General features: G+C 61.4%; 42 protein-coding genes (1 of these 42 running past the window's edge). 19 read left to right on the top strand and 23 right to left on the bottom strand.

Annotation, left to right across the window (positions count from 1 at the left end; translation table 11 throughout):
- Positions 1-509: 509 nt before the first annotated feature.
- The 3 genes from AOA62_RS24605 to AOA62_RS24595 all read right to left on the bottom strand — a co-directional run bounded on the left by AOA62_RS24605 (position 510) and on the right by AOA62_RS24595 (position 6,634).
- A complete protein-coding gene (locus AOA62_RS24605) occupies positions 510-4,193 on the bottom strand; it encodes a translocation/assembly module TamB domain-containing protein (protein WP_099550049.1) in 3,684 nt (1,227 codons plus the stop codon).
- Positions 4,193-5,920: an autotransporter assembly complex family protein gene (locus AOA62_RS24600; protein WP_099550048.1), complete on the bottom strand. Its 1,728-nt coding sequence runs from the start codon at positions 5,918-5,920 to the stop codon at positions 4,193-4,195. The genes AOA62_RS24605 and AOA62_RS24600 overlap by 1 nt, the downstream gene beginning before the upstream one ends.
- 63 nt (positions 5,921-5,983) lie before the next feature.
- Complete coding sequence (locus tag AOA62_RS24595; protein ID WP_099550047.1) at positions 5,984-6,634, bottom strand: N-acetyltransferase; 651 nt, start codon at positions 6,632-6,634, stop codon at positions 5,984-5,986.
- A gap of 168 nt (positions 6,635-6,802) precedes the next feature.
- On the opposite strand from AOA62_RS24595, the gene xthA reads away from it, so the two are divergent.
- Positions 6,803-7,615, top strand: coding sequence for an exodeoxyribonuclease III (gene xthA / locus AOA62_RS24590; RefSeq protein ID WP_017134623.1), 813 nt, complete (start codon positions 6,803-6,805; stop codon positions 7,613-7,615).
- A gap of 197 nt (positions 7,616-7,812) precedes the next feature.
- Positions 7,813-9,141 carry a substrate-binding domain-containing protein gene (locus AOA62_RS24585; RefSeq protein ID WP_099550046.1) on the top strand — a complete coding sequence of 443 codons (1,329 nt, stop codon included), beginning with the start codon at positions 7,813-7,815 and terminating at the stop codon, positions 9,139-9,141.
- Between the two features lie 348 nt (positions 9,142-9,489).
- Here AOA62_RS24585 and AOA62_RS24580 read toward each other — a convergent pair whose 3' ends face one another.
- On the bottom strand, positions 9,490-10,719 hold the full coding sequence (locus tag AOA62_RS24580; RefSeq protein WP_058420935.1) for an acyl-CoA dehydrogenase: 1,230 nt from the start codon (positions 10,717-10,719) through the stop codon (positions 9,490-9,492).
- Between the two features lie 166 nt (positions 10,720-10,885).
- Here AOA62_RS24580 and AOA62_RS24575 point away from each other — a divergent pair, with 166 nt between their 5' ends.
- The 3 genes from AOA62_RS24575 to AOA62_RS24565 all read left to right on the top strand — a co-directional run bounded on the left by AOA62_RS24575 (position 10,886) and on the right by AOA62_RS24565 (position 13,257).
- A complete protein-coding gene (locus AOA62_RS24575; RefSeq protein WP_017136514.1) occupies positions 10,886-11,821 on the top strand; it encodes a LysR family transcriptional regulator in 936 nt (311 codons plus the stop codon).
- 126 nt (positions 11,822-11,947) lie between these two features.
- Positions 11,948-12,340 (top strand): MerR family DNA-binding transcriptional regulator, encoded by a 393-nt coding sequence (locus AOA62_RS24570; protein ID WP_017136513.1) that lies wholly within the window; start codon positions 11,948-11,950, stop codon positions 12,338-12,340.
- Between the two features lie 17 nt (positions 12,341-12,357).
- Complete coding sequence (locus AOA62_RS24565; RefSeq protein ID WP_099550045.1) at positions 12,358-13,257, top strand: hydroxymethylglutaryl-CoA lyase; 900 nt, start codon at positions 12,358-12,360, stop codon at positions 13,255-13,257.
- Positions 13,258-13,833: 576 nt separating this feature from the next.
- Here the strand turns inward: AOA62_RS24565 and AOA62_RS24560 are convergent.
- Positions 13,834-15,471, bottom strand: coding sequence for an AMP-binding protein (locus AOA62_RS24560; protein ID WP_099550044.1), 1,638 nt, complete (start codon positions 15,469-15,471; stop codon positions 13,834-13,836).
- A gap of 149 nt (positions 15,472-15,620) precedes the next feature.
- Between AOA62_RS24560 and AOA62_RS24555 the strand changes: the two genes are divergently transcribed.
- Genes AOA62_RS24555 through AOA62_RS24540 form a run of 4 tightly spaced genes read left to right on the top strand, consistent with a single transcriptional unit; the run spans position 15,621 to position 21,148 of the window.
- Complete coding sequence (locus AOA62_RS24555; protein ID WP_017136510.1) at positions 15,621-16,784, top strand: isovaleryl-CoA dehydrogenase; 1,164 nt, start codon at positions 15,621-15,623, stop codon at positions 16,782-16,784.
- 12 nt (positions 16,785-16,796) lie between these two features.
- Positions 16,797-18,404: a carboxyl transferase domain-containing protein gene (locus AOA62_RS24550; RefSeq protein ID WP_099550043.1), complete on the top strand. Its 1,608-nt coding sequence runs from the start codon at positions 16,797-16,799 to the stop codon at positions 18,402-18,404.
- Between the two features lie 15 nt (positions 18,405-18,419).
- The gene (locus tag AOA62_RS24545) at positions 18,420-19,226 is read left to right on the top strand and encodes a gamma-carboxygeranoyl-CoA hydratase (RefSeq protein ID WP_017136508.1); all 807 of its coding nucleotides are present in this window, start codon (positions 18,420-18,422) and stop codon (positions 19,224-19,226) included.
- Positions 19,223-21,148 carry an acetyl/propionyl/methylcrotonyl-CoA carboxylase subunit alpha gene (locus AOA62_RS24540; RefSeq protein WP_099550042.1) on the top strand — a complete coding sequence of 642 codons (1,926 nt, stop codon included), beginning with the start codon at positions 19,223-19,225 and terminating at the stop codon, positions 21,146-21,148. Before AOA62_RS24545 ends, AOA62_RS24540 begins: the two co-directional genes overlap by 4 nt.
- Here AOA62_RS24540 and AOA62_RS24535 read toward each other — a convergent pair.
- A complete protein-coding gene (locus AOA62_RS24535; protein ID WP_017136506.1) occupies positions 21,145-21,780 on the bottom strand; it encodes a LexA family transcriptional regulator in 636 nt (211 codons plus the stop codon). The genes AOA62_RS24540 and AOA62_RS24535 overlap by 4 nt on opposite strands.
- 130 nt (positions 21,781-21,910) lie before the next feature.
- Here AOA62_RS24535 and AOA62_RS24530 point away from each other — a divergent pair, with 130 nt between their 5' ends.
- Both AOA62_RS24530 and AOA62_RS24525 read left to right on the top strand, forming a co-directional pair.
- The gene (locus AOA62_RS24530) at positions 21,911-22,261 is read left to right on the top strand and encodes a DUF3077 domain-containing protein (protein ID WP_017136505.1); all 351 of its coding nucleotides are present in this window, start codon (positions 21,911-21,913) and stop codon (positions 22,259-22,261) included.
- Between the two features lie 465 nt (positions 22,262-22,726).
- Positions 22,727-23,878 (top strand): M14-type cytosolic carboxypeptidase, encoded by a 1,152-nt coding sequence (locus AOA62_RS24525; protein WP_099550041.1) that lies wholly within the window; start codon positions 22,727-22,729, stop codon positions 23,876-23,878.
- A 19-nt stretch (positions 23,879-23,897) separates the two neighbouring features.
- On the opposite strand, the gene AOA62_RS24520 is transcribed toward AOA62_RS24525, so the two are convergent.
- The 5 genes from AOA62_RS24520 to AOA62_RS24500 form a co-directional block, all read right to left on the bottom strand.
- Positions 23,898-24,437 carry a cytochrome b gene (locus AOA62_RS24520; RefSeq protein WP_099550040.1) on the bottom strand — a complete coding sequence of 180 codons (540 nt, stop codon included), beginning with the start codon at positions 24,435-24,437 and terminating at the stop codon, positions 23,898-23,900.
- Positions 24,434-25,516, bottom strand: a complete 1,083-nt coding sequence (locus AOA62_RS24515) for a catalase family peroxidase (RefSeq protein ID WP_017136501.1) — start codon at positions 25,514-25,516, stop codon at positions 24,434-24,436. The genes AOA62_RS24520 and AOA62_RS24515 overlap by 4 nt, the downstream gene beginning before the upstream one ends.
- A gap of 120 nt (positions 25,517-25,636) precedes the next feature.
- Positions 25,637-26,401 carry an enoyl-CoA hydratase-related protein gene (locus AOA62_RS24510; RefSeq protein ID WP_017136500.1) on the bottom strand — a complete coding sequence of 255 codons (765 nt, stop codon included), beginning with the start codon at positions 26,399-26,401 and terminating at the stop codon, positions 25,637-25,639.
- Between the two features lie 42 nt (positions 26,402-26,443).
- Positions 26,444-27,742 (bottom strand): hypothetical protein, encoded by a 1,299-nt coding sequence (locus AOA62_RS24505; RefSeq protein ID WP_099550039.1) that lies wholly within the window; start codon positions 27,740-27,742, stop codon positions 26,444-26,446.
- Entirely contained in the window at positions 27,735-29,315 is a 1,581-nt protein-coding gene (locus AOA62_RS24500) for an amino acid adenylation domain-containing protein (RefSeq protein WP_017136498.1), read from the bottom strand. The genes AOA62_RS24505 and AOA62_RS24500 overlap by 8 nt, the downstream gene beginning before the upstream one ends.
- Before the next feature lie 197 nt (positions 29,316-29,512).
- Between AOA62_RS24500 and AOA62_RS24495 the strand changes: the two genes are divergently transcribed.
- Positions 29,513-30,019: a sigma-70 family RNA polymerase sigma factor gene (locus AOA62_RS24495; RefSeq protein WP_099550038.1), complete on the top strand. Its 507-nt coding sequence runs from the start codon at positions 29,513-29,515 to the stop codon at positions 30,017-30,019.
- Positions 30,016-30,753, top strand: a complete 738-nt coding sequence (locus tag AOA62_RS24490) for an anti-sigma factor (protein ID WP_099550037.1) — start codon at positions 30,016-30,018, stop codon at positions 30,751-30,753. The genes AOA62_RS24495 and AOA62_RS24490 overlap by 4 nt, the downstream gene beginning before the upstream one ends.
- A 75-nt stretch (positions 30,754-30,828) precedes the next feature.
- On the opposite strand, the gene AOA62_RS24485 is transcribed toward AOA62_RS24490, so the two are convergent.
- The 7 genes from AOA62_RS24485 to AOA62_RS24455 form a co-directional block, all read right to left on the bottom strand.
- Positions 30,829-31,818 (bottom strand): spore coat U domain-containing protein, encoded by a 990-nt coding sequence (locus AOA62_RS24485; protein ID WP_099550036.1) that lies wholly within the window; start codon positions 31,816-31,818, stop codon positions 30,829-30,831.
- Positions 31,819-31,834: 16 nt separating this feature from the next.
- On the bottom strand, positions 31,835-34,228 hold the full coding sequence (locus tag AOA62_RS24480; RefSeq protein ID WP_099550035.1) for a fimbria/pilus outer membrane usher protein: 2,394 nt from the start codon (positions 34,226-34,228) through the stop codon (positions 31,835-31,837).
- 44 nt (positions 34,229-34,272) lie between these two features.
- Entirely contained in the window at positions 34,273-35,007 is a 735-nt protein-coding gene (locus tag AOA62_RS24475; RefSeq protein ID WP_017136493.1) for a molecular chaperone, read from the bottom strand.
- A 77-nt stretch (positions 35,008-35,084) separates the two neighbouring features.
- Entirely contained in the window at positions 35,085-35,585 is a 501-nt protein-coding gene (locus tag AOA62_RS24470) for a spore coat U domain-containing protein (protein WP_026013649.1), read from the bottom strand.
- Positions 35,586-35,590: 5 nt separating this feature from the next.
- Positions 35,591-36,124, bottom strand: a complete 534-nt coding sequence (locus AOA62_RS24465; protein WP_026013648.1) for a spore coat U domain-containing protein — start codon at positions 36,122-36,124, stop codon at positions 35,591-35,593.
- Positions 36,125-36,142: 18 nt separating this feature from the next.
- Positions 36,143-36,685: a spore coat U domain-containing protein gene (locus AOA62_RS24460; protein WP_099550034.1), complete on the bottom strand. Its 543-nt coding sequence runs from the start codon at positions 36,683-36,685 to the stop codon at positions 36,143-36,145.
- Positions 36,679-37,170, bottom strand: coding sequence for a spore coat U domain-containing protein (locus AOA62_RS24455; RefSeq protein ID WP_169988243.1), 492 nt, complete (start codon positions 37,168-37,170; stop codon positions 36,679-36,681). Before AOA62_RS24455 ends, AOA62_RS24460 begins: the two co-directional genes overlap by 7 nt.
- Before the next feature lie 224 nt (positions 37,171-37,394).
- Here AOA62_RS24455 and zapE point away from each other — a divergent pair, with 224 nt between their 5' ends.
- Positions 37,395-38,489 carry a cell division protein ZapE gene (zapE, locus tag AOA62_RS24450; RefSeq protein ID WP_017136488.1) on the top strand — a complete coding sequence of 365 codons (1,095 nt, stop codon included), beginning with the start codon at positions 37,395-37,397 and terminating at the stop codon, positions 38,487-38,489.
- A gap of 40 nt (positions 38,490-38,529) precedes the next feature.
- Positions 38,530-39,834 carry a protein kinase gene (locus AOA62_RS24445; RefSeq protein ID WP_099550051.1) on the top strand — a complete coding sequence of 435 codons (1,305 nt, stop codon included), beginning with the start codon at positions 38,530-38,532 and terminating at the stop codon, positions 39,832-39,834.
- Between the two features lie 123 nt (positions 39,835-39,957).
- On the opposite strand, the gene AOA62_RS24440 is transcribed toward AOA62_RS24445, so the two are convergent.
- The gene (locus tag AOA62_RS24440; protein ID WP_099550033.1) at positions 39,958-40,665 is read right to left on the bottom strand and encodes a YebC/PmpR family DNA-binding transcriptional regulator; all 708 of its coding nucleotides are present in this window, start codon (positions 40,663-40,665) and stop codon (positions 39,958-39,960) included.
- 110 nt (positions 40,666-40,775) lie between these two features.
- Positions 40,776-42,089, bottom strand: coding sequence for an MFS transporter (locus AOA62_RS24435; RefSeq protein ID WP_017136485.1), 1,314 nt, complete (start codon positions 42,087-42,089; stop codon positions 40,776-40,778).
- Positions 42,090-42,344: 255 nt separating this feature from the next.
- Between AOA62_RS24435 and AOA62_RS24430 the strand changes: the two genes are divergently transcribed.
- Entirely contained in the window at positions 42,345-43,217 is an 873-nt protein-coding gene (locus AOA62_RS24430; RefSeq protein WP_017136484.1) for a LysR substrate-binding domain-containing protein, read from the top strand.
- A gap of 117 nt (positions 43,218-43,334) precedes the next feature.
- On the opposite strand, the gene AOA62_RS24425 is transcribed toward AOA62_RS24430, so the two are convergent.
- A complete protein-coding gene (locus AOA62_RS24425) occupies positions 43,335-44,192 on the bottom strand; it encodes a LysR substrate-binding domain-containing protein (protein WP_017136483.1) in 858 nt (285 codons plus the stop codon).
- A 114-nt stretch (positions 44,193-44,306) separates the two neighbouring features.
- On the opposite strand from AOA62_RS24425, the gene AOA62_RS24420 reads away from it, so the two are divergent.
- The 3 genes from AOA62_RS24420 (at position 44,307) to AOA62_RS24410 (ending at position 46,933) form a co-directional block, all read left to right on the top strand.
- Entirely contained in the window at positions 44,307-45,416 is a 1,110-nt protein-coding gene (locus tag AOA62_RS24420; protein WP_099550032.1) for a 2-aminoethylphosphonate--pyruvate transaminase, read from the top strand.
- A gap of 29 nt (positions 45,417-45,445) precedes the next feature.
- Complete coding sequence (phnX, locus tag AOA62_RS24415) at positions 45,446-46,273, top strand: phosphonoacetaldehyde hydrolase (RefSeq protein WP_099550031.1); 828 nt, start codon at positions 45,446-45,448, stop codon at positions 46,271-46,273.
- A gap of 114 nt (positions 46,274-46,387) precedes the next feature.
- Positions 46,388-46,933 (top strand): cytochrome b, encoded by a 546-nt coding sequence (locus tag AOA62_RS24410; protein WP_017136480.1) that lies wholly within the window; start codon positions 46,388-46,390, stop codon positions 46,931-46,933.
- On the opposite strand, the gene AOA62_RS24405 is transcribed toward AOA62_RS24410, so the two are convergent.
- Both AOA62_RS24405 and AOA62_RS24400 read right to left on the bottom strand, forming a co-directional pair.
- On the bottom strand, positions 46,930-47,820 hold the full coding sequence (locus AOA62_RS24405; protein WP_099550030.1) for a 1-aminocyclopropane-1-carboxylate deaminase/D-cysteine desulfhydrase: 891 nt from the start codon (positions 47,818-47,820) through the stop codon (positions 46,930-46,932). The two genes, AOA62_RS24410 and AOA62_RS24405, sit on opposite strands and share 4 nt — an antisense overlap.
- A gap of 56 nt (positions 47,821-47,876) precedes the next feature.
- Positions 47,877-47,890: the end of an NADPH-dependent 2,4-dienoyl-CoA reductase gene (locus tag AOA62_RS24400; protein ID WP_099550029.1), read on the bottom strand. It continues 2,026 nt past the right edge of the window; the window shows 14 of its 2,040 coding nt (coding positions 2,027-2,040); the start codon falls outside the window, past its right edge; its stop codon occupies positions 47,877-47,879.

Genomic DNA, 47,890 nt, shown 5'->3' with positions numbered 1-47,890 from the left:
GCGATAGCATCAACTCGGTGTGCCTGATGTACCGAGGTGTCTGCATCGCAGGCAAGCCAGCTCCCACAGAAAAGCAGCTCTTCAGTGTATGCAAATCCGCTTTCGCTTTTGATCTAACCACTCAGGTCGGCTTTCAGGCCGCCGTGCTCTGCTTTTGATCTTGCTTTTGATCTGAGGCGCCCCGTTAACCACGATGGCCGAACGCAGGCTTGAATCCGTGGGTAACCCGGCAGGACGCCGGGTTAGCCGCGCTGGGCCAAGGATGGCCCATCGCGGCGGCCCACGGATTCAAGCCGGAGTGAGGGCACACCGAGCCTAAGCGAGGTGCCGAGTGGTGGGGCGAAGACCTTTTGGTTACTTTTGGCTGGGCCGGCATTCCGGGCGTTTGCCAAAAGTGACCCGCTGTAAGAGCGGAACCATAAGCCGCCGTTACCGCAGCAACGGATATACACACCGACAAACCGCTATCGCAGGCAAGCCAGCTCCCACAGTTTTAACGAGTACGGGGTTTAGAAATCCCGCTTGTAGAAGATATCCAACGAACTCGCCACGCCACTGGCCACTTCCAGGTACACCTTCTTGCTCAGCAAGTAACGCAAAGCAATGGTATTGGCCGGCTCAAACACCCCCACCCCATAGCGCAAGCTGAGCTTCTCGGTAATCTTGCCACTGGCCACCACTGCGGTCTTGTTCCCGGAGCCCTGGGTGTCAAGGTCGAAATCCTGAATCCCCAGCTTGTTGGCGATATCCGAAGTCACCCCCGCACTGCCCATCAAACCCAGGCCCAGAGCGGCCTCAGCAAGCATATTGTTATCTTCGCCCGTGTTGTTACGCGAACGCCCCAGCACCAGGTACGACAACGCATCTTCCTGAGGCATCGACGGCTCGGAGAAGATCTGCGTCGTCGGCTGCTCGGCGCTGCCACTCAAGCGAATACCGGCAGTCACAGTCCTTGAGTCTTCCACGACCACCCGTGTCGCTTCGATATCCAGGAACGGCTGATCCAAGGGACCGGCAAACAACAGCCGCGCACGCCGCACATTGAGGCGCTGCCCGTAGGCACGGTAACGCCCGTCGTTGAGCCACAACTCACCACGGGTGTCCATGTTGTCGCCAATATGCACATGGCCCTGAACCTTGGCAGTCAAGCCAAAGCCGGCAAAGTTAAGCTGGTCTTCACCCACCTCGACGTCGATGTCCATGGCCATCGCCATCGGCGGCTTGCCTTCCTCGGTCTGGCTGCCGACGATCACCGTGTCATCCGAGACCTTGACCGTCGACGGCGGCAGTTCGCGCACGGTGATATCGCCGCGCGGGATGTGCACCTTGCCGGCAATCGCCAACTTGTCGTCCTTGAGGCTGATCTTAAGGTCCGGCGCCACTTCCAGCTTGGCATAGGGCTCAACCGTGACCGGCAATTTCGAGCCTTGCAGGCTCAGGTCCACCGCCAGGGCCTGGCCCCAGCCGACGCGGCCCTTGAGGCTGCCCTGCCCGTCTTTGCCGCTGCGCCAGCCACCGTTGAGCTGCACACTTTCACCGGCGATCAGCGCCTGCACATTCAAGCCCTCGAGGCTCATCGGCAGCTCAGGCCCGGAAATTTCGCCGTCCACCAGGTTCACATTGCCGTTGACCTGCGGCGCCAACAGACCACCCGAGATACGGCCGTTACCGTTGAGCTTGCCATTGAGGGTTTCCACCATCGGCACAAACGGGCGCGCCACAGCGAGGTCCAGGCCGGCGAGGCTGAACGTGCCGGTAATCGGCTTGTCCTTGGGCAACGGGTTGATCTGCGCCTGCAACAGCAACTCGCCGAGCTTGCCACCGCGAAAATTCAGCTGCGTGTCGATGCGCTTGGGGTTGAGGGTGGTTTCCAGCTTCAAGGTGTCGTAGGGGAAATCCACCCACTGATTTTTGTCCTTCACGCGCAAGGTGCCGCCGCTGGCATCCACCGCGACCACGCCTTTAGGGCCGCTGCTGGGCAGGTCGAGTTGCACATCGGCGTTGAGCTTGCCCTGCCAGGCGAAATCCTTGGGCAAGAAGGCCGCCAGGCTGTCGATCGGGAATTGCTTGAGGTGGTAGCGCAGCTTGGGTTCAGGCATCAGACGCTGGTCTTCACCGCACAAGCTGGAACCGCCAGACACCCAGCAATGCGCGGCAAAGGTCAGCTTGCCGTCGGCCAGGCGTTCGATTTTCGCCGGGGCTTGCAGCTTCCAATCCTGGCCGCCGGCCTGCACATCACCACTGGCCAGGCGCCCACGCCAGTTACCTTTGTCAAGGTTACCATCCAGGGCCAGGGCGAGTTTGACCAGCGGCCCGGCCAGATCGAGTTGCACCTTCTGGCTCTTGATGTCGCCCTGGGCGCTGGCGGTCAGGGTGCCGACCTGGGTTTCACCGGCTTGAATGCCGCTGCCCTTGAGGTCGATCTTCGCACGCTGGGCGTTGTCGAGGGCCGCATCGAGGGTGAGGCTTTGCAGTTTATTATCCGCAAACGCCAGTTGCTGGCCTTTGAGGTCGAGCTTGCCTTGCGGCGCCTTCAGCGTACCGGCTACATCCACGCGGCCGTTGATTTGCCCGCGCAACTGCGGCCACAGTTGGGCCAGGCGCGCCAGTTTAATGTCAATCTGCCCGGCCAAGCGTTGCTGCAGACTGCCACTGCCATTGATGCGGTTGTCGCCCAGGCGGATATCCAGCTTGGCCAGGGTCCACTGCTCGCCCGCGCCTTCGGCCTTGGCCGCCAGCACGGCGGTCTGGCCGCGCAAATGGCCCTTGAGGTCGAGGTCGGCATTCAGTTTAAGCTGCTCGTTTTTGAACTCGCCTTTGCTGCGCAATGGCCCGGCCAAGGTGCCCGGCAATTCTGCGACCCAGTACGCCGGGTTGAGTGCCGACAAGTCCAGCGCAGTGTCCCAGGCGATGCCGTCGGCAAATTGCAGGTTCAGGTGCCCTTCGGCCTTGCCTTGACCGGCAGTCAGTTTGAGTTCGGGCAGGAAGACTTGCTTGAGGTCGCCGCTGAATGGCGTGACCAGATTGAATTTACCCGCTGGGCCGTCAAGGTCAGCGTTGAGATTGCCGAGGTAGTTGCCGTCTTTATAGGAAACTTCACCGTTGAACGTACGCAAGGCGACCTGCGGCTCATCAATCAATGGATAGAGGCGATGCCAGGGGAAATCCAGCCAGTCGATTTTCGCGTCGGCGCTGAACCCTTGCTGCCAGTCCAGATTGGCGCTGAGCTTGAGGCTTTGCTGGTCGCCGGCAGTCAGGTCGAGGCCGGCGATCTGTGCGCCCTTGGCGTCGACCTTGCCTTGCAACAGCAAGGCCACCGGGCCTTTTTCTGCGGGCAGCACGGCCCGGCCAAGCAACTGGTAGCCGCTGCTCAGGTCGCCCTTTGCGGTGAGGTCCAATTGATTGAGCTGCAAGGTGTCGGGCAAATCGGCGCTGGGCTTGAAGCCATCCGCCGTGATGTGCAACTGCGCGGGCAGGTTCTCCACCAAAGGTTGCAGCTCGCCGCTGAGCTTCGCGGGCAGGTAGCCGCTGCTGTCGGCATCAAGCTTGAGGGTCTTGAGCAGGTCGCCGTCAACCTTGAGCGCAATCTGCCACGGCGCGCCGCCCGGAGCATACGGCAGGCTCAGATTGCCGGTGGCGCTCAGCGGCCAGTTGCCGGTGGGTTGCAGCAAGCCGTTGAGGTCCAGCACCAGGTCATCGCGTTGCAGGTGCACCGAATCAATCTGCAGACCGGCGGCCGTCCAGTGCGCCGCCAGTTGCAGGCCCTTAAGTTCTTCACTGCCATTAAACAGCAGGCTGCCGACGCGAACGTCGCCCAACTGGATGGCAACCGGCAACTTCAGATCCGGCAACGTGATCGGGCCACTGCTCGGTTCATTGCTCGGCGGGAATTGCAGGTTGACCTGCTCCACGTCCAATTGGTTGATGCACAGGGTCATGCGCAACAGGCAGCCTGGTGACCAATCAAACTTCGGAGCATTGAGTTCTACCCGACTCGCGTCCTGCTGCCATAGCAGATGGTCGGCGCTCCATTGGCCACCCAGGTGGCCCTGGTAATTTTCCACGCTCAAACCCGGCACCTGGCTCAAGGCCCAACGGCTGCCTGCTTGAGTACCGAGCACTGTCCACAGCGCCAACAGCAGCAGCATGAGGACCGCCACAAGGGCCAGCCCTGCTATTTTCAAACCACGCATCACAGCTCAGGCCCCATGGAAAAGTGCAAACGAATGCCGCCCGGATCTTCGAGGGCATGGGCCAGGTCAAGGCGAATCGGCCCCACTGGCGACACCCAGCGCACACCGACACCCACGCCGGTTTTCAGGCTGGGCATTTCCAGGGTGTTGAAGGAGTTGCCTTGGTCGATAAAGGTCGCGATGCGCCATTTTTCGGCGATGGAATATTGGTACTCGGCGCTCAAGGCCACCATGTAACGCCCGCCGATGCGGTCACCGCGATCGTTTTCGGGTGACAGCGTCTGGTACTCGTAGCCGCGCACGCTCTGGTCACCACCGGCAAAGAAGCGCAGCGACGGCGGCACCGACTTGTAGCCGTTGGTGGCACTGCCGCCGAACTGCGCACGGCCGAGGAAACGGTGGTTATCCCATAAAGTGGTCAAGCCCTTGATGGTGGCGGTGCCGTACAGCAAGTTGGTGTCGGAGCCGAGGCCTTCCTTGGCGACCTTGGCGTCGAACATCAGGCGATAGCCATTGTGCGGGTCGATGCGGTTATCGCTGCGCAGGTAGGAATAGTTGATGCCCGGCATCACCAGGTTGCTCAAGCCCGAGTCATTGCCCAGGCGATACTCTTCACGCTGGTATTTGAGCGAGATCACCCGCGTCCAGCCGCTGGGCAGCTTGCTGTGCCATTCGGGGCCGAGGGTGAGCAATTTACTCAGGGTGTCGGTGTTGGCGATTTCTTCGTTCTGGTAACCGCCGGCGAAGCGCAACTTGTCGGTCAACGGCGGGTCGAGCGGGGTGTCATACCACAGGCCGACGTTCTGGCGTGGCGCCGACAGTTCGGCCTCCCAGCCATAGCTGTGGCCTTGCGGGTTGACCCAATGGCGGGTCCAGTTGGCTTTGCCGCGCGGGCCGACGTCGGTCGAGTAACCCAGGCCCAGGCCCATGGTGCGTGGCTTGCGGGTATCGAGCTGGACCGCCACCGGGATCACATCGTTGGTCGAGGCGGTTGGGCTGGCGTCCACGCGTACGCCTTCGAAGAAGCCGCTTGATTGCAGGTTCTGGTTGAGTTCGGCGATCAGTTCGGAGTCGTAAGGGGCGCCGCTTTTGAACGGCACCATGCGTTGCAGCAGGTCTTCATCGAACGGCGTATCGCCGGTAAACCCGACTTTGCCCAAGGTGTAGCGCGGGCCGCTGTCGTAGATGAGTTCGATATCGGCGACACCGGCTTGCGGGTCCACCAGCAGCTTCTGGCTGCTGAAACGCCCATTGAAAAAACCGTAGCGCGAAGCCTGATTCTGAATCAGCCGCTTGGCGTCTTCGTAGTTGCCGTGGTTGAGCACGGCGCCCGATTTGAGGTCGTCGCTGGCAGGCACGCGAAAGGCTTTGAGGCTCGCGGCCGGGCCGTCGACCCGAATGGTCACGTTGCGCAGATGCACCGGCTCGCCGGGGTCGATGGTGAGGGTCAGGCGCGGGTTCTTGCCGCCCTTCACGTCACTGGAAATCTGCGGCTGATAGAAGCCCAGAGCCTGGGCCGCCTTGCGGGCCTGATCCTCGGCGCCACGGCTGAACCGCAGCAAGGCTTCTTCATCACGATCGCCAACCCCGCCGATATAGCCTTCGATGTTGGCTTTCAACGCGTCGTTTGATGGCTTGATGCGCACGTCCAATTCGCTTTGCGCAAATACGCCGCAGCTTGTGAACAGCAGAACCAAGCCGCTGGTAAATCTTCCTGGAAGCTTCATAGGCGCGGATGCTACACAGCTGGGGAGACTCTTTGAACCCGGAATTGTCTGAATAATTCTGTCTCAAGCCGTTGCAGCATGTAACGCCTGGGGATTGGGATGAAAAAACACATGCTCCAGGACAGGTCCTACCGCCACTTCACCGATTTCCTCATAGCCCTGGCGCTTGTAAAAATCCAGATAACGCGAGTTGCCGGTATCGAGCACCACACCCGATGAATGCGGGTCCTCGGCGCACCAGTTGTGCACCGCCTGCAACAGTTGCTCGCCGTAGTGTTTGCCCTGAAATTGCGGGTGAATACCCAGCAGCGGCAACACATGCACCGACTCGTTCGGCAGGCACGCCAACACTGCGTAATGGTAATCCAGATAACGCCGAGTGCCGCGCACGCCGGTGCTCAGCCACATGCGCAACTGCCAGGCCCAGCTCTCGGTGATGCCCAGGCGCCGTTGCGGTGGCGCAATCAAAGCGATGCCGATCAGCCGGTCGTTGACGAACAGGCCGATGGCAGGAAGCTTCTGGAAAAAATGCTGCTTGACCAGCTCACGCACGGTGGCGCGCACCCGCTGTTCGTACCCCGACCGCTCAGCCTCGAAGATGTAAGCGAAGGTCGGTTCATGCCGATAGGCCTGATACAACAAGGAACGGGCCTCGCGGGAATAGTCGCTGTTGAGCAGGCGAATTTCAGCAATGGCAATGGAAGTGTCAGGCATACAGTCAATCTCCCTGGGCGCCACTCAAAAGATGGCGTTCTTATGGGTACGAACCTGTGCAGCACCAGTCGTTCCCAGACATTAGCAGTGCATGCGCCCTACCGCCACGCTGGCCCCCGTCCGACTTGTCGGCTAGCATCGGCCTTTTGCCAGACTGGACTGCCGACCATGAAAATCGTCTCCTTCAATATCAACGGGCTGCGCGCCCGCCCCCATCAGCTGGCGGCGCTGATTGAAAAGCATCAACCCGACGTGATCGGCCTGCAGGAAACCAAGGTGCACGATGACCAGTTCCCGCTGGCCGAAGTGCAGGCCCTTGGCTATCACGTGTACTACCACGGGCAAAAAGGCCATTACGGCGTGGCCCTGCTGTCGCGCAAGCCGGCGTTGAGCCTGCACAAAGGGTTTGCCAGCGACGAAGAAGACGCCCAGCGTCGCTTTATCTGGGGCACTTTCGCCGACGAGCATGGCCAGTCGATCACCGTGATGAACGGCTACTTCCCCCAGGGCGAAAGCCGCGACCACCCGACCAAGTTCCCGGCCAAACAACGCTTCTACGAAGATTTGCAGCAACTGCTGGAAAGCCAGTTCAGCAATGACCAGCCGCTGGTAGTGATGGGCGACATCAATATTTCGCCGGAAGATATCGACATTGGCATCGGCGCCGACAATGCCAAGCGCTGGCTCAAAACCGGCAAGTGCAGCTTCCTGCCGGAAGAGCGCGAGTGGATGGCCCGCCTTAAAAACTGGGGCCTGGTCGACAGCTTCCGCCACTTGAACCCGGACGTGGCCGACCGCTTCAGCTGGTTCGACTACCGCAGCCGTGGGTTTGAAGATGAGCCCAAGCGTGGGCTGCGCATTGACGTGATCCTGGCGTCCAACGGCCTGGTGTCGCGGGTCAAGGATGCTGGGGTGGATTACGACTTGCGTGGGCTGGAAAAACCGTCGGACCATGCGCCGATCTGGCTTGAGTTGAGCTGATTTCAAGGTTTGCGTACTTCAATGTGGGAGCTGGCTTGCCTGCGATTGCAGTGGGCCAGTCATCAAATGGTTGGCTGACACACCGTTATCGCAGGCAAGCCAGCTCCCACATTTTGACTTGCTGTGCGTCAGTCATATTTTTGAAACCCCACTGACTTAATCTGGCGGCACTCCCTTTGGCTTAAGAAGGTGCCGGCATGATGCTGCGCGTTCTGTTCCTGTTGATACTGCCGCTCTACGCTGCCGCCGCTGCCCTACCCGTTCCCGACCAAGGCCCCGCCCTGCGTATCCAGGGTTCCAATACCATTGGTGCGGCGCTGGGACCTGCGTTGGTCAAGGGCATGCTGGAGCACCAGGGCTTGCAGGCGGTGCACAGCGAGCCCGGCGATGGCGCCAATGAACAACGGGTGATCGGCAAGACGCGTCAGGGCAAAACCGTCACGGTGGAGGTCGCAGCCCACGGTTCAAGTACCGGGTTCAGCGCACTGAAAAAATCCAACGCTGACCTTGCGGCTGCTTCGCGCCCGATCAAGGACAGCGAACTGGTGGACCTTGAACCCCTGGGCGACCTGAAAAGCCCAGAGGCCGAGCACGTGATTGCCATCGACGGCCTGGCCATTATCCTCAACCCGCAAAACCCGTTGAATACCTTGAACACCGAGCAGCTGGCGCAGATTTTCAATGGTGAAGTCAGCCACTGGGAGGATGTGGGCGGCGTCGACGGCGCCATTCATCTGTATGCCCGGGATGATCAGTCCGGCACCTATGACACCTTTAAAGAGCTGGTGCTGAACCGGCGCGGCAAACCGCTGGCCGTGGCCGCCAAGCGCTTCGAATCCAGCGAGGCGTTGTCCGATGCGGTGAGCCATGACCCGCAAGGCATTGGTTTTATCGGCCTGCCGTATGTGCGCCAGGCCAAGGCGCTGGCGATTGTCGACGGTGACTCACAGCCGATGTTACCGGTGACCAGCCTGATCGCCACCGAGGATTACCCGCTGTCACGCCGCTTGTATTTTTACCTGCCGCCGTCGAACCGCAACCCGTGGGCCAAAGCCCTGGTGGACTTTACCCAAAGTGGCAAAGGCCAGGCGATTGTGGCCGCCAATGGCTTTATCGCCCAGCAGGTGCAGGCGATTGCGGTGGAACCTCGGGCGTCGATGCCCGAGGACTATCAAAGCATCGTCCGTGACGCCCAGCGCTTGAGTGTGAATTTTCGTTTCGAAGAAGGCAGCGCCAGCCTGGACAACAAGGCGCGCCAGGACTTGCAGCGGGTGGTGGCGTATATAAAAAGCCACGGCAAGCTCGACAAGCAGGTGACGCTGGTGGGTTTTGGCGATGCCAAGAATGACCCGCAGCGGGCGGCGCTGTTGTCAAAGTTGCGGGCAATGGCGGTACGGCGGGAATTGGTCAAGAGCGGCGTGGTGCTGCGGGATATTCGCGGTTTTGGCGCGCAGATGCCGGTGGCGGCGAACACGGCGGATGAGGGGCGGATCAAGAATCGGCGGGTGGAGGTTTGGGTGTACTGACCCCTCGGGTTTTGTCTTGTAAACACTGGCCTCATCGCGGCATAGGTATCTACACAACCGGTTAACACGAAGCCTGTTGTAAGTGGGCTGTTGTGGCGAGCAGGCTTGCCCTGCGTTGGGCTGCGAAGCAGCCCCAAACCCAGTCGCTGAGTTCTTTCAGGAAAATTGCAGTGCCTTTACTGGGCCGCTTCGCAGCCAACGCAGGGCAAGCCTGCTCGCCACAGGAGAAATTGGCTGCCTTCAAAAGTTGTGTAGATACCTATGCTCATCGCGGACAAGCCCGGCTCCCACCTTTGGAATGCATTCCAGTGTGGGAGCTGGCTTGCCTGCGATGCAGGCGCCTCGGTGTTACTGCCCGCTGCGCATCAGCTCTTTAGGCACATACTTGCCAATCTCAAACTTGCCAATCGCCGCACGGTGCACTTCATCCGGGCCGTCGGCCAGGCGCAGGGTGCGTTGCATGGCGTACATGTAGGCCAGCGGGAAGTCGTTGGAAACACCGGCGCCACCATGGATCTGAATCGCCCGGTCAATCACCTTCAAGGCCACGTTCGGCGCCACGACCTTGATCTGCGCGATTTCGCTTTTCGCCACTTTGTTACCGACGGTGTCCATCATGTACGCCGCTTTCAGGGTCAGCAGGCGCGCCATGTCGATTTCCATCCGCGAGTCGGCGATCTTGTCGATATTACCGCCCAGGCGCGCCAATGGCTTGCCGAACGCGGTGCGGCTGACGGAGCGTTTGCACATCAGTTCCAGCGCACGCTCGGCCATGCCGACGGAGCGCATGCAGTGGTGTATGCGGCCTGGGCCAAGGCGGCCCTGGGCGATTTCGAAGCCACGGCCTTCACCCAGCAGTACGTTTTCATACGGCACACGCACGTTGTCGAACAGTACTTCAGCGTGGCCGTGGGGTGCGTCGTCGTAGCCGAACACCGGCAGTGGTCGTACGATTTTTACCCCTGGCGTGTCTACCGGCACCAGGATCATCGAGTGCTGCTGGTGGCGCGGCGCGTCCGGGTTGCTCAGGCCCATGAAGATCAGGATCTTGCAGCGTGGGTCGCAGGCGCCGGAGGTCCACCACTTCTTGCCATTAATCACCCACTCATCGCCTTGACGCTCGGCGCGGGCGGCCATGTTGGTGGCGTCGGATGAGGCCACGTCCGGTTCGGTCATGGCGAACGCCGAGCGAATCTCGCCGCGCAGCAGCGGTTCGAGCCAGCGTTGCTTCTGTTCTTCATTGGCGTAACGCACCAGCACTTCCATGTTGCCAGTGTCGGGGGCGGAACAGTTGAACGGCTCCGGGCCTAACAGCGAGCGGCCCATGATTTCGGCCAATGGCGCATATTCGAGGTTGGTCAGGCCGGCGCCCAGCTCGGATTCGGGCAGGAACAGGTTCCATAGGCCTTCGGCTTTGGCACGGGCTTTGAGCTCTTCCATGATCGCGGTGGGCTGCCAGCGGTCACCTTCGCTGACCTGGCGTTCGAACACCGGCTCGGCCGGGTAAACGTAAGCGTCCATGAACGCAGTGACGCGTTCACGCAGTTCCTGAACCTTGGGCGAATAGGCGAAATCCATGAGCAGCTCCCTTCTCTGAGAGGTTGTTTAGGTCATGCAATCGATGCTAGAACAGCGCTGATAATTTACCTAGCCTATTCTCGGCGTGTATTAACATTCATCACCGATATATGATCGGCGTATGAGCACCTGATAAATCGCCACCTGAAAATAAGAGCGCAACGACATGAATCTGAGCAAGGTCGACCTCAACCTGTTTATCGTCTTCGACGCGATCTACACCGAAGCCAACCTGACCCGCGCCGGGCAGATCGTTGGTATCACCCAGCCAGCTGTTTCCAACGCCTTGGCACGCTTGCGCGAAACCTTCAACGACCCGCTGTTCGTGCGCACCGCCCAGGGCATGGTGCCCACGCCCATGGCGCAGAACATCATCGGCCCGGTGCGCAATGCGTTGTCGTTGCTGCGGGTGTCGGTGCAGGAAAGCCGAATTTTCAACCCGCAACAGGCGGCCAAGACTTATCGCATCAGCATGACCGACCTCACCGAGGCGGTGATTCTGCCGCTGCTGTTCCAGCGCCTGCGCCGCCTGGCGCCGACCGTGGTGATCGAGAGTTTCTTGTCCAAACGCCGCGAAACCACCAAGGAACTGGCCGCCGGGCGCCTGGACTTTGCCGTGGACGCACCGCTCAACACCGACCCGCAAGTGCGCCACGTCAAACTGATGGAAGATCGCTATGTATGCGCCATGCGCAAGGGCCATCCGATGGCGGGCAAGGACAAGTTCACGCTGGATGACTACCTGTCGCTGACTCACATTCATATCTCCAGCCGCCGCAACGGCCTGGGCCACGTTGACCTGGCGCTGGGCAAGATGGGCATCCAGCGCAAGATCGCCCTGCGTTCCCAGCATTACCTGATGGCTTCGCAAGTGTTGCAGCAGACCGACATGGTGATGACCGTGCCCGAACGCTTTGCCCGCCGCCATGAGCTGCATTGGTTCAACCTGCCGGTCAACGATGTGCCGCCGGTGGAAACCCACCTGTACTGGCACGAAAGCACCGACCAGGACCCGGCCAACCGCTGGATGCGTGAGCAGATGATCGAGTTGTGCCAGCAAGTCACCGCGCACGAAAAGAAACTGGATGGCAAGCAAGCCTAAGCTCTGGTGAGCAGGCTTGCCACAGCAAGCTCCCTCGCCACAGGGTGTGAGTCAATCCAGGCTATTTGCTTGACGTAAACGTCAACCTGCCTTTAGCTTAGCGCCAAGACCTTCTTGAGCGCCACCATGAGCACGACCTACAGCATCTCTGACCTCGCCCGCGAGCTCGACATCACCACCCGCGCCATTCGCTTCTACGAAGAACAAGGCCTGCTGGCCCCGGAGCGCCGGGGCCAGGAGCGCATCTACTCGGCGCGCGACAAGGTCAGCCTCAAGTTGATCCTGCGCGGCAAGCGCATCGGTTTTTCCCTGGCCGAATGCCGTGAGCTGATCGAACTCTACGACCCCACCAGCGGCAACCACATCCAGCTCAACAGCATGCTCGCGAAAATCGCCGAGCGCCGTGAGCAGCTCGAGCAACAGATGCTTGATATCGAACAGATGAAGCTGGAACTGGACACCGCCGAAGAGCGCTGCACCCAGGCGCTGGCGCAGACCATGAACCCGGTTGGTCCATAAACACAAGGTAGCTGCCCATGTCTCTCCCCTCTTATGTGCGCCTGGTGGAAGTCGGCCCGCGCGACGGTTTGCAGAACGAAGCCCAGCCGATCAGCGTGGCCGACAAGGTTCAACTGGTGGACGCACTCAGCTCAGCCGGCTTGAGTTATATCGAAGTCGGCAGTTTTGTCTCGCCCAAATGGGTGCCGCAGATGGCTGGCTCCGCCGAGGTGTTTGCGCAGATCCAGCGCACGCCAGGCGTCACCTACGGCGCGCTGGCGCCAAACCTGCGCGGCTTTGAAGATGCGCTGGCGGCTGGCGTAAAGGAAGTCGCGGTATTTGCGGCGGCGTCCGAGGCGTTTTCGCAGCGCAATATCAACTGCTCCATCAGCGACAGCCTGGAGCGCTTTGCGCCGATCATGGCGGCCGCCAAGCAACACGGCATTAGCGTGCGCGGCTATGTGTCGTGTGTGTTGGGTTGCCCTTACGAAGGCCAGATTGCGCCGGAACAAGTCGCCGCAGTAGCACGTGAGTTGTATGCCATGGGCTGTTATGAAGTGTCGCTGGGCGACACCATCGGCACCGGTACCGCAGGCGCCACACGACGGTTGTTCGAAGTGGTCGGCGCGCAGGTGCCACGGGACAAGCTGGCCGGGCATTTCCATGACACCTATGGCCAGGCAATCGCGAATATCTACGCCAGCCTGCTCGAAGGCATCACGGTGTTCGACAGCTCTATTGCGGGCCTGGGCGGCTGCCCTTACGCCAAGGGCGCCAGCGGTAACGTTGCCACCGAAGATGTGGTGTACCTGCTCAATGGTCTGGGTATCGACACCGGTATCGATCTGGAGGCATTGATTCGTGCAGGCCTGCAGATCAGTAACGTGCTGGGTCGGCCGACGGGTTCGCGAGTCGCCAAGGCACGTAACGCCGGTTGAGTAGCTTAGCCGTGACAATGTGTTACCGCACGCATACTCATCGAGTAACACGGGAACATATTTTGTCGAATTTGCCGTAGGCAAAACCCTACACAAAAATTAAACCATTGATTTTAAATGACTTTTAAAAGTTGGCACGGCTCCTGCTATCTCTATGGCATAACAAGAATAAAAAGCGCCAAACCTAATAAAAATAAGACGAAACGACTCTGACATAACAAAAACAACACGGCAGAGACGCAGCTAACAGATTTTTTTGAAGAAGATGTGCTTCGCAGGGTACGGCGTGCCGACACCCGCAACCGGTTAGAGAAAAATAAAACTACCTCAGGTAGCTGCCACTGGTTGGATCGTTAACGAAGAAGCAGATCAGCGTTCAAAAAAATACGTTTGCTCTTGATCCCGGATGGGGGTCGCAAAAAAACAGCGGTAAAGGGTAACGGTTGCCAAAAACAACAACAGACCGCCCCTCAATAATAAAAAAGAGCACGCAACGACAAATTAAAGGGGACCTTCGGGTCCCCTTTGTGCTTTCTGTGGAAGCTGGCTTGCCAGCTCCCACATGAGCCTGTGCTGTCAGTTGGATTGGGTTCGCAGCTCCTCGATCGAAATTTCGCGCATGCGAAACTTCTGGATCTTGCCCGTCACCGTCATCGGAAACTCATCCACGAACTTGAAGTGCTTGGGCGTCTTGAAGTGCGCAATGCGGCCCTTGCACCAGGTTTGCAGCTCCAGTTCGTTGGCCACATGGCCGGGATGGAATTTGACCCAGGCAACGATCTCTTCGCCGTAACGCTCATCCGGAATGCCAATGATCTGCACATCGGCCACCGCCGGGTGAGTGAAGAAAAACTCCTCCAGCTCGCGCGGGTACACGTTCTCACCGCCACGAATGATCATGTCCTTGTTGCGCCCGGCGATGCACACGTAGCCGTGTTCATCCATGCTCGCCAGGTCACCGGTATGCATCCAGCCTGCGTCATCAATCGCGTCGCGGGTGCCTTCGGGGTTGTTCCAGTAGCCGAGCATCACGCTGTAGCCACGGGTGCAGAGTTCACCGATCTGGCCACGGGGCACGGTGTTACCGGCCTCGTCGATAATTTTGTTTTCGAGCTGGGGCTGGGTGCGGCCAACGGTGGTGACGCGCCGCTCCAGGTCGTCATCGGCGCCGGTCTGCAATGACACCGGGCTGGTTTCGGTCATGCCATAGGCAATCTGCACTTCGCCCATGTGCAACTCGCTGATGACCCGACGCATCACTTCGATGGGGCACGTGGCGCCGGCCATGATGCCGGTGCGCAAGGTGGCCAGGTCGAATTCGCTGCGACGTGGGTGATCCAGCAGCGCAATAAACATGGTCGGCACGCCGTACAGGCCGGTGGCGCGTTCTTGCGCGACGGCGGTGAGCGTCAGCAGCGGGTCGAAACCGTCATTGGGGTAAATCATGGTGGTGCCGTGGGTGATACAGCCGAGGTTGCCCATGACCATGCCAAAGCAGTGGTACAGCGGCACCGGGATCACCAGGCGGTCCTGCGCGGTGAGGCCCAGGCTTTCGCCGACCATGTAACCGTTATTGAGGATGTTGTGGTGACTGAGGGTGGCGCCCTTGGGGAAGCCCGTAGTGCCGGAGGTGTACTGGATGTTGACGGCTTGATCGAAGTGCAGGCTGGCTTGGCGACTATAAAGCTGCTCGGGCGGGATGCCAGCACCGAGGGCCGCCAACTGCGACCAGGGCATAAATTCCGCTGGCGGGCTGGGGTCCAGGCTGATGAGGCCGCGCACGTCGGGGTGCAGTTCCTGCAACATCGCGTGGTAATCGGAGCTCTTGAATGAGCCGGCACACACCAGCCATGCGCAGCCGGACTGTTTGAGTACGTAGTCCAATTCGCTGCTGCGGTAGGCCGGGTTGATATTCACCAGGATCACCCCGAGCTTGGCGCTGGCTATTTGAGTGATGCACCACTCGGCACAATTCGGCGCCCAGATGCCCAGGCGATCGCCGGTTTGCATGCCCAAAGCCATGAAGGCGCGGGCATGCAAATCCACCGTCTCGGCCAACTCCCGCCAGGTGTAACGGCGTTGCTGATGGCGCACCACCAAGGCTTCGCCATCGGGGTAGTGCGCAACGGTGCGATCGAAAGCCTGACCGATGGTCATGGCCAGCAAGGTCTTGTCCTGGGAGCCACGGCTGTAGCTCGGGTGCGGTTGATCCATAACGACCCCTGTTGTCTTTTTTGTAGGTTGACGTAAACGTAAACTACGATTGACAGCGCCGTAACGCAAGCTTACGTTAACGTAAAGGTGAGCGCCCTCCCTCGCGCCCCACCCACACAACAACAAAGCTCACATTAAGGTGCCTGTCCATGAGTTACCCGTCCCTGAACTTCGCCCTCGGTGAAACCATCGACATGCTGCGCGACCAGGTGCAGTCGTTCGTGGCGAAGGAGATCGCGCCCCGCGCGGCGCAGATCGACATCGACAACCTGTTCCCTGCCGACCTGTGGCGCAAGTTCGGGGACATGGGCCTCTTGGGCATCACCGTGCCGGAAGAGTACGGCGGCGCCGGCCTGGGTTACCTGGCGCACGTGGTGAGCATGGAAGAAATCAGCCGTGGTTCGGCGTCAGTGGCGCTATCCTACGGCGCGCACTCCAACCTGTGCGTCAACCAGATCAACCGCAACGGTAATCACGAACAAAAACTCAAGTACCTGCCCAAGTTGATCAGCGGCGAGCACATCGGCGCCCTGGCCATGAGCGAACCGAATGCTGGCTCCGACGTGGTCTCGATGAAGCTGCGCGCCGACAAACGTGGTGACCACTACGTGCTCAACGGCAGCAAGACCTGGATCACCAATGGCCCCGACGCCAACACCTACGTGATCTACGCCAAGACCGACCTGGAAAAAGGCCCTCACGGCATCACCGCGTTTATCGTCGAGCGCGACTACAAAGGCTTCAGCCGCAGCAACAAGTTCGACAAGCTGGGCATGCGCGGCTCCAACACCTGCGAACTGTTTTTCGATGACGTCGAGGTGCCCGAAGAAAACATCCTTGGTGTGCTCAATGGCGGCGTCAAAGTGCTGATGAGCGGCCTGGACTACGAGCGCGTGGTGCTCTCGGGCGGCCCGACCGGGATCATGCAAGCGTGCATGGACCTGATCGTGCCCTACATCCATGACCGCAAGCAGTTCGGCCAGAGCATCGGCGAATTCCAGCTGATCCAGGGCAAGGTCGCCGACATGTACACCCAGCTCAACGCCAGCCGCGCCTATCTCTACGCGGTGGCCCAGGCCTGCGAACGTGGCGAAACCACGCGCAAGGACGCCGCCGGGGTGATCCTCTACAGTGCCGAGCGCGCCACGCAAATGGCCCTGGACGCGATCCAGATTCTCGGCGGCAATGGCTACATCAATGAATTCCCCGCCGGGCGCCTGTTGCGTGATGCCAAGCTGTACGAAATCGGTGCTGGCACCAGTGAGATTCGGCGGATGCTGATCGGTCGCGAACTCTTCAACGAAACCCGCTGAAGGAGCGCCCCCATGGCCACCTTGCATACCCAGCTAAACCCGCGTTCAGCGGAGTTCGCCGCCAACAGCACGGCGATGCGCCAACAGGTCGACGCCCTGCACAGCCTGCTCGCCCATGTGCAGCAAGGCGGCGGCGCCAAGGCCCAGGAACGGCACACCTCGCGCGGCAAACTGCTGCCCCGTGAGCGTATCAACCGCTTGCTCGACCCTGGCTCACCGTTCCTGGAACTCAGCCAACTGGCGGCTCACCAGGTGTACGGCGAGGACGTGCCCGCCGCTGGCGTGATCGCCGGAATCGGCCGTGTGGAAGGCGTCGAATGCATGATTGTCGCCAACGACGCCACGGTCAAAGGCGGCTCGTACTACCCGCTCACGGTAAAAAAACACCTGCGGGCCCAGACCATCGCCGAGCAGAACCGCCTGCCGTGCATTTACCTGGTGGACTCCGGTGGCGCCAACCTGCCGCGTCAGGATGAGGTATTTCCTGATCGCGAACACTTCGGGCGGATCTTCTTCAACCAGGCCAACATGAGCGCCCAGGGCATTCCGCAAATCGCCGTGGTGATGGGTTCGTGCACCGCTGGTGGCGCCTATGTGCCGGCCATGGCCGACGAAGCGATCATGGTGCGCCAGCAAGCCACGATCTTCCTCGCCGGGCCGCCGCTGGTAAAAGCCGCGACCGGCGAAGTGGTCAGCGCCGAAGACCTGGGCGGTGCCGATGTGCACTGCAAGATCTCCGGCGTAGCCGACCACTATGCCGACAGCGATGAACATGCGCTCGCCCTGGCCCGACGCAGTGTGGCCAACCTCAACTGGCGCAAGCAGGGTCAGTTAGTGCAACGCCCGCCGATGGCGCCGTTGTACAGCAGCGAAGAACTTTATGGCGTGATCCCGGCCGATGCCAAGCAGCCATTTGATGTGCGCGAAGTGATCGCGCGGCTGGTGGATGGCTCGGTATTCGATGAGTTCAAGGCGCTGTTTGGCACCACGCTGGTGTGTGGTTTTGCGCACCTGCACGGCTACCCGATTGCGATCCTGGCCAACAACGGGATTCTGTTCGCAGAAGCCGCGCAAAAAGGCGCGCACTTTATCGAACTGGCCTGCCAGCGCGGGATTCCGTTGCTGTTCTTGCAGAACATCACCGGGTTTATGGTCGGCCAGAAATACGAAGCCGGCGGCATCGCCAAGCACGGCGCCAAGCTGGTCACGGCGGTGGCCTGCGCCAAGGTGCCCAAGTTCACGGTGATCATCGGCGGCAGCTTTGGTGCCGGTAACTACGGCATGTGCGGCCGCGCCTATGACCCGCGCTTTTTGTGGATGTGGCCGAATGCACGCATCGGCGTGATGGGTGCCGAACAGGCCGCCGGCGTGCTGGTGCAGGTCAAGCGTGAACAGGCCGAGCGCGCGGGCAATGCGTTCAGTGCCGAAGAAGAAGCCGCGATCAAGCAGCCGATTCTCGACCAGTACGAAACCCAGGGCCATCCCTACTACTCCAGCGCACGTTTGTGGGATGACGGTGTGATTGACCCGCAGCAGACCCGTGACGTGCTGGCGCTGGCGTTGTCCGCCGCGCTGAATGCCCCCATCGAGCCGAGCCGCTTCGGCGTGTTCCGCATGTAAATGGAGCTGTACCCCATGAGCGATTTCAACACCCTCGAACTGGTCACCGACAGCCGTGGTTTTGCCACGCTGTGGCTCAGTCGTGAAGCCAAGAACAACGCGTTCAATGCGCAGATGATCCGCGAGTTGATCATCGCCCTCGACCAGGTGCAGGCCGATGCGTCCCTGCGTTTTTTAGTGTTGCGCGCACGTGGCAAGCACTTCAGCGCCGGCGCAGACCTGGCCTGGATGCAGCAATCGGCCGAGCTGGATTACCACACCAACCTGGACGACGCGCGCGAGCTGGCCGAGTTGATGTACAACCTGGCCAAGCTGAAAATCCCGACCCTGGCAGTGGTGCAAGGCGCAGCCTACGGGGGCGCGCTGGGCTTGATCAGTTGCTGCGACATGGCGATTGGCGCCGATGACGCGCAGTTCTGCCTGTCGGAAGTGCGCATCGGCCTGGCACCGGCGGTGATCAGCCCGTTCGTGGTACAGGCCATCGGCGAGCGGGCCGCGCGGCGCTATGCGCTGACGGCCGAGCGTTTTGGCGGCCAGCGTGCACGCGACATTGGCCTGCTGGCGGAAAGTTACCCGGCCACCGAGCTGGATGCGCAAGTGGAACTGTGGATCGCCAACCTGTTGCAAAACAGCCCGGCTGCCATGCGCGCCAGCAAGGATTTGCTGCGCGAAGTCGGCAACGGCGCCCTCACCCCGGCGCTGCGTCGGTATTGCGAAAATGCTATCGCGCGGATTCGCGTCAGCGCCGAGGGCCAGGAAGGCTTGCGCGCGTTCCTGCAAAAACGCCCGCCCAGCTGGCAAGCGCAGGAGCCACGTTCATGAGCACACTGACCACTGTGCTGGTGGCCAACCGTGGCGAAATCGCCTGCCGGGTAATGCGCACCGCCAAGGCGATGGGGTTGACCACCGTGGCGGTCCACAGCGCCACCGACCGCGATGCGCGCCATAGCCGCGAGGCCGACATTCGGGTTGACCTGGGTGGCAGCAAGGCCACCGACAGTTACCTGCAAATCGACAAACTGATCGCCGCCGCCCAAGCCAGTGGCGCCCAGGCGATCCATCCGGGTTACGGCTTTCTGTCGGAGAACGCCGGCTTTGCTCGTGCGATTGAAGCCGCCGGTCTTGTTTTCCTGGGTCCGCCCGCCTCGGCCATCGATGCCATGGGCAGCAAATCGGCGGCCAAGGCGTTGATGGAAACTGCCGGGGTGCCGTTGGTGCCGGGTTATCACGGCGCGGACCAGGACCTGGAAACTTTCCGCGATGCCTGCGAACGTATCGGTTACCCGGTACTGCTCAAGGCCACGGCAGGTGGTGGCGGCAAGGGCATGAAGGTGGTCGAGGACGTCAGCCAGTTGGCCGAAGCCCTGGCCTCGGCCCAGCGTGAGGCGCTGTCGTCCTTCGGCAATGGGCAAATGCTGGTGGAGAAGTACCTGCTCAAGCCACGCCACGTGGAGATTCAGGTGTTTGCCGACCAACACGGCCATTGCCTGTACCTCAATGAGCGCGACTGTTCTATTCAACGTCGCCATCAAAAGGTGGTGGAAGAAGCACCCGCACCGGGCTTGAGTGCCGAGCAGCGTAGAGCCATGGGTGAGGCGGCCGTGCGTGCGGCCCAGGCGATCGGCTATGTGGGCGCCGGCACCGTGGAGTTTTTGCTGGACGCGCGTGGCGAGTTCTTCTTCATGGAGATGAACACGCGGCTGCAAGTGGAGCATCCGGTGACCGAGGCGATTACCGGCCTTGATTTGGTAGCCTGGCAGATTCGTGTGGCTCAGGGTGAACCGCTGCCGATCACTCAGGATCAGGTGCCGTTGGTGGGCCATGCGATTGAAGTGCGCTTGTATGCCGAAGACCCGGCCAATGATTTCCTGCCAGCCACCGGGCACCTGGCACTGTACCGCGAATCTACGCCAGGCCCGGGGCGCCGTGTGGACAGCGGCGTAGCACAAGGCGACAACGTTTCGCCCTTCTACGACCCGATGCTAGGCAAATTGATTGCCTGGGGTGAAGACCGCGAACAGGCGCGCCTGCGGTTGTTGAGCATGCTCGATGAGTTTGCGGTCGGCGGAGTCAAGACCAACCTCGGCTTTTTGCGGCGCATCATCGGCCATCCGGCGTTTGCGGCGGCTGAACTCGATACCGGGTTTATTCCGCGCTATCAGGATGAACTGCTGCCAGCACCTGGTGCTTTGAGCGATGAGTTCTGGCAGGCGGCAGGGGCGGCGTTTATGCAGAGCCAGCCCGCCGGTGAAGGCCCGTGGGCGGATAACCGAGGCTTTCGTGCCGGGTTGCCGAGCGACGTGTCGTTGCACTTGAGTTGCGCCGGGCAGGACCGGCTGGTGAAGCTGGTAGCGGGCACTGCGCAATTGCGCGGCGAGCAACTACTGATCGAACACCATGGCGTGCGCCGCGCTTATCTGGCGGTACGCAGCGAAGGCATCCTGTATCTGCGCTGGGACGGCCAGATGCAGGCCGTCAGCTTGTATGACCCGATTGCTGCAGTCGAGGCCAACCAGACTCATCAAGGCGGCCTCACAGCGCCGATGAACGGCAGCATCGTGCGGGTGCTGGTAGAAGTCGGTCAACACGTGGAGGCTGGCACTCAGCTGGTGGTGCTCGAGGCCATGAAGATGGAGCACAGTATCCGCGCGCCTCACGCCGGGGCGGTCAAGGCAGTGTTTTGCCAGGAAGGCGAAATGGTCGCCGAAGGAAGCGCCCTGGTGGAACTTGAGACCACGGACTAGAACTTCGCCGTGGCTTGCACCACGACCCCGAGGATTCGGCACGCATCGGTGAAAAGCTGCTTGGGATAAGTCGGATTGAGCGGCACCAGGTAAAGCTGGCCGCTCTCTTCCATCAATTGGCGAAAGGTCGCCTGGGTGCTGTCGGCCCATTGCGCAACCACCAGCTTGCCGGGTTCGGGCTCGATGGCCGGGTCCACCAGAATCATCATGCCCGCACCGATGCTCAGGCCGCTGGGCGCGGTCATGGCATCGCCCGTTACGGGCAGCCAGAAGGCTTCGCCCTGGGCATGGTAATCGCTCAGTTCAAAACGGGCCGCGCCGTAGGTCGGGCGCTCTTCGCGGATTTCGCAGACGCCTTTCCAGTCGCTGACCGGGTAGCGGAAATACGGGTTGTAGTGTTTTTCCAGCGCGGGTGTTGGGTCGGCCTTTTCGCGAATCTCCAGCGCGACTTCCAGATAGCCGAGCCCCAACTCGTCCAGCACCCGGTTCATGTCCGCAAGACTGGGTACGCGGCGCTTATTGAGCCAATGACCGACGCCGCCCTGGGACATGCCCAAGCGTTCGGCCAGTTCATCCTGCGTGACCTTGCGGTCTTTCATGTTGGCTTTGACCAACGCTATCCAGTTGTCCATGGAGCCTGACCATACGTTGCGCAATTGCCACGACAATAAACAGTTTGTAGTAATCCATCAAATGACATAAATACGATTCGTATTACTATCAGGTGCAGGTTTTCAACGTCCAGCCAGAGTAATCGCCCTCATGATGACCCTCCCGAATCACCTGCCTTGCACGCCCGAAACCGACGAACTGCTGACCCTGCGCAGCAGTGGCGCCGCGCAACGGGCACTCGACTATTACCTGAAAGAAGATGTGTCGGCGCCCACGCCTGACGCCGCGTTTTTCGACATCAGGCCCGGCATCAGCCAGGAAGACGCCCTGGTGCACGCATCGGACCTGCTACGCAGTGCGGCGGCAGCCGCCTATGAATCAGCAAGCAACCGGCAGGGCAACCAGCGGGACCTGGCCTTTTCGGTGGTGTATTTGATTGATATGGCCAAAGCGATGGTGGAACAGGCAGTGCAGGTGCCTGCTGCCCAGGCGGACGCCTGACAGGCACGTAAGAAAAATATTTCTATCACACGGATAAAAACATTTGACTTGCAAATGATAATGATTATTATTGGGATCAGCTGATCGCGAGATCAGTCGATAGACCAAGGGACCTTAGGTCGGACTCTTGGAATATCTCCTCATCAGGCTAATCACGGTTTTTGACCCGGCTCTTTGGCCGGGTCTTTTTTTTGCCAGTTTTTCTGGCGTGGCTTCAGGCTAATGAAGACTGTGTGTTGCTTGATGGCGCGCATGGTAGCAAAAGAGCATCGCCAAAAGAAAGCCGATCGAACGCTCTAGCCCGGATCTTTGCGAAATAGCGCTTGAGAATCAATCTCATAGAATCTAAGCTGCCTCGGCGTCAAGGACGACGCCCCCTTCCCCGTGCAACAATTTTGCACCAAGATTTTGCCTCACTCCTGTGTAAGATATCTGCCACAACAATCCTACGCAGGCAGCCAGCCCATGACAGTGGCCTTGACCTCCATCAAGATCAGCACCGACTTCGACAGCGGCAACATCCAGGTCCTGGATGCCAGCGACGCTTATCAGTTGTTGCTGGCGATCAAACCCGATACTCGCAGCGCACATTTCCAATGGTTCCACTTCAAGGCCGAAGGCATGCATGTGGGCCATACCCACACCTTCCGCCTGAGCAACGCCAGCCATTCGTCATATAAAAATGCCTGGAGTGGTTACAACGCCGTGGCGTCCTACGACCACGTCAACTGGTTCCGCGTGCCCACGCGTTTTGATGGCGATACATTGCACATCAGCCTGCAAACCCGCGAGAAGCAAGCCTGGTTCGCCTACTTCGAACCGTATAGCCGTGAGCGTCACGACTGGCTGATCGAACAGGCCCTGAACCGCGCCGGTACCCAACTGCTCGCCACCGGCAAAAGCGTCGAGGGCCGTGATATCCAGCTGCTACGCCGCGGCAAAGGTGGCGAAGGCCAGCGCAAGGTGTGGATCATCGCCCAGCAGCATCCCGGCGAACACATGGCTGAATGGTTTATGGAAGGCGTCATCGAGCGCCTGCAACAGGACGGTGATGCCGAGCTGAAAAAACTCCTGGCCGTCGCCGACCTGTACCTGATCCCCAACATGAACCCCGATGGCGCCTTTCACGGGCACCTGCGCACCAACGCCATGGGCCAGGACCTCAACCGTGCCTGGCAGAACGCCAGCGAGGCGCTCAGCCCGGAAGTGCTGTTCGCCCAGCAGCAAATGGAGAAATACGGCGTCGACCTGTTCCTCGATATCCATGGCGATGAAGAAATCCCCTACGTCTTCACCGCAGGCTGCGAAGGCAACCCCGGTTACACCCCGCGTATCGAAGCGCTGGAAAAACACTTCCGCAGGCACTTGAGCGCCCTGACCCGCGATTTCCAGACCACCCACGGCTACACCCGCGACCTGCCGGGCGAAGCCAACATGACCCTGGCCTGCAATGCCGTTGGCCAGCAATACGACTGCCTGTCGCTGACCCTCGAGATGCCCTTCAAGGACAACGACGACGCCCCCAACCCGAAAACCGGTTGGTCCGGTGAGCGCTCCAGGCAACTGGGCAAGGACGTGTTGAGCACCGTGGCCGATATCGTCACCACCCTGCGCTGACCCGCCCTGCCCCCCGGCATCAGCCTTTGGTGCCGGTCATGCTTTGCAGCACACCGTCGCGACGAATCAACCCGTGAAACAGCGCCGCCGCCAGGTGTAACAGTACTGTCAGGAACAACAGGTAGGCCAGGTAGCCATGGGCCTTGCGCAGCAGCGCAAATAACGGTGCATTGGCCGCTACCAACGCCGGCAATTGCACCGAACTGCTGAGCATCACCGGGTCACCGGCCGCCGAAATCATCGCCCAGCCCAGCAGCGGCAGCACCAGCATCAACGCATATAACACGACATGGGACGCTTTGGCGGCCAGCACTTGCCACAGTGGCAGGTCAGCCGGCAACGGCGGCTGACGGGTGGAAAAGCGCACCACCAGCCGCACGATCACCAACGCCAGAATCGCGATACCCAGTGGCTTGTGCAGATGAATCAGCCACTCGTGACGCTCCGACACCGACGCCGCCATGCCCGCGCCGATAAACAACATGGCAATGACCATCAACGCCATCAGCCAATGCAGCAGGCGGGCCAGAGGCGCGAAAAACCGTGGTTGGGCATTCATGGTTTCGACTCCTGAGGGGCACTGTGCAGCGGGCTGACTTCGCCAGCGCGGCGTACGTAGGAACTGGCATAAGCCGCCGAGCGTGCAGCCAGCAGCGGGTCATTGGAGGCTTGGATACCGCGGGGCAGAATCAGCGGGTCAAAGTTGATATCGCGGCAATCGCCGTCAGCCTGCGGTTGGCTGCTTTGCAGCACCAGGGTGCCGGCGTTGAGCACCTTGTGCTCGCCGGTCCAGGCTTTGCTGGCGTCGTCCAGCGGATCGCCGGGGTTGGCCAGGGTCAGGTTCAGCTGCCAACGCAGCGGCCCGGAAGCCAGACGCTGCACCAAATCCTTTTCGAGAAAGTCAGCGCCAGGCGGCGCGGTGTCACCCGTCGCATCCTGGCTCTGTGGCACTACGCCCCAACGCACCGCCTGGCGCTGGCCATCGGCGTTTACCAGGTAAAAGGCATTGATGCCGTTGTAGGTTTCGGTCGCGTAACTGGCCGAGGGCTTGGCAGTCTTGACCCACGCCAGGAACGGCGCCGTCTCGGGGTGCGCGGCAAAAAACGCCGGCATACTGGCCGGGTTCGGCTTGCCGGTGGCCGGCTCGGGTGCGCCGGCCTTGAGCATCTGGTAAAACGCCTCAGGCGTGCCCACCGGGAACACCGGCATGCTGTTCATCCCCGTACGCCATTGCTGGCCGTTGGCCTGGCTGAACTGCACCGCGAAACTGCGGATCGGCACACTGCTGTCCGGCGCGTAGGGGTTGCCGCTGGGCAAGGCGAATCGGCCGATCACCGGGGTTTTCGCCGCGCTGAACACCTGGGCACTGGAGTAAGCGCGCGCCTCGGGGCTGCTCTCGAAGTAACCGGCCACACACACGCCCTTGGCATGGTTACGCCGAAACCCAGGGTGTACACCGTTATTGGTTTCCAGGGCATTGACCAGGGTTTTGGGACGCAGGCGCTGTGGGTCAAGCGTGCCGTTGACGTAGGCGAATGCCCCGGCAACAACCGCCACTACACTGCCAATACACGCCAACCTGACTAACAAACTGGCGGTACTGAGGGGCGTACGTGGCGGCGATGAGTGATCTACCATGAAAAACTCCAGGGCACGTGGCCACAGGGAAAATGAACTATGAGACGAATCCCACGTAGGTCTATTCCCTTTTCACTGTAGTTTTTTCAGAGCAGATGCGTTGCCAAACCGAGCGTTCTTCTAAACCGCGTTGAAGACTGCCGGGCGCTTGTTTATAAACGCCTGCATGCCCTCCTGTTGATCCGGCGTCGCGAACAGCCCATGAAACAGTCGGCGCTCCAGGCGCACGCCATCGTGCAACCCAAGTTCCAAGGCTTGCTCAACCGCCTCCCGCGCCGCCCGCGTGGCGGTGCGCGAGAACCCGGCAATCTGTGCAGCCACCGCCAGCGTCTGCTCCATCAAGTCTGCCGCCGGGTACACACGCGACACTAACCCGGCCTGGAGCGCCTCTTGAGCCATCATCGGCCGTCCGGTCAACACCATGTCCATGGTCTTGGCCTTGCCGACCAGCCCGGTCAAGCGCTGGGTCGCACCCATGCCCGGAATAACGCCCAGTTTGATTTCCGGCTGGGCAAAGGTCGCCGTATCGGCGGCGAAAATCATGTCGCACATCATCGCCAGCTCACAGCCGCCGCCGAACGCATAGCCGGCCACTGCGGCAATCGTTGGCGTGCGCCGGCGGGTAAAGGCTTCCCAGCCGACGAAGTAATCCTCGTCGAGCATGTCCAGGTAGGACTTGGTACTCATCTCCTTAATGTCGGCCCCAGCGGCGAAGTATTCAGGCGTGCCGGTGATGACGAAACAGCCGACCTGCGGGTCCTGGTCCAGCACTTCCAGACGGCTGATCAACTCCGTCATCAGCGCCGAACTCAACGCATTCTTGACCTGGGGGCGATTAAGCCTGACCAGTACCACTCGACCATGACGTTCTATTAATACATTCATAAAAACCTCTGCTGATTAATGTTGTGCCTCAATGCCGCCGTTTCAGGAATCCCAGATCGCGCCATAAGCCGGTATGCCACGGGCTTCCATTTCATGCACCACGCGCTCGGTCAACGCCTGGTTGGCGATACAGATCACCGCTTCTGCACCGAAGGTTTGCACCGCGCCGTAGGCCAATTGCACCAAGTCCGGTTTACCACGCTCATCGGTGTCCCAGATCAATGCCCCGGGCTGAGCACGCAGGATTTCGTCCACCAGTTCATCGCCATAGGTTTTGCGCGGGCTGCGGGTAGACCAGATCAACTGGATCGGCACTTGGGCGGCCAGCAAATGCGGCATGACCGGGCCGATCCCACTGCCGGTGGCGATATACACCACTGACTTGAACAGGGTTTCCACATTAGCCACGCCCGCCGTGGTGATGCCTTTGACCCACACGTGGCTGGGCAGGTCTTCGATGAAGCGCCCAGTCCAATCGCCCGCACGCGATATGATCAGGCGAAACCCCGCCGCCTCTGGTGCAGGAATATTGGCAAACGAATGCCACTCCAGCAGAGGGTTGCGGCTGATCGCAGTGGATGAACCGGCGAACGGCGTGGTGTGCTTGAAGCGCGTAATCACCGCATGCCCGGAAGGCCGTGTGTGTTCAACGGCGACCTTGCGCAGACGCAACCATGGCAGGGCAATGCTCAGCGTCAGCAGCACCAGCATCCAGAATGATCCACTGTGTAATAAGCTGGTCGAAGTCTCGCTGGACGCCAGTAACGTCAACGCCCAGAACAGTAACAGCGCGCTCCAGCCGGCAAACCGATGGACCCGCTCGAAGCCATTATGGAATCGGCTGCGAATCCACGGCTGCGCCATGCTCACCATCAACAGCAACAGCCCGAGCAACACACCCGTGAGCCACAACCAGGCTGACGACACGCTATCGGGCTGGCGCAGATAGCGTGCAACCTGAACGCCGACCATCGCTATAAACCAGGCGGTCGCCGCCAGGGCCGCGCCACTGTGCAGCCCGCCGAAGTGGTAAACCTTGGCCACGCTGCGCCGCACACGCAACGGCCAGGTAACTGGCACACGGGTTGCCAGCCAGAACAGTGCATTGATCAGGTAATGCTGACGAATCAGGATGGCCAGCGACAGGTTGATCAGCACCATGTCCGAAAGCCTTTCAACCGTAATGGCAGCAAAATCGACCGCCAACAGTACAAACACGGCATTAACCAACAACACCAGTGCCACCAGGCGGTTGTAGTAGGAAAACACCGGCAGTGCAGTCCAGCGACGCCACAACGCCGGTTTGGGTGGTACAACGGCACGGGTCAGTGCATCAAGCATGGCGAGCCACCTCGGCCGCGAATGCCTGTTGCAGCAGCAAGGCCTTGTCGATTTTGCCCCTGGCGGTCAGCGGAAAAGCCTCCACCGCGTAGATGGATGTCGGCACGCAGTAGTAGGCCAGGCGCTCCTGGCAGCGGGCTCGGCACGACTCGACGTCGGCACTGACGGGCGAGACGAAAGCCACCAGGTTACGGCTGTCCAGCTTCAAAGTGACCGCCCGCATGCAGCCATCGCCCGCCTCCAGGGCCGTAGACACAGCGTCCAGTTCCACACGAAAGCCACGCACCTTCACCTGATCATCGACGCGCCCCAAGTGTTCCAGTTGACCGTCTGCCGTCCAGCGCCCCAGGTCCCGCGTGCGAAACATCATTGCGTCACCGCCCATAAAAGGGTCCGGGCGATAGCGCTCCTGCGTCAGCTCGGTATTGTTCAAGTAACCGGCCGTTACCCCGACGCCGCCGGCCCACATTTCACCGATCTCACCCAGTTCACAGGCGCGACCGTGTTCGTCGAGGACATACACGGTGTTATTCGGAGTCGGTTTGCCGATGGTCAACAACGTGCCGGGCACATGCCGGTGCAACGTGTTGACGATGGTGGTTTCGGTAGGCCCGCAGCCGTTGTAGAACGTGCAATGTTCGGCCCAACGCTCGGCCAGCGCTTGAGAACAGGGCTCACCTGCCACCGCAACCACCTTCAGGTCAGGACACTGCGCCGGGTCAAGGTTCGCCAGTATCGAGGGGGTGGCGATCAGCACGTGGCATTGCGCAGCGGTTTGCGCAATGTCTTTATCACGAATCAGCAAGGTCGCCCCATGGGCCAAGCAACCGAGGATTTCCCAGGCGGCCATATCAAAGCCGATATTGAGGATTTGCCCCACGTTACGACCCGGCGCCATGCCCATCTGCCCCGGCTGCGTGAGCAAGATATTGCACACGTTGCGGTGGCTGACACACACACCGTTGGGCCGCCCGGTCGTGCCGGAGGTGAACAGCACGAAACACAGGTCATCGGTGTCGGCAGCGGCGAACACCTGAGTGTTGTCCTCGGCGACCCAGGGCTCTTCGGCCAGGAACGTGTCCAGGCATACACTGCGCTGCGTCGCATCGGCCGGCAGGCGATCGGCCAGGTTCGACAAGGTCATAATCACCGGACTGGTCAACGACTCCAGCACCATGCCCAATTGCAGCGTCGGCACGATTCTGGCGTCTTGAGGCACATACGCAGCGCCCACCTTCAACACCGCCAGAAGCCCTACCAGCATGGGAATCGAACGCTCGACAAACAGCCCCACGGTGTCGCCGCGCTTCACGCCCAGATCAATCAGGCGCACGGCCAATCGATTGGCTTGACGGTTGAGTTGTTCATAACTGATACGCTGTCCCGCCCACACCGCCGCAATCGCTTGTGGCGTCAACGCCGCTTGCACCTCGATGGCCTGGTGTACGCGGTCGTGGCCCGGCTTGGCCGATGGCCCGCCCCCCCATTGTTCAAACACGATCCGCTGCGCGGCAGGTAAGTGAGCCAGCGCGGGGCGGCGATAAAACTGTTTATCGGTCGGAGAAATGGTCATGCCTGCACCCTCATCAATTAACCGCAGAAATTGTTCGCGGTTGTTACGAGGGTTGATTGAGGTGTGGGAGCGGTATTACAGGCCCGAGTGCATTGCAGATATCCCCTACAAAAGAGCGCAATATTCCTATAGTTATTGATGGAATAACCTACGTCGGCCGGCGTCTTCCTCTGCACAATTGACCAGAACCCACGCCCATGCACGAACTCGACGATCCGTTACGTGAACTCATCCCCAGGCTGCGACGTTTTGCCGTGTCCCTGACGCGTAACGCCAGCAGCGCCGACGACCTGGTGCAGTCCACGCTCGAGCGGGCGCTCATCAGCTGGGCCGACAAACGCCTGGAAGGCGACCTGCGCGCCTGGCTGTTCTCGATCCTCTACCGCCAGTTCCTCGACGCCCACCGGCGCAGCCGCCGTTATGCACGCATGCTCGAATTCTTCACCGGCCGTGACGATGCACAACCCTCGGTGGAGCGCACAGTGATGGCCCAATCGACCCTGCACGCCTTCGACCAACTCAACACCGAGCAACGTGCACTGCTGCTGTGGGTGTCGGTCGAAGGGTTAAGTTACAAGGAAGTCGCCGAGATCCTGGCGGTACCGGTAGGCACCGTGATGTCGCGCCTGTCCCGTGCGCGCCAGGCCTTGCGTCAACTCAGCGAAGGCGAAATTACCAGCCCTGCCCTGCGGATACTCAAATGATCAGCCTGCCCCCCAGCGAACACGATTTGCATGCCTACGTCGATCACCAACTGCCCGAGAGCGACCGCCGTGTGCTTGAAACCTGGTTGGCTGCCCACCCTGAAAGGGCCGCCCAGGTACATGCCTGGCAACAGGATGCACAAGCCCTGCGCGCCGCCTTGAGCGGAACCTTGCAGCAACCGGCCAACCCCGACCTCGACCCGGCACTGATTCGCCAACGCATTCGGCATCAATCGCGCCGGCACCTGGCCAGCGCCGCCGTGCTGCTGATCGCAGTCTGCCTCGGCGGGCTTGGCGGTTGGCACGCGCGCGAAGCGACCCAACCATCGATGTTGCCGATGGCCGACGCCATGCAGGCGTTTCGCCTGTTTGCCCAGGACGGCATCATGCCCGCCGACTTCAGCACCGAAGATGGCGGCACTATGCAAGCCTGGCTGGATCGCTATTTCAACCAGGCCCATCGCCTGCCCGATTTGAGCCAGGCCGGTTTCAAGCCCGTGAGCGGGCGCCTGCTCACCACTGAGCAAGGTGCGGCGGCGATGGTGTTGTACGAGGATCAGCAAGGCCATCGCATCAGCTTTTACATCCGCCCACCGGGACCGGAAAACGGCTTTTTGCCGCGCGGCAGCCGCAGCGAAGATGGGTTGCAGGCCGATTACTGGTCCGGTGGAGGGTACAACTATGCGATGGTCAGCCCGGTGGATCAGGCGGCTACGCACTTGCTCAAGTTCTAGAGGATCAAGACCGGCTTTTGTGGGAGCGGGCAAGCCCCCACATTTTGACCGCGTGGACCTTCAACGGACGCGGCGTTAAAAGCCCACATCCAGCACCACATTATCAATGTAGGTGCCGCCCGGCGGCGTGGCTTGGTCAGTGTAGATCTTGGCGTTGTAGTTGAACACTTGGCTGCCGGTGCCCAGGCCGTTGCCGGGGTTGATCTCGGCCGAGGAACTGGCCCGCCGTGCTGCGCCCACACTGCCCCAGCGTGTGGTGCCGGCACTCATGAAGATGTCGTAGGCCAGGAAGCTACCGCCGGAAATCATCCGCCGCCGTCCGCCCACGCTCACCGGGTTCTGCCCATCACTGAGGCCGACGGTGTAGGCACTGCCCTTGGTGCAGGCCACACTGGCCTGGCCGTTGACGGTGGCGAAGGCGCTGACCACCGGCGCACTGCCGAACGCAATCGGCGGCGTGGTGATCTGGCAGTCGTTGACCACCGTCATGCTGACGTTCAAGGTCGTGGTGCCGTTGTTGATCTCACGGCCCAGACAGGCCCCAGCAATACCAATGCCCGAGCAATAGTTCCAGTTCCAGAAAATACTCAGGGTTTCGCTGTACACCCCCGACGCCACGTTGCTGCCAAGGGTGGTGGCGAAGTACAGCGGCACGACTTTGGTGCCCGGCCCGAACACCAGGCCAAGGGAGGCGGCAATGCCGCCACTGCCGCCAAAATCGAACGCGGTGCCGCGTGTCATCGGGAACGCCGTGGTGTTGTTGGCATAGATCGTATAGTTGATGACATCACCGGTCGGCCCCACCAGGCCACCTTGGGGCGAACCACTGACGGTCGCGTAAAAATGGTCATTGGAGGCCAACACCGACAATAGCGCCGGCGTGCAGCTGAAGCCGGCATTGGTGGTCGAACTGGGCTGAGAGGTGGTGCGCACGGTCATCGAACTCACCGTCGTGCCAAAGCTGGCCGGTACGCTGGCCACCACCGAGCACACGGCCTGCACCTGCGCCGACACGCCCAGGCTTGCCAGCAACAGGCACCGCAACAGCCATTCCTTGACCCGCACACGCACACTCCTTATGTCATTGGCACACCAGTGGCCCGATCAGTGGCACCTGGGCCTGGGTGGTATCCAGCTCGAACATTGCCTGGCAGGTCTGGCCGTCACCCAAGGTGACTTGCAAGGTGTTATGGGCGGCCAGGTTCTCCAGGTACACCAGGCCGTCCCACCCCACCACCGCCTGCGCGCCGCTTTGCTCGTGTCGCACCTGGCTGCCCAGTGGCAAGTCCTGGTGCTGGGCGTCGACCAAGGTGATGCTCGCCGCGATCACCTGGCGCACCGGGAATTCCAGCAAGTAGCCACTGCCACGGCGCACGGCCACCCGTTGCTCGACGTTGGGCACCTGCACGTTCGATGGCAGGTTCAGTGGGTCGATCTCATATTTGGCGCGGTAGTAAGCACTGGTCCACGGCACCAGCAAGTGCCCGTTGCGGTCGGTTTCGCCCACCACCTGGTTCTCGTAGCGCACCGGTACACCACTGACCCCATCGGTGCTTACCACCACAAACGCATCGTTGACGCGGTTGGCGGCAAATATTTGATTGTCCATCCACACCAACGAACCACTGGCGTCCGCCCACCGAGTTTCCGCGTCGCTGCTGCCGTACACGCCGGCCTGCAACTGCACCGACTGCAGGCGCCAGGTCAGGTCAGCCTGGCGATAAGCCGGCCCATCACCGCTGGCGTAACCCAGGTTGAAGCCCACGCCGCCTTCAGCCGGCACTGCTCGGCTGTAGTTGACGCGCTGCTGGCTCGCGCCGGTTTTACTGCGCTCGGTGCCCACGCTGAGGCTGCCGTAGACGTCGAACGGCACCACCACCTGCGCCTGCACCGCCCAGCTGCTATCACCCACTTCATGGTTGGCCGACAGGTAAAAACTGCTGTTGCGCCACAACGGCTTGCTCCAGGTCAGGTTCACCAGGCGGGTGCGCGAATCATCCGCCGCCTGCACATCGAAATAGCCGACGCCCAGGCTGCCAAAATTGTTCAGGTTCAGGCTCAAGGTCGCCTGCTGGCTGCGCTTGCTGAGGCTGGCGTAAGGCGTGTCGATCAGGCTCAAGTCGGCGTATTGCTCACGGCGCTCGACCCGTTGATACGAGAGGCTGTAGCGCTGGTTGCTGTATTGGTAGCCCAGGCTCAGTTGCTGGCCGGTCCTGCCGTCGTACTGGCTTTGGCTGACGGCGGTATTGAGCACGCCGAAGTTACCGACCCGCAGGTTGCCGCCGACACCGCCCAGGGTCAGGTCACTGGAGGCTTCGGCATGGCTCTCGAGGGTAAATGCATCCGAGATGCCGTAGCGAAAGGTGCCGCTGGCCACGCCAGGGCCATAGCCAAAGTCCCGTATGGTGTAGTCGCGGCGCAAATTACCCGCCGCCACCGAGAAGTCCGACAAGCCCTTTTGCAGCAAGGTACTGGTGACATAGAACGGCACCGTGGTCGACACCTGCCGGCCCAGCGCATCGGTGGTGACCACCACCGCCTCGCCGGCGCCGTTGATAAACGGCACGTTGGTGAGGGTGTACGGCCCCGGCTGCAGATCAGCACTGCTGGATTTATAGCCATTGATAAACAGGTCCACCGAAGACGGTACCGCCGCCTCCCCGGCAAACTGCGGCAGCGGGTAGGTGACCAGGTCCGGGCGCACGCCAAAGTCCCGCGACAGCTGCACACCGCCCAGGCGCACCGAGGTGCTCCAGGGCAAGGCGCCGCTGATCACATCGCCGGCTTCATAGGTCAACAGGCGCTCATCGTCGGAGAACCGCCACGTGGTGTCATAGCGCCGATAGCCGTTGTCGAGCGAGCTGCCAGCGGTTTCCCGGCCAATGGTGGTGCGGTATTGGCCGGTGTTGGACAACGTGCCCCAGGTATCGAATAGCCGCACTTCGTTGAAGATACCGAGGTAGGTGCCCGCATCGTCCGTGTTGTTCAGGTAGGCGTCATAGTTGAGCAACGCGCCGAAGCTGGTCAGCGCCTGGGTGCGTGGGTAGTTGTTGCGGCTGCCGATAAATTGCTCCGGCAGCCAGGCCGGCGGCACGCTCAGTACCAGGCGCTGGCCCTGGCTGTCGTAATCGGTGTGCAGGCCAGGAAAGCTTTCCAGCGCGACTTCGCCAGGCACGGCACCAGGCAGCTTCACACCGACTTCCTGCAACACCGACGCAGGCAAAAACAACTGCCCGGCACGCTGATTGACGGCGACCACACGGCCGGTGTCCATCTGGTTGACCACCAGTTCCAGGAACAACTGCGCATCGGCAACAGCCTCCATACTGCTGGGCGGGGGCGGCAACGGCGCAGCGAAGCCCGGCGGCGCCAGCACCCAGCCAGACAAGCCGCCCACCACCCACACCGATCGCCATAGACATCGAGCCCGATCCTGGCTCACCAAGGCTTTGTGCCCATCAATGGACATCTCCATCCGTTGTTAACACCAGGGCCTACTCCATGCCCTGCCACACTGAGTTAGCGTCCTGGCGCGAGATTCTCCACTTGCGTTGCCCCATTGATGCGCACCTGCAGCGGCTGATCGGCCGGCAAACCATCCGGCACCGGCCAGCGCATGGTCGCGCCCGGCAGCACATAGCCCATCAAGCCCTCTACCAAGGGCCGCGGCTGGCCGCCCTGCTTGAAGGTGGCATCGGTGAGGCGCGCATGCACGGCGCCCTGGTTGCGCATCTCGACGTAGTTGCGCCCGCCCACGGTGACTTTTTTCCAGCTTAAATCCGGCTTGCCGGCGGTTTTCGGGTCACGGTCACGGGTGCCGTCGACCTTGCTCCACAGGCCTGGACCGTAGGCAAACAATGGCACCGAATAACGCATCTGGAAGCGGATAGCAGCGGCGGTCTTGCCATCCGCCGGAGCCGGCGGTGGTGTGGCCGAAGGGATCTCATCGATGATGATGCGATAGGCCAGCTCCTGGCCGGGCGGCACTTCTTTGGTTCGAGTCAGGCGCACCAATTGCTTTTGCCCAGGCTCGATTTTCGCCACCGGCGGGCTGCCAATCACATCGCGCTGGTTCTGGTATTGCTCGTCAAAACCGCTCTGGGTCCAGGCAAACACGCGGATCTGCAGGTTGGCGGTCTCGGTGCCGCGGTTCTCCAGCCACAGCGCGCTGGCCTGTTGATCGGCTTCCAGCACCGGGTCAATCGGCCAGATCAGCACCGAGCTGGCCGCCTGGGCCTGCCCCGCCGCCAACATCAACAACCCGCTCAAACCCGCTGCCCACCCGTGCCGGGAAGCTGCACACATAGATCTCACTCCTTATACCGATCGCCTTACCACGACAGCTGCACCTGCAACGTGTCGCTGTACGTCCCCCCAGGCTGGTTACCCGGTAATTGCACTCGCCCATAAATCGGCAAGGTGATGTTGTTGGCGTCGCTGTAGGCCACGCTCACGCTTTGGCTGATCCCCAGGCTCTGGCTGAACGCCGCGTCCCGAAACAACTGATAAACCACCTGGGCGGTGCCGCTATTGAGCTGCATCCGCCGTCCGCTGTTGTTATGCAACCCGCCATCGACACTCATGCTCAGCGCCACCCCCGGCGTGCATTGCAGGGTCACGCCGCCCGTCAGCGCGACAGACGCCGTGCTGGTGGCCAACGCCGAATAGGTGCCGAACGCCAGGCTGCCGTAATTGGTACCGCCGCCGACCACCAGGCAACCTGGCGTGATCGTCGCGCTGACCTGGAACGACTGGCTGGTCACCGCCAACAGCGACAGCGGCATTCCCCAGCCGATGCACACCGCCAACGCCGCACACCCTGCCCGGCCCATGGCACTTAGAACGTCAGGGTCACGTTAACCGTGTCGGTGTAAGTACCGGCCGGTAAGCCCGCCTTGCCATTGGCCTTGCCGTAGATATTCACGGCCTGGGCCACGCCAGTGCTCGGCGCCAGGTTGATCACCCCGCCGATGGCCAGCAGCGTCGAGTGGCCGCTGTCGGTGTAGAGGTCATACGGCACGTAATTGGCCACCCCGTCATACAGCGCGCGACCACCGCCCACGGACTGGCCGTCGTGGGCACCGGCAGACACCGTCAACGTCGGTGAAGTACCCGCCGAACACAGGATCGACAACGCCCCGCCACCGCCGCCCAGCACCTGGCCGTCGGCTTCGGTGAACAGGCTGTTGGCGGTACCGAAGTTCAAGTTACCGAAGCTCATCCCGCCGGTGGCTGCGGCGCCGTTGACCTGGCAGCTGCTGGTGAGCACCAGGGTGGCGCTGACCGTACCGGCCACCGTCGCCGCCTGTGCGCCCGACACCCACGCCAACGCCATCAATGGAAAAACCGCCTTTGCTATAAGTGCATGCATGATGTCCATCCTCATCGTTTACCAATCCAGAGTCACCGTCAGGGTGTCTGTGTAGATGCCGGCCGGTAAGGCCCTGGTATTCGCCACCACCGAGCCGAATACCGGGATCGGTACTTGTGTGCCCTTGGTCACGACGAAATTGCGTTGCTCGCCAATGCTGTAGCTGCGCCGGCCGAGCGAGTCAGCCGACAGTTGATAGGGAATGGTCTGGCGCCCGTTACTCAGGCGCCTTGTGGTGCCATCACCATGGGCGCCGCCGTCGATGGTCACGGTGAAGCTGCTGACCACCGAGGGGTTGCAGGACACCGACAGCGGCGCCTTGCTGCCATCGGTAACACCCGCACCCAACGGGTGGCTCCATGTAGGCCCCTGGGTGCCGAAATCCAGTAGCGCACTACCGCCGGCGGGGCTCACCGGCGCGCTCTCGATGTCTTTGCTCACCTGGCAACTGGCGGTGATGACCAGCCGAGCGTGGATCTGCCCGGCGACCGCCGCTTGGGCGTCATCGGCCAGCAGCAACAGGCCGCCCATGGCCGCCAGGGCCAAGCTGCGGCTTACCATGTGACGGTGACCTTGAGCAGGTCGGTGTAGCGACCGACCGCCGGGATGTCCTTGAGTGGCTCAATGCGCCCATACAGCGGCAGGTCGACACTGCCGGAGTCGGGCACACGCCCGCTCAGCGGTTCATTGACCGGCAAAGCGATACGCCGCGCGGCATCGGCATAGATACGATAGGGAATCGGTTTGCTCGAGGGCGTCGCAGCACTCAGGTAGCGCACTTCGCCGCTGCCGCCATGCAGGCCGCCGTCAACGCGCAGTTGGTAAGGGGTGTCGGGGTTGCACTCCAGGCGCGGTTGGCGCTGGCTGATAAGCGCCGCACTCAGAGGCCCGGCCGGGTCATCCAGACGCGGGCCGCTGCCAAAATCCAACACGCCAAGTTGCTCGATGCCCGCACTGCGGGTGGTGCCCACCAACTGGCAGCCCCGTTGCACGTCGATGCGCACCTCCACCTGGAGTTGCGCAGCGTAAACCGTGCTGCAGAGCATCGTGCCCATGACTGCCAAAACGCCTCGTCCCTTCACGGCCCCAAATCCTTGTACAGGGGTGATTGCTCTGTAAGAGGTTAGCCTCAAAGGGCGAAACTGCCAGTCTGGGCCGGGTGGCGGGCGTTACATGCCTTTTCGAGATAGCGGGGGGCGCCGTTCTGTATTGGTCAAATCGACGCGAGCGCCCTAAAGTGGGCAACCACCGACATACAGAGTGACGTGCATTGGTTGTGTTTTCCCTGATTCAGCGTCTGCTGGGTAAAAAAACCGCGCTGACAGGCGCCTCGCCTATCCCGGCGTTCTTTGAAAACAAGGCCCGAGACCAGGGCTATACCCTCAGCGCCGGCCAAACCCAGGCGATTACCGCCCTCGCCCGCGAAACCCGGCACCTGCTCGCCGGCCAGCCGACGCGCAGCCTGTACCTGCACGGCCCGGTGGGGCGTGGCAAAAGCTGGCTGCTCGATGGGTTTTTCCAGGCGCTGCCGATTGCACAAAAGCAACGCGTGCACTTCCATGCATTTTTCACCCGCCTGCACCAAGGCATGTTCCAGCACCGCGAACAGGACGACGCCCTGGGCGTGACGTTGGACGAGCTGCTGGCCGATTGCCGGGTGCTGTGTTTCGACGAATTCCACGTCCACGATATCGGCGATGCCATGCTCATCAGCCGCCTGTTCCAGGCCTTGTTCCAGCGTGGCGTGCTGGTGCTGGTGACCTCAAACTACGCCCCCGACGGCCTGCTGCCCAACCCGCTGTACCACCAGCGCTTCAAGCCGGTGATCGACTTGATCGCCACGCGCATGCAGGTGCTGGAAGTCAGCTCGCCCGAGGATTTTCGCAGCTTGCCCCAGGCCCATGCCGAACAGCGTTTCACCGGCGGCCAATATGTATGGCCCGGTAGCGCCGCCCAGCGCGAAGTCCTCGGGCTGCCCGCCACACCTGGCGCGGCGCAAACCCTGAAGGTCGGCAACCGCCGATTGCTCTGCCGCAGCCATCAGGCGCGCAGCATCGTGTTCACCTTCAACGACCTGTGTGAACAGCTCACCGCCGTGATGGATTACCTGTTGCTGTGCGAGGATTTCGACCACTGGGTCATCGACGGCCTGCCCTCCCTGGCTGACTGCCCGATCGCCGTGCAACAGCGTTTTATCAACCTGGTGGACGTGCTCTACGACCAGGACAAGCGCCTGACCCTGATCGGCCAGCAACCCCTGGCGCGTGCCCTGGAAGGCCAGGCCATTGACCTCGCCCGCACCGCCAGCCGGCTGAACCAATTACAAACGGTGTGCCCGCAACCCGCGCCCGACCCGGTATCATGAGCGCCTTTCACGCCCACCTTGCCGAGTGACCGCGCCGTTCATGAATACCCTCGCCCAACTCAAGGCTGGCCAATTGGCCGGTATCAAACGCCTGGACCTGTCTTGCGGGCTGACCGAATTTCCGCCGGAAATCTTCGAGCTGGCCGACAGCCTGGAAATCCTCAACCTCACCGGCAACGCCCTGAGCAGCCTGCCCGACGACCTGTATCGGCTGGCGCACCTGCGCGTGCTGTTCTGCTCGGATAACGCCTTCACTGAGCTACCCGCCTGCCTGGGCCAGTGCGCCAACCTGAGCATGATCGGCTTTAAAGCCAACCAGATCAGCCACGTACCCGCCGCCGCGCTGCCACCACAGTTACGCTGGCTGATCCTCACCGACAACTGCATCAGCCAGTTACCCGGCGAGCTGGGCGAGCGCCCACTCCTGCAAAAGCTGATGCTGGCCGGCAACCACCTGACGGACCTGCCGCATAGTCTGCTCAACTGCAAAAACCTCGAGCTGCTGCGTATCGCCTCCAACCGCTTCACCCAACTGCCGCCATGGCTGCTGACGCTGCCGAGCCTGACCTGGCTGGCCTATGCCGGTAACCCGGTGGAAATCGCCGTTGAAGTGGCGAGCGATGATGCAACGCCGAATATCCCTTGGGCTGAACTGGAACTGGGCGAGGTGTTGGGCGAAGGCGCTTCGGGGATCATCCGCAAGGCGTTGTGGAAGCCGCCAGCGTTGCCGGTCGCGGTCAAACTCTACAAAGGCACGATCACCAGCGACGGCTCGCCGCTGCATGAAATGCAGGCCTGCATCGCCGCCGGGCTGCACCCGAATCTGATCAAGGTGGAGGGGCGCGTGGTCGGCCACCCGGAGGACCAGGCAGCCCTGGTGATGGACCTGATCGACCCGAGTTACCGCAACCTCGCGGCCTTGCCGAGCCTGGCGTCATGCACCCGCGATATCTACGCACCGGGTACGCGCTTCAGTGCCGAAGTGGCTTTGCGCATGGCACGCGGCATCGCCTCGATGGCGGCGCATCTGCACCGACATGGCATTACCCATGGCGACCTGTACGGCCACAATATTCTGTGGAATGCGGCGGGTGATTGTTTGCTTGGGGATTTTGGCGCGGCGTCGTTCCATGTCACGGCAGACACGCAGGAAACCAGGGCGTTGCAACGCATTGAAGTGCGTGCATTCGGGGTGTTGCTGGGGGAGTTGTTGGAGCGGGTAGAAGAAGGCTTCAATAATGAAGCACTGGTGGCGCTGCAACAAAGCTGCTGCCAGCCCGATGTATTGGCGCGCCCGAGCTTTGAAGAAATCGAAGCGTTGCTGCACGCTCTGCCACACCACTAAACCAATGTGGGAGCTGGCTTGCCTGCGATAGCGGTGGATCAGTCACTGAGTAGGTGAATGTTCCACCGCTATCGCAGGCAAGCCAGCGCCCACATTTTTTGCCGGCATTTATTCAGCGATAAATCAGCCAGCCAACCCGACGAACATATCCTGCACGTCATCATGGTTGTCCAAGCCTTCCAGGAAGGCTTCGACTTCAGCCATCTGCTCATCGGTCAAACCGCTGACCGGGTTCTTCGAGATGTAGCCCAGCTTGGCCGACAACACGGTGAAACCCTGCTCTGGCAGTGCTTTTTGCACCGCATCAAGATCGGTGGTTTCGGTGATGAACAAGGTGCTGCCTTCTTCTTCGCCGTCTTCAAAATCCTGTGCGCCGGCTTCAATGGCGGCCATTTCCGGGTCGGCGTCCGGGCTGTCCGGCGCGGCGTCGATCAGGCCGACGTGGTTGAAGTCCCACGCCACGGAACCGGAAGCGCCCAGTTGGCCCTTACGGAAGGCCACGCGGATTTCTGCCACGGTACGGTTGATGTTGTCGGTCACGCATTCAACGATCAGCGGCACCTGGTGCGGGGCAAAACCTTCGTAGGTCACGCGGTGGTACTGCACGGTTTCGCCGAGCAGACCGGCGCCCTTCTTGATCGCGCGTTCCAGGGTTTCCTTGGGCATCGAGGCCTTTTTGGCCTGTTCTACCACCAAACGCAGGTGGGCGTTGGTCGCGGTGTCGGCGCCGTTGCGGGCGGCGATGGTGATTTCTTTCACCAGCTTGCCGAAGATCTTGCCCTTGGCATTGGATGCCGCTTCTTTATGTTTGACTTTCCACTGTGCGCCCATGACTCACTCTCTTTTCGTCCATCGCGCCGAAACGTCTACTGGCCGGCGCTTTGGGGGCAGAGTTTATAGCGCAAAAACACTCTAATCCACCAAAAAACCGGCCAAGTGCCTCAGGTGCGCAAGGGTTTGATCGTGACGTTGCGGTCGGGCACAAAGTCGCCAACCTGCGCCAGCGCGGCGGGCCTGGCGTTCCAGTAAGGCATCAGCACCAGTGAAGAAAACAACGCCGCGCCGGCAAATACGATAAACACCGTGACCGTATCGAAGTAGCCCGGCAGCAGGCCGCCAAGGATCGCCCCCACCGAACCGCAACCGTTCACAAAGCCTGCGGCCGTGGCGCCGGCCTTGGCGGTGCCGAAGTCGATGGCCGCCGTGCTGCTGATCATCGAGTCAGGCCCATACAGCGTCAGGCCCATCACAAACAGCAGGGCCATCACCAGCATCACGCTACCGGTGTGCAGCGCGCCCATGAACAACGCCAGGGCCACGGTCAGCGCCAGCAGGCTGAGCACACAGGCCGGCATGCGCCGGGCGCCGAAGAGTTTGTCGGACGCCAGCCCGATCATGATCGGCCCCAGCAACCCGGCCAACTCGAACGCCGTGGGCACGATGGCCGCACCCACCTTGCCCACCGAGGGCATTTGCTCATAAACGATCACCGGCCCCCACAACAGGATCGCGTAACGCGCCGGTTTCAACAGAAAGTACGCCAGGCCCAAGACCAGCACCGTACGGTTACGCAGAATCGCGCGCAGCGGTTCCAGCACGCTGACTCGCTGTGTGTCGGCCGCCACGACCGGCTCCGGCTCAACAGCCGGCAAGCCGACATCCTGCGGTGTATTGCGCTGGAAGATAAAGAACAGCACAGCCACCACCGCCACCACCGCCGCGCTGGAAATAAACGCCGCATGCCACGTGCCGATCAGCGTGTAAGCCCACCAGCCGGCAAAGGGCGATGCCACCAGGCCACCAAAGGCGTAGCACGAACTCCACAACCCCAACACCCGCCCGCGTTGCTGCGCCGGGAAGAAACTGCCGAGGTTTTTGCACAGCCCCGACCAGCCGGTGGACTGCGCCAGCCCCTGGATCAACATGCAACTGATAAAAATCGGCAAGGTGGCAAAGGTGCCCATCACCAACGCCGCTGCGGCAGAAATCAACAATCCGCCCAGCACCACCACCCGTGGCCCGAAGCGGTCCGCCAGCATGCCCCAGGTGAATTGCCCCACGGCATAGGCCGCCAGGTACAGGCCATCAAGGTTGGCCATCATCATTTTGTCGAGGGGGAAACTGGGGTCATCGACGATGCCCAGCTTGGCCACCGAAAACGCTTTGCGAGTGAAATAGAACGCGGCGTACGCCAGCCAGGTGATGGCGAAAATCTGCACGCGCCAACGCTTGATGCTACCCGTTTGGATATTCATTGTGGTTCTGACCTCAGGTGAGTGTGCCGGCAGGATCTAGAAGCAAATGCCTGTTGTTTTTATGGTTGAGCACTGCAATGCCAAGCCCTGGAGGGCGCGGCATTGGTCAGATGGGTCCGGTTTGCCAGAACCCATGGACGCCGCGGTTGTAGGACTCAGCCGTCGGCGGTTGGCGTATCAAAGCAATGGCTGACTAATAGGTAAAATCGATTTATCGTATTTCACCTATAAGCTCAGCTTGTAAGAGGATCTGCGATGTCGGTTTCCCACGCCCAGCTCAAAGCCTTCCACGCCGTGGCCGTACACGGCAGTTTCACTCAGGCCGCTGAACGCCTGTTCCTGACGCAACCGGCGATTTCCGACCAGGTGCGCAAGCTCGAAGAACGCTTCGGCGTGCTGCTGTTTCACCGCAACAAACGCGCCGTGCGCCTCACCGACCTGGGCGAGCGTCTGCTCGGCATCACCCAGCGCCTGTTTGTGATCGAGGCCGAAGCCGAAGAGCTGTTGCAAGACTCCCGCGCCCTGCTCACCGGCACCCTCACCCTGGCCGTGGACGCGCCCGTGCACGTGTTGCCGCAGATCGCACGCTTCTGCCAGTTGTATCCGGGGATCAGCGTCAAGATCGAAACCGGCAACACGGATGAATCGCTGTTTCGCCTGTACAACTACCAGGCCGACCTGGCCCTGCTGGGGCGCGATGTCGACGATGAACGCCTGCTGTCGTTGCCGCTGCCCGATGAGCAGCTACTCGCCTTTGTGGCGCGCAACCACCCGTGGGCCGGGCGTGAATCCATCTGCCTCGCCGACCTGGATGACACGCCGCTGGTACTGCGGGAAATCGGCTCGGTCACCCGTCAGACCCTGGAGCAGGAAATGCGTCAGGCCGGGCTGCGCATCCGCCCGGCGATCCAGGTGGAAGGCCGCGAAGCCGCGCGGGAGGCGGTGGTGGTGGGGATTGGTGTGGGCGTGGTGTCGGCAGCGGAACTCGGCGCCGACTCGCGGGTGTATGCCCTGCCGATCCGCGATTGCAGCCAGCGCATGAAGGAAACGCTGGTGTGCCTCAAGGAGCAGAGTTCGCGGCGGGTGGTGGCGACGTTTCTCGATATTGTGCGGGACAGTTTGCGCTGAGTTTTAGGGCCTCATCGCGGGCAAGCCCGGCTCCCACAGTTGACCGAGTAGTACCTGAGTAACCGGACCAATGTGGGAGCCGGGCTTGCCCGCGATGGCCTCGACTCGGTCTTCAACTCAAGACGCCAACTCAAAGAACGCCTGAATCAGCCGCAACGAGCGGCGCCGCTCCATACAGCCGAGCATATGCCGGTTCAACAACCCATCGCCCTGAATCGTCACGGCCTGCACACGCGGGTCCTGGCTGACTTCCATTGACGACACCACGCCTACGCCCAACTCGGCCGCCACGGCTTCGGTCACCGCCTCGCGGCTGTCCAGTTCCAGCAGCACCTTGGGCTGCACACCCGCAGCTCCACACGCATCATCGAAGGTTCGCCGCGTGATGGAGCTGGGCTCGCGCAATACCATGATCACCTCGTTGAGCTGTTCCAGGCGAATGCCCTTGGGCAGTGCCGCCCACGGGTGGCTGGCCGGGACAAGCGCGCAAATCCGCGACTCACTCAACGGCTGCAGGTGCAGGCCATTGCGCGGTTCCACCTCCGTCAGCACCGCCACATCCGCATGCTCGGAGAGCAGCGCCGCCAGGGTTTCCTGGGCATTGCCCAGACGCAGGTTCACGGTGATGCCGGGGTAACGGGCACGCAGGCTGGCGATCATCGGCATCACCAGATGCGGGCCGTCCGCGGCCACTTCCAGGCGTCCGCTGAGCAACTGCCGATTGGCTTCGAGCAACGCCTGCGCTTCATCCACCAGACCGAAAATTGCCCGAGTGATCGCGGCCAGACGCGTGCCCTCCTCGGTCAATTCCACCCGCCGGGCGGTACGGCGCAACAGCGCGATCTGGTAGTGCTCTTCCAGGGCCTTGATGTGCCCGGTCACCGCCGGCTGGCTGATGAACAGCCGTGCGGCGGCACGGGTAAAGCTGCCCTCGCGGGCCACGGCATCGAATGCACGCAGTTGAAACAAATTCATAGCTATCGGCCTCACTGATAGCTCGCATAACAACAAACAATTTGATTGATGACAAGCCAAACTGCAATTTAGGCGCCGTAGCTTCACCCCCCAATGACCTTGCGAGGACTTGAGATGAGCACTGCCGCGCCGATCCTGCTAACCCCTGGCCCCTTGACCACTTCGAACCGCACCCGTCAGGCAATGATGGTGGATTGGGGGTCATGGGATGACCGCTTCAACCAACTGACCGCCAGCGTCTGCACACAATTGCTGGCGATCCTGCACGCCACCGACAGCCACCACTGCGTGCCCCTGCAAGGCAGCGGCACCTTTGCCGTCGAAGCGGCCATTGGCACCCTGGTGCCGCGCAACGGCAAGGTACTGGTGCTGATCAACGGCGCCTACGGCAAGCGCCTGGCGAAGATCTGCGAAGTGCTCGGCCGCGACTTCAGCACCTTCGAAACCGCTGAAGACGAACCCACCACCGCCGCCGACGTCGACCGCCTGCTGCACGCCGACTCGGCGATCACTCACGTCGCGTTGATCCACTGCGAAACCAGCACCGGCATTCTCAACCCGCTGCCGGACATCGCGCAGGTGGTTAAACAGCACGATAAACGCCTGATCATCGACGCCATGAGTTCCTTCGGCGCACTGCCGATCGACGCCCGCGAAGTGCCGTTTGACGCGCTGATCGCCGCCTCGGGCAAGTGCCTGGAAGGCGTGCCGGGCATGGGCTTTGTCTTCGCCGACAAACAGGCACTGGCGGGCGCCCAAGGCAACTGCCATTCCCTGGCGATGGACTTGTTCGACCAGCACAACTACATGGCCAAGACCGGCCAATGGCGCTTCACCCCGCCGACCCACGTGGTCGCCGCGCTGCACGAAGCCTTGCTGCAATACCAGGAAGAAGGCGGCCTGCCCGCACGCCATCAACGCTACGCCGACAACTGCCGGACGCTGCTCGACGGCATGGCCGCACTGGGCCTGCGCAGCTTCCTGCCAGCCGCCATCCAGGCGCCGATCATCGTCACCTTCCATGCGCCAAAAGACCCGCGCTACCAGTTCAAGGACTTCTACGAGCGGGTCAAGGCCAAGGGTTTCATTCTCTACCCCGGCAAATTGACCCAAGTAGAAACCTTCCGCGTCGGCTGCATCGGCCACGTTGACGCGCAGGGCATGCAGGCGGCGGTCGAGGCGATCGGCCAGGTGCTGCAAGAAATGGAAGTGCTGGACATCTGATTGCCCCCATTACCCACAGGATTTGAACCATGAACTATCAAAACCCCAACACCCTCCAGGCCGTGATCCTCGACTGGGCCGGCACCGTGGTCGACTTCGGCTCTTTCGCGCCCACGCAGATCTTTGTCGAGGCGTTTGCCGAGTTCGACGTGCAAGTCTCCATCGAAGAAGCCCGTGGCCCGATGGGCATGGGCAAGTGGGACCATATCCGCACGCTCTGCGACCAACCGCAGGTCGCCGAACGCTACCGCAAAGCCTTTGGCCGCACGCCGACCGATGACGACGTGACCTCGATCTACCAGCGTTTCATGCCCTTGCAGATCGAGAAAATCGCCGAGCACTCGGCCTTGATCCCCGGTGCCCTCGACACCATCGCCCGCCTGCGTGTGCAAGGCATCAAGATCGGCTCCTGCTCCGGCTACCCCAAACAGGTGATGGACAAGGTGGTCGCCCTGGCCGCCACCAACGGCTACATCGCCGACCACGTGGTCGCCACCGACGAAGTGCCCAACGGCCGCCCGTGGCCCGCCCAGGCACTGGCCAACGTGATCGCGCTGGGCATTGACGATGTGGCGGCGTGCGTGAAGGTCGACGATACCGTACCGGGCATCCTCGAAGGCCGTCGCGCCGGCATGTGGACCGTGGCACTGACCTGCTCCGGCAATGCGCTGGGCCTGACCTACGAGCAATTTCGTGATCTGGACGCCACCGCCCTGGCCAGCGAGCGCACACGCATCGAGAAGTTGTTCGAGGGTTCGCGACCGCACTACCTGATCGACACCATCAACGACCTGCCTGCGGTGATCACCGATATAAACCAGCGCCTGGCCCGCGGTGAAATGCCGCAAAGCGACTGATTGAGATCAAAACAACAGCATTTACGTCAGGCGCACCGCTCAAAACCGGCATACAGTTATAGGATTCCGTCGCGAAAGAACGGAAGTATGCCCTGATGAGTGAGGAACCAAGCGATGCCGTGGAAAAACTCCGATACCCGCTACAGCACCATGTCGATTGCGCTGCACTGGTTGATGGTGGTGCTGCTGGCGGTGGTTTACGCCTGCATTGAGTTTCGCGGGATCTTTCCCAAAGGCAGTGGCGGGCGGGCCCTGATTGTAGAAATGCACTACATGTTCGGCCTGACAGTGTTTGTGCTGGTATGGCTGCGCCTGTTTGCCCGCACCTTGGGCGTTGCACCAAAGATCGTGCCGGCACCGCCGCAATGGCAATCGGCACTGGCAACACTGATGCATCTGGCGCTGTACCTGTTCATGATCGGCATGCCGATTTTCGGCTGGCTGATCGTCAGTGCCCAGGGCCATTCCGTGATGTTTTACGGGATCGAGTTGCCGCCCTTGATTGGCGAAAACAAAGACCTGTCCAAACAGATCAAAGAATGGCACGAGCTGGGCGGCACCGTCGGTTATTGGCTGATCGGCCTGCATGCCGTGGCCGGCCTGTATCACCATTACTTCATGCGCGATAACACCGTGTTACGCATGATGCCCAAGCGCTAGCTCTCCATGCTCCGGCGGCCTTGTAGGCCGCCGGTGTGCACGAAGATCAAGCGAGTGCCGGGGGCGAAGCGTCCGGCCTCGATCTGTTGCTTCAACGCCAGCAAGGCCTTGCCAGTATAGAGCGGCTCCAACGGTAAGCCGCCTGCCTGTTCCGTCGCCTGGATAAAATCGAGCAATAACGGGTCGACCTTGGCGAAGCCGCCTCGGCTCGCGTCCAGCAATTCATAGCCGTGCTGCACGATGGCCTGCACGTTCTGGGCAACCCCGTGATCATCCGGCACCGCCAAGGCGCCGAACACCGGATGCACGCCCGCCTCTGCCAGCGCCAACCCGGCCAGTGTGGTGCCGGTGCCCGCCGCCAACCACCACGCGTCGTAATCAGCCCAGCCGAGCCTGTTCAGTTGAGCGCGCACCTGCTCAACCAACACCCCGCAACCCATTGCGCCGGCCCTTCCACCGCCGCCCTCGGGCACGGGATAAAGATGGGGATACTGTTCGCGCCATGGCCGCCAGAAACCGGCGTCGTGACGCGCACGATAACCGCCGTACCCCAGCCAATGCAGGTGCATGCCGAAGGCTTTCAGATCAAGGATGGTGGGCGTGTCTTGAGGGTGGCCGCGCAACAGGCCGACGGTGGGGAAATCAAAATGTTTGCCGGCCGCCGCCAACGCGTGCAGATGGTTGGAATGAGCGCCGCCCAGGCTGATGATCCCATCGGCACCGGCCTGTTGCGCATTGGCCAGGTGCTGGGTGAGCTTGAACCACTTGTTGCCGCTGATCAGTGGATCGATGCAGTCCAGGCGCAGCACGGCCAACTCGACCCCGTTCAGCCAGCCGAGCGGCAACGGTTCAAGCGGTGCCTGAGGAAACCAGTCGAAGGGACCCATCGGGGGATATCTGAATGAAAAAGGGGCGGTAGTCTAACACCGCCCCTTGGGTCGTTTTACAGCGCGGCAG

The sequence above is a fragment of the Pseudomonas sp. 2995-3 genome, assembly GCF_002742565.1.
GTDB classification, from domain to species: domain Bacteria; phylum Pseudomonadota; class Gammaproteobacteria; order Pseudomonadales; family Pseudomonadaceae; genus Aquipseudomonas; species Aquipseudomonas edaphica.
Note: the sequence above shows the minus strand (reverse complement) of the source record. Positions and strands in the feature narration are given on the sequence as shown.

Bases quoted from the DNA above. Each gene is read 5' to 3' on its own strand.
- AOA62_RS24605 (WP_099550049.1), bottom strand. From the start codon at position 4,193: ATGCGTGGTTTGAAAATAGCAGGGCTGGCCCTTGTGGCGGTCCTCATG.
- AOA62_RS24600 (WP_099550048.1), bottom strand. From the start codon at position 5,920: ATGAAGCTTCCAGGAAGATTTACCAGCGGCTTGGTTCTGCTGTTCACA.
- AOA62_RS24595 (WP_099550047.1), bottom strand. From the start codon at position 6,634: ATGCCTGACACTTCCATTGCCATTGCTGAAATTCGCCTGCTCAACAGC.
- xthA (WP_017134623.1), top strand. From the start codon at position 6,803: ATGAAAATCGTCTCCTTCAATATCAACGGGCTGCGCGCCCGCCCCCAT.
- AOA62_RS24585 (WP_099550046.1), top strand. From the start codon at position 7,813: ATGATGCTGCGCGTTCTGTTCCTGTTGATACTGCCGCTCTACGCTGCC.
- AOA62_RS24580 (WP_058420935.1), bottom strand. From the start codon at position 10,719: ATGGATTTCGCCTATTCGCCCAAGGTTCAGGAACTGCGTGAACGCGTC.
- AOA62_RS24575 (WP_017136514.1), top strand. From the start codon at position 10,886: ATGAATCTGAGCAAGGTCGACCTCAACCTGTTTATCGTCTTCGACGCG.
- AOA62_RS24570 (WP_017136513.1), top strand. From the start codon at position 11,948: ATGAGCACGACCTACAGCATCTCTGACCTCGCCCGCGAGCTCGACATC.
- AOA62_RS24565 (WP_099550045.1), top strand. From the start codon at position 12,358: ATGTCTCTCCCCTCTTATGTGCGCCTGGTGGAAGTCGGCCCGCGCGAC.
- AOA62_RS24560 (WP_099550044.1), bottom strand. From the start codon at position 15,471: ATGGATCAACCGCACCCGAGCTACAGCCGTGGCTCCCAGGACAAGACC.
- AOA62_RS24555 (WP_017136510.1), top strand. From the start codon at position 15,621: ATGAGTTACCCGTCCCTGAACTTCGCCCTCGGTGAAACCATCGACATG.
- AOA62_RS24550 (WP_099550043.1), top strand. From the start codon at position 16,797: ATGGCCACCTTGCATACCCAGCTAAACCCGCGTTCAGCGGAGTTCGCC.
- AOA62_RS24545 (WP_017136508.1), top strand. From the start codon at position 18,420: ATGAGCGATTTCAACACCCTCGAACTGGTCACCGACAGCCGTGGTTTT.
- AOA62_RS24540 (WP_099550042.1), top strand. From the start codon at position 19,223: ATGAGCACACTGACCACTGTGCTGGTGGCCAACCGTGGCGAAATCGCC.
- AOA62_RS24535 (WP_017136506.1), bottom strand. From the start codon at position 21,780: ATGGACAACTGGATAGCGTTGGTCAAAGCCAACATGAAAGACCGCAAG.
- AOA62_RS24530 (WP_017136505.1), top strand. From the start codon at position 21,911: ATGATGACCCTCCCGAATCACCTGCCTTGCACGCCCGAAACCGACGAA.
- AOA62_RS24525 (WP_099550041.1), top strand. From the start codon at position 22,727: ATGACAGTGGCCTTGACCTCCATCAAGATCAGCACCGACTTCGACAGC.
- AOA62_RS24520 (WP_099550040.1), bottom strand. From the start codon at position 24,437: ATGAATGCCCAACCACGGTTTTTCGCGCCTCTGGCCCGCCTGCTGCAT.
- AOA62_RS24515 (WP_017136501.1), bottom strand. From the start codon at position 25,516: ATGGTAGATCACTCATCGCCGCCACGTACGCCCCTCAGTACCGCCAGT.
- AOA62_RS24510 (WP_017136500.1), bottom strand. From the start codon at position 26,401: ATGAATGTATTAATAGAACGTCATGGTCGAGTGGTACTGGTCAGGCTT.
- AOA62_RS24505 (WP_099550039.1), bottom strand. From the start codon at position 27,742: ATGCTTGATGCACTGACCCGTGCCGTTGTACCACCCAAACCGGCGTTG.
- AOA62_RS24500 (WP_017136498.1), bottom strand. From the start codon at position 29,315: ATGACCATTTCTCCGACCGATAAACAGTTTTATCGCCGCCCCGCGCTG.
- AOA62_RS24495 (WP_099550038.1), top strand. From the start codon at position 29,513: ATGCACGAACTCGACGATCCGTTACGTGAACTCATCCCCAGGCTGCGA.
- AOA62_RS24490 (WP_099550037.1), top strand. From the start codon at position 30,016: ATGATCAGCCTGCCCCCCAGCGAACACGATTTGCATGCCTACGTCGAT.
- AOA62_RS24480 (WP_099550035.1), bottom strand. From the start codon at position 34,228: ATGGAGATGTCCATTGATGGGCACAAAGCCTTGGTGAGCCAGGATCGG.
- AOA62_RS24475 (WP_017136493.1), bottom strand. From the start codon at position 35,007: ATGTTGGCGGCGGGGCAGGCCCAGGCGGCCAGCTCGGTGCTGATCTGG.
- AOA62_RS24470 (WP_026013649.1), bottom strand. From the start codon at position 35,585: ATGGGCCGGGCAGGGTGTGCGGCGTTGGCGGTGTGCATCGGCTGGGGA.
- AOA62_RS24465 (WP_026013648.1), bottom strand. From the start codon at position 36,124: ATGCATGCACTTATAGCAAAGGCGGTTTTTCCATTGATGGCGTTGGCG.
- AOA62_RS24460 (WP_099550034.1), bottom strand. From the start codon at position 36,685: ATGGTAAGCCGCAGCTTGGCCCTGGCGGCCATGGGCGGCCTGTTGCTG.
- AOA62_RS24455 (WP_169988243.1), bottom strand. From the start codon at position 37,170: ATGCTCTGCAGCACGGTTTACGCTGCGCAACTCCAGGTGGAGGTGCGC.
- AOA62_RS24445 (WP_099550051.1), top strand. From the start codon at position 38,530: ATGAATACCCTCGCCCAACTCAAGGCTGGCCAATTGGCCGGTATCAAA.
- AOA62_RS24440 (WP_099550033.1), bottom strand. From the start codon at position 40,665: ATGGGCGCACAGTGGAAAGTCAAACATAAAGAAGCGGCATCCAATGCC.
- AOA62_RS24435 (WP_017136485.1), bottom strand. From the start codon at position 42,089: ATGAATATCCAAACGGGTAGCATCAAGCGTTGGCGCGTGCAGATTTTC.
- AOA62_RS24430 (WP_017136484.1), top strand. From the start codon at position 42,345: ATGTCGGTTTCCCACGCCCAGCTCAAAGCCTTCCACGCCGTGGCCGTA.
- AOA62_RS24425 (WP_017136483.1), bottom strand. From the start codon at position 44,192: ATGAATTTGTTTCAACTGCGTGCATTCGATGCCGTGGCCCGCGAGGGC.
- AOA62_RS24420 (WP_099550032.1), top strand. From the start codon at position 44,307: ATGAGCACTGCCGCGCCGATCCTGCTAACCCCTGGCCCCTTGACCACT.
- phnX (WP_099550031.1), top strand. From the start codon at position 45,446: ATGAACTATCAAAACCCCAACACCCTCCAGGCCGTGATCCTCGACTGG.
- AOA62_RS24410 (WP_017136480.1), top strand. From the start codon at position 46,388: ATGCCGTGGAAAAACTCCGATACCCGCTACAGCACCATGTCGATTGCG.
- AOA62_RS24405 (WP_099550030.1), bottom strand. From the start codon at position 47,820: ATGGGTCCCTTCGACTGGTTTCCTCAGGCACCGCTTGAACCGTTGCCG.